At 74.1% G+C, this 55568-nt stretch carries 50 protein-coding genes (2 of these 50 running past the window's edge); 22 read left to right on the forward strand and 28 right to left on the reverse strand.

The genetic code is table 11. The features are described 5' to 3' along the window. The 5 genes from ACFVU3_RS20635 to ACFVU3_RS20655 all read right to left on the reverse strand — a co-directional run. A protein-coding gene (locus ACFVU3_RS20635; RefSeq protein WP_390068044.1) for a FadD3 family acyl-CoA ligase crosses the window boundary here: on the reverse strand, positions 1–227 show its beginning. Its footprint begins 1336 nt before the window's first position; only the first 227 of its 1563 coding nucleotides appear in the window; its start codon is at positions 225–227; its stop codon lies off the left edge, out of view. Between the two features lie 197 nt (positions 228–424). Next, entirely contained in the window at positions 425–1873 is a 1449-nt protein-coding gene (gene argG / locus ACFVU3_RS20640) for an argininosuccinate synthase (protein ID WP_390068046.1), read from the reverse strand. Positions 1874–1983: 110 nt separating this feature from the next. Beyond that, positions 1984–5088: a glycoside hydrolase family 3 N-terminal domain-containing protein gene (locus ACFVU3_RS20645; RefSeq protein WP_390068048.1), complete on the reverse strand. Its 3105-nt coding sequence runs from the start codon at positions 5086–5088 to the stop codon at positions 1984–1986. 32 nt (positions 5089–5120) lie between these two features. Then, entirely contained in the window at positions 5121–7037 is a 1917-nt protein-coding gene (locus ACFVU3_RS20650) for a ricin-type beta-trefoil lectin domain protein (protein ID WP_390068050.1), read from the reverse strand. Between the two features lie 332 nt (positions 7038–7369). Beyond that, a complete protein-coding gene (locus ACFVU3_RS20655; RefSeq protein WP_390068051.1) occupies positions 7370–8398 on the reverse strand; it encodes an endonuclease/exonuclease/phosphatase family protein in 1029 nt (342 codons plus the stop codon). A 190-nt stretch (positions 8399–8588) separates the two neighbouring features. On the opposite strand from ACFVU3_RS20655, the gene ACFVU3_RS20660 reads away from it, so the two are divergent. After that, entirely contained in the window at positions 8589–9356 is a 768-nt protein-coding gene (locus ACFVU3_RS20660; RefSeq protein ID WP_390068053.1) for an NPP1 family protein, read from the forward strand. Between the two features lie 50 nt (positions 9357–9406). Here the strand turns inward: ACFVU3_RS20660 and ACFVU3_RS20665 are convergent, their stop codons facing one another. Continuing rightward, positions 9407–10792: an ROK family protein gene (locus ACFVU3_RS20665; RefSeq protein WP_390068055.1), complete on the reverse strand. Its 1386-nt coding sequence runs from the start codon at positions 10790–10792 to the stop codon at positions 9407–9409. Positions 10793–10963: 171 nt separating this feature from the next. On the opposite strand from ACFVU3_RS20665, the gene ACFVU3_RS20670 reads away from it, so the two are divergent. The 5 genes from ACFVU3_RS20670 to ACFVU3_RS20690 all read left to right on the forward strand — a co-directional run bounded on the left by ACFVU3_RS20670 (position 10964) and on the right by ACFVU3_RS20690 (position 16742). Beyond that, complete coding sequence (locus ACFVU3_RS20670; protein ID WP_390068057.1) at positions 10964–12274, forward strand: ABC transporter substrate-binding protein; 1311 nt, start codon at positions 10964–10966, stop codon at positions 12272–12274. 10 nt (positions 12275–12284) lie between these two features. Continuing rightward, on the forward strand, positions 12285–13277 hold the full coding sequence (locus tag ACFVU3_RS20675) for a carbohydrate ABC transporter permease (protein WP_390068059.1): 993 nt from the start codon (positions 12285–12287) through the stop codon (positions 13275–13277). Beyond that, positions 13270–14154: a carbohydrate ABC transporter permease gene (locus ACFVU3_RS20680; RefSeq protein ID WP_390068061.1), complete on the forward strand. Its 885-nt coding sequence runs from the start codon at positions 13270–13272 to the stop codon at positions 14152–14154. Before ACFVU3_RS20675 ends, ACFVU3_RS20680 begins: the two co-directional genes overlap by 8 nt. Positions 14155–14189: 35 nt before the next feature. After that, on the forward strand, positions 14190–15584 hold the full coding sequence (locus tag ACFVU3_RS20685; protein WP_390068062.1) for a GH1 family beta-glucosidase: 1395 nt from the start codon (positions 14190–14192) through the stop codon (positions 15582–15584). A gap of 123 nt (positions 15585–15707) precedes the next feature. Continuing rightward, positions 15708–16742 (forward strand): phosphotransferase family protein, encoded by a 1035-nt coding sequence (locus ACFVU3_RS20690; protein ID WP_390068064.1) that lies wholly within the window; start codon positions 15708–15710, stop codon positions 16740–16742. 69 nt (positions 16743–16811) lie between these two features. Here the strand turns inward: ACFVU3_RS20690 and ACFVU3_RS20695 are convergent, their stop codons facing one another. After that, the gene (locus ACFVU3_RS20695; protein WP_390068066.1) at positions 16812–17840 is read right to left on the reverse strand and encodes a LacI family DNA-binding transcriptional regulator; all 1029 of its coding nucleotides are present in this window, start codon (positions 17838–17840) and stop codon (positions 16812–16814) included. Positions 17841–18031: 191 nt separating this feature from the next. Between ACFVU3_RS20695 and ACFVU3_RS20700 the strand changes: the two genes are divergently transcribed. The 5 genes from ACFVU3_RS20700 (at position 18032) to ACFVU3_RS20720 (ending at position 25464) form a co-directional block, all read left to right on the forward strand. After that, positions 18032–20224 carry a discoidin domain-containing protein gene (locus tag ACFVU3_RS20700; RefSeq protein ID WP_390068068.1) on the forward strand — a complete coding sequence of 731 codons (2193 nt, stop codon included), beginning with the start codon at positions 18032–18034 and terminating at the stop codon, positions 20222–20224. Between the two features lie 119 nt (positions 20225–20343). Further along, positions 20344–22524, forward strand: coding sequence for a discoidin domain-containing protein (locus ACFVU3_RS20705; RefSeq protein ID WP_390068070.1), 2181 nt, complete (start codon positions 20344–20346; stop codon positions 22522–22524). Positions 22525–22565: 41 nt separating this feature from the next. Next, positions 22566–23657: a DUF1996 domain-containing protein gene (locus ACFVU3_RS20710; protein WP_390068072.1), complete on the forward strand. Its 1092-nt coding sequence runs from the start codon at positions 22566–22568 to the stop codon at positions 23655–23657. An 88-nt stretch (positions 23658–23745) separates the two neighbouring features. Further along, on the forward strand, positions 23746–25152 hold the full coding sequence (locus ACFVU3_RS20715) for a GH1 family beta-glucosidase (protein WP_390068073.1): 1407 nt from the start codon (positions 23746–23748) through the stop codon (positions 25150–25152). A gap of 141 nt (positions 25153–25293) precedes the next feature. Continuing rightward, positions 25294–25464 carry a hypothetical protein gene (locus ACFVU3_RS20720; protein ID WP_390068075.1) on the forward strand — a complete coding sequence of 57 codons (171 nt, stop codon included), beginning with the start codon at positions 25294–25296 and terminating at the stop codon, positions 25462–25464. Positions 25465–25527: 63 nt separating this feature from the next. Here the strand turns inward: ACFVU3_RS20720 and ACFVU3_RS20725 are convergent, their stop codons facing one another. After that, on the reverse strand, positions 25528–26115 hold the full coding sequence (locus ACFVU3_RS20725; RefSeq protein ID WP_390068077.1) for an HAAS signaling domain-containing protein: 588 nt from the start codon (positions 26113–26115) through the stop codon (positions 25528–25530). Then, entirely contained in the window at positions 26112–26483 is a 372-nt protein-coding gene (locus tag ACFVU3_RS20730) for a PadR family transcriptional regulator (protein ID WP_390068079.1), read from the reverse strand. The genes ACFVU3_RS20725 and ACFVU3_RS20730 overlap by 4 nt, the downstream gene beginning before the upstream one ends. Before the next feature lie 114 nt (positions 26484–26597). On the opposite strand from ACFVU3_RS20730, the gene ACFVU3_RS20735 reads away from it, so the two are divergent. Both ACFVU3_RS20735 and thpR read left to right on the forward strand, forming a co-directional pair. Then, positions 26598–27713, forward strand: coding sequence for a hypothetical protein (locus ACFVU3_RS20735; protein ID WP_390068080.1), 1116 nt, complete (start codon positions 26598–26600; stop codon positions 27711–27713). 82 nt (positions 27714–27795) lie between these two features. Next, positions 27796–28377, forward strand: coding sequence for an RNA 2',3'-cyclic phosphodiesterase (gene thpR, locus ACFVU3_RS20740; protein WP_390068082.1), 582 nt, complete (start codon positions 27796–27798; stop codon positions 28375–28377). A 75-nt stretch (positions 28378–28452) separates the two neighbouring features. Here the strand turns inward: thpR and ACFVU3_RS20745 are convergent, their stop codons facing one another. Beyond that, positions 28453–29331 (reverse strand): maleylpyruvate isomerase N-terminal domain-containing protein, encoded by an 879-nt coding sequence (locus tag ACFVU3_RS20745; protein ID WP_390068084.1) that lies wholly within the window; start codon positions 29329–29331, stop codon positions 28453–28455. A 155-nt stretch (positions 29332–29486) separates the two neighbouring features. After that, positions 29487–30581 carry an Lrp/AsnC family transcriptional regulator gene (locus ACFVU3_RS20750; RefSeq protein ID WP_390068190.1) on the reverse strand — a complete coding sequence of 365 codons (1095 nt, stop codon included), beginning with the start codon at positions 30579–30581 and terminating at the stop codon, positions 29487–29489. A gap of 109 nt (positions 30582–30690) precedes the next feature. On the opposite strand from ACFVU3_RS20750, the gene ACFVU3_RS20755 reads away from it, so the two are divergent. Together ACFVU3_RS20755 and ACFVU3_RS20760 are read left to right on the forward strand one after the other, a co-directional pair. Beyond that, on the forward strand, positions 30691–31899 hold the full coding sequence (locus ACFVU3_RS20755) for a M20 family metallopeptidase (RefSeq protein ID WP_390068086.1): 1209 nt from the start codon (positions 30691–30693) through the stop codon (positions 31897–31899). Beyond that, positions 31896–33380, forward strand: coding sequence for an MFS transporter (locus ACFVU3_RS20760; RefSeq protein WP_390068088.1), 1485 nt, complete (start codon positions 31896–31898; stop codon positions 33378–33380). The genes ACFVU3_RS20755 and ACFVU3_RS20760 overlap by 4 nt, the downstream gene beginning before the upstream one ends. A gap of 22 nt (positions 33381–33402) precedes the next feature. Here ACFVU3_RS20760 and ACFVU3_RS20765 read toward each other — a convergent pair whose 3' ends face one another. From ACFVU3_RS20765 to ACFVU3_RS20775, 3 genes are read right to left on the reverse strand one after another with little or no spacing between them, the layout of a single operon-like run. Further along, on the reverse strand, positions 33403–34767 hold the full coding sequence (locus tag ACFVU3_RS20765; protein WP_390068090.1) for an MFS transporter: 1365 nt from the start codon (positions 34765–34767) through the stop codon (positions 33403–33405). Then, on the reverse strand, positions 34764–35609 hold the full coding sequence (locus ACFVU3_RS20770; RefSeq protein ID WP_390068092.1) for an SDR family NAD(P)-dependent oxidoreductase: 846 nt from the start codon (positions 35607–35609) through the stop codon (positions 34764–34766). Before ACFVU3_RS20770 ends, ACFVU3_RS20765 begins: the two co-directional genes overlap by 4 nt. After that, positions 35606–36961: a flavin-containing monooxygenase gene (locus ACFVU3_RS20775; RefSeq protein WP_390068093.1), complete on the reverse strand. Its 1356-nt coding sequence runs from the start codon at positions 36959–36961 to the stop codon at positions 35606–35608. Before ACFVU3_RS20775 ends, ACFVU3_RS20770 begins: the two co-directional genes overlap by 4 nt. A gap of 132 nt (positions 36962–37093) precedes the next feature. Here ACFVU3_RS20775 and ACFVU3_RS20780 point away from each other — a divergent pair, with 132 nt between their 5' ends. Further along, complete coding sequence (locus ACFVU3_RS20780; RefSeq protein WP_390068094.1) at positions 37094–37735, forward strand: TetR/AcrR family transcriptional regulator; 642 nt, start codon at positions 37094–37096, stop codon at positions 37733–37735. 22 nt (positions 37736–37757) lie between these two features. Here the strand turns inward: ACFVU3_RS20780 and ACFVU3_RS20785 are convergent, their stop codons facing one another. Then, on the reverse strand, positions 37758–38387 hold the full coding sequence (locus ACFVU3_RS20785; protein WP_390068096.1) for an ankyrin repeat domain-containing protein: 630 nt from the start codon (positions 38385–38387) through the stop codon (positions 37758–37760). 351 nt (positions 38388–38738) lie between these two features. Here ACFVU3_RS20785 and ACFVU3_RS20790 point away from each other — a divergent pair, with 351 nt between their 5' ends. The 4 genes from ACFVU3_RS20790 to ACFVU3_RS20805 all read left to right on the forward strand — a co-directional run bounded on the left by ACFVU3_RS20790 (position 38739) and on the right by ACFVU3_RS20805 (position 42188). Further along, complete coding sequence (locus ACFVU3_RS20790; protein WP_390068098.1) at positions 38739–39407, forward strand: aspartate/glutamate racemase family protein; 669 nt, start codon at positions 38739–38741, stop codon at positions 39405–39407. 132 nt (positions 39408–39539) lie between these two features. Continuing rightward, positions 39540–41006 carry a chlorohydrolase family protein gene (locus ACFVU3_RS20795; RefSeq protein WP_390068100.1) on the forward strand — a complete coding sequence of 489 codons (1467 nt, stop codon included), beginning with the start codon at positions 39540–39542 and terminating at the stop codon, positions 41004–41006. Positions 41007–41009: 3 nt separating this feature from the next. Beyond that, positions 41010–41813, forward strand: a complete 804-nt coding sequence (locus ACFVU3_RS20800) for a hypothetical protein (protein ID WP_390068102.1) — start codon at positions 41010–41012, stop codon at positions 41811–41813. A 57-nt stretch (positions 41814–41870) separates the two neighbouring features. Beyond that, on the forward strand, positions 41871–42188 hold the full coding sequence (locus tag ACFVU3_RS20805) for an SH3 domain-containing protein (protein WP_390068103.1): 318 nt from the start codon (positions 41871–41873) through the stop codon (positions 42186–42188). 55 nt (positions 42189–42243) lie between these two features. Here the strand turns inward: ACFVU3_RS20805 and ACFVU3_RS20810 are convergent, their stop codons facing one another. Beyond that, positions 42244–42642 carry a VOC family protein gene (locus tag ACFVU3_RS20810; RefSeq protein WP_390068105.1) on the reverse strand — a complete coding sequence of 133 codons (399 nt, stop codon included), beginning with the start codon at positions 42640–42642 and terminating at the stop codon, positions 42244–42246. A gap of 115 nt (positions 42643–42757) precedes the next feature. On the opposite strand from ACFVU3_RS20810, the gene ACFVU3_RS20815 reads away from it, so the two are divergent. Further along, on the forward strand, positions 42758–43243 hold the full coding sequence (locus ACFVU3_RS20815) for a hypothetical protein (protein ID WP_390068106.1): 486 nt from the start codon (positions 42758–42760) through the stop codon (positions 43241–43243). 54 nt (positions 43244–43297) lie between these two features. Here ACFVU3_RS20815 and ACFVU3_RS20820 read toward each other — a convergent pair whose 3' ends face one another. The 8 genes from ACFVU3_RS20820 to ACFVU3_RS20855 all read right to left on the reverse strand — a co-directional run bounded on the left by ACFVU3_RS20820 (position 43298) and on the right by ACFVU3_RS20855 (position 51236). Continuing rightward, positions 43298–43954 carry a hypothetical protein gene (locus ACFVU3_RS20820; RefSeq protein ID WP_390068108.1) on the reverse strand — a complete coding sequence of 219 codons (657 nt, stop codon included), beginning with the start codon at positions 43952–43954 and terminating at the stop codon, positions 43298–43300. A 188-nt stretch (positions 43955–44142) separates the two neighbouring features. After that, positions 44143–45117 (reverse strand): Gfo/Idh/MocA family oxidoreductase, encoded by a 975-nt coding sequence (locus ACFVU3_RS20825; protein ID WP_390068110.1) that lies wholly within the window; start codon positions 45115–45117, stop codon positions 44143–44145. Between the two features lies 1 nt (position 45118). Continuing rightward, entirely contained in the window at positions 45119–46429 is a 1311-nt protein-coding gene (ligA, locus tag ACFVU3_RS20830; RefSeq protein ID WP_390068112.1) for a protocatechuate 4,5-dioxygenase subunit alpha, read from the reverse strand. Positions 46430–46453: 24 nt separating this feature from the next. Next, on the reverse strand, positions 46454–47374 hold the full coding sequence (locus ACFVU3_RS20835) for an amidohydrolase family protein (RefSeq protein ID WP_390068114.1): 921 nt from the start codon (positions 47372–47374) through the stop codon (positions 46454–46456). Positions 47375–47376: 2 nt separating this feature from the next. After that, positions 47377–48066: a 4-carboxy-4-hydroxy-2-oxoadipate aldolase/oxaloacetate decarboxylase gene (gene ligK, locus ACFVU3_RS20840; RefSeq protein WP_390068116.1), complete on the reverse strand. Its 690-nt coding sequence runs from the start codon at positions 48064–48066 to the stop codon at positions 47377–47379. Positions 48067–48089: 23 nt separating this feature from the next. Beyond that, positions 48090–49115, reverse strand: a complete 1026-nt coding sequence (locus tag ACFVU3_RS20845; protein ID WP_390068118.1) for an amidohydrolase family protein — start codon at positions 49113–49115, stop codon at positions 48090–48092. 31 nt (positions 49116–49146) lie between these two features. Then, positions 49147–50355, reverse strand: a complete 1209-nt coding sequence (locus ACFVU3_RS20850) for a 4-hydroxybenzoate 3-monooxygenase (RefSeq protein ID WP_390068120.1) — start codon at positions 50353–50355, stop codon at positions 49147–49149. 113 nt (positions 50356–50468) lie between these two features. Then, positions 50469–51236, reverse strand: coding sequence for an IclR family transcriptional regulator (locus ACFVU3_RS20855; RefSeq protein ID WP_390068122.1), 768 nt, complete (start codon positions 51234–51236; stop codon positions 50469–50471). 118 nt (positions 51237–51354) lie between these two features. On the opposite strand from ACFVU3_RS20855, the gene ACFVU3_RS20860 reads away from it, so the two are divergent. Beyond that, positions 51355–52062 carry a substrate-binding domain-containing protein gene (locus tag ACFVU3_RS20860; protein ID WP_390068124.1) on the forward strand — a complete coding sequence of 236 codons (708 nt, stop codon included), beginning with the start codon at positions 51355–51357 and terminating at the stop codon, positions 52060–52062. Positions 52063–52072: 10 nt separating this feature from the next. On the opposite strand, the gene ACFVU3_RS20865 is transcribed toward ACFVU3_RS20860, so the two are convergent. The 4 genes from ACFVU3_RS20865 to ACFVU3_RS20880 all read right to left on the reverse strand — a co-directional run. Next, positions 52073–52558 (reverse strand): adenylyl-sulfate kinase, encoded by a 486-nt coding sequence (locus tag ACFVU3_RS20865; RefSeq protein ID WP_390068126.1) that lies wholly within the window; start codon positions 52556–52558, stop codon positions 52073–52075. 45 nt (positions 52559–52603) lie between these two features. Continuing rightward, a complete protein-coding gene (locus ACFVU3_RS20870) occupies positions 52604–53371 on the reverse strand; it encodes a 3'(2'),5'-bisphosphate nucleotidase CysQ (RefSeq protein ID WP_390068128.1) in 768 nt (255 codons plus the stop codon). Positions 53372–53466: 95 nt separating this feature from the next. Then, positions 53467–54750 (reverse strand): diaminobutyrate--2-oxoglutarate transaminase, encoded by a 1284-nt coding sequence (ectB, locus tag ACFVU3_RS20875; protein WP_390068192.1) that lies wholly within the window; start codon positions 54748–54750, stop codon positions 53467–53469. 134 nt (positions 54751–54884) lie between these two features. Next, positions 54885–55568, reverse strand: partial view of an MFS transporter gene (locus tag ACFVU3_RS20880; RefSeq protein WP_390068129.1) — the 3' portion only. 489 nt of this gene lie beyond the right edge of the window; 684 of the gene's 1173 nt are visible here — the last part of the coding sequence; its start codon lies off the right edge, out of view — the gene reads right to left on this strand; its stop codon occupies positions 54885–54887.

Genomic DNA, 55568 nt, shown 5'->3' on the forward strand with positions numbered 1-55568 from the left:
ACCGCGCCGAGCGCGGCCACCACCCACCGGGCGCTGTTCGGCGCCCAGACGGCGACCGCGTCGCCGGGCCGCACCCCCTGGGCGATCAGCGCGCGCGCCGTCGCGTCGACGCGGTCGCGCAGCTCCCGGAAGGTCCAGCGGTCCCCGCCGAAGACGAGGGCCTCCTCGTCGCCGTACGTCTCGGCGGCCCAGTCCGCGAGCCGGGCCAGTGTCTCAGCGCCCCTCATGATCCGTCACGACCTCCTTGCGGGCCCGTCCCGTGCGGGGCGCGGGCGTGGATCCACGACGGAGGGAGCCTCGCAGGGAGGGGCGGCCGGGCGCAGGAGCGGTTTCCCGCTCACCGGGAAGGCGCCGTGAGAAGCGCGGGAACGACGGAGGAGGGGCGGCTTCCGCCGCCCCTCCTCGGATCGTCCGGTGCGTCCGGCTAGTCGGTGCCGGTCTCCATGGCGGCGCGGTCCAGCGCCGTTTCCTCGGTGTCGGGGGTCTCGCCGCGGGAGGCGATGGCCTCGGCGCCGCCCTCGGGCATCGAGCCGATGAGACCGGTGGCGGCGGCCTGCGCGGCACCGATGGCGGGGCTGCCGGAGCCGATGAGGCCGATGCCGGCGTACTGCTCCAGCTTGGCGCGGGAGTCGGCGATGTCGAGGTTCCGCATGGTCAGCTGGCCGATCCGGTCCAGCGGGCCGAAGGCGGAGTCCTCGGTGCGCTCCATGGACAGCTTGTCCGGGTGGTAGCTGAAGGCCGGGCCGGTGGTGTCGAGGAGCGAGTAGTCCTCGCCGCGCCGCAGCCGCAGGGTGACCTCGCCGGTGACGGCGGCGCCGACCCAGCGCTGGAGCGACTCGCGGATCATCAGCGCCTGCGGGTCCAACCAGCGGCCCTCGTACATGAGGCGGCCGAGCCGGCGGCCCTCGTTGTGGTACTGGGCGAGCGTGTCCTCGTTGTGGATCGCGTTGACGAGGCGCTCGTAGGCGGCGTGCAGCAGCGCCATGCCAGGGGCCTCGTAGATGCCGCGGCTCTTGGCCTCGATGATCCGGTTCTCGATCTGGTCGGACATGCCCAGGCCGTGGCGGCCGCCGATGGCGTTGGCCTCCATGACCAGGTCGACGGCGGAGGCGAACTCCTTGCCGTTGATGGTGACGGGGCGGCCCTGCTCGAAGCCGATCGTCACGTCCTCGGGGGCGATCTCGACCGACGGGTCCCAGAACCGCACGCCCATGATCGGGTCGACGGTCTCGATGCCGGTGTCCAGGTGCTCCAGGGTCTTCGCCTCGTGGGTGGCGCCCCAGATGTTGGCGTCGGTGGAGTACGCCTTCTCGGTGGAGTCCCGGTAGGGGAGGTCGTGGGCGACGAGCCACTCCGACATCTCCTTGCGGCCGCCGAGCTCGGTGACGAAGTCGGCGTCGAGCCACGGCTTGTAGATCCGCAGGTGCGGGTTGGCCAGCAGGCCGTAGCGGTAGAACCGCTCGATGTCGTTGCCCTTGAAGGTCGAGCCGTCGCCCCAGATCTGGACGTCGTCCTCCAGCATCGCCCGCACCAGGAGGGTGCCGGTGACGGCGCGGCCCAGCGGGGTGGTGTTGAAGTAGGCCCGGCCGCCCGAGCGGATGTGGAAGGCGCCGCAGGTGAGCGCGGCCAGCCCCTCCTCGACCAGCGCGGCGCGGCAGTCGACCAGACGGGCCACCTCGGCGCCGTAGGTCTGGGCGCGCCCGGGCACCGAGGCGATGTCGGGCTCGTCGTACTGGCCGATGTCGGCGGTGTACGTGCAGGGGACCGCGCCCTTGTCACGCATCCACGCGACCGCGACGGAGGTGTCGAGACCACCGGAGAAGGCGATGCCGACGCGCTCGCCGACGGGAAGGGAGGTGAGAACCTTGGACATGGCAATAGTATGCATCAATCTGCATGGCTATGCAACGCCATGCTTCGGTGCGACCGGACGGGCCCGGTGGACCGGCCTCCCGCGAGGCGCCGGTCCACCGGGCCCCGCACTCAGCCGGCCGCGCGGTAGGCCGCGGTCAGCCTCGCCACCGCGCCCGCCGGATCACCGGAGAGCAGCCGGTGGTCGGCCTCGGCGAAGGGCTTCGCCACCGCCTCCGTGACCCGCTGCCCGATGCGATCCTGCACCAGCAGCCGGGCCCGGGCCACCAGACGCCGCGCCTCGGGTGAATCGCCCCGGCCGGCCGCCTGGAGCACCCGGGCCGTGAGCCCGAGCGCCTTCAGCGTCGTCTCCCCGCCCTTCGGCGCGGCCGTCAGGGTGGTGAGCCCCCAGCCGTACGGGTACTGCGGGTCGTACGAGGAGTCGCCCACGTTCACCGGCAGCTGCGCCTCCGACCGGGGCCAGGTCACCGGCAGCTGCCCGGTGAACGGCACCCGCCCGTAGAGCACGTCGGCGATGCCGTCGCCCTCCGTGCCCGGCAGCCAGGACGCCACCAGGGCGTCGATCCCCTGCAGCCGGTCGCCGATCAGCTGGGGCCGGCCGGAGACCACGAGGACCGCGCACGGCATCGCCGCGCACACCCGGTCCACCGCCGCCCGGTCGGCGGCGCTCAGCTCCAGGTCGTGCCCGTTGCCGACGTCCCCGACGCCCTCCGCGTACGGGGTCTCGCCGACCACCACGACCCCGGCGTCGTACCCCTCCACCGGAGCGGAGGCGTCCTTGGACCAGGTCAGCCCGGGAGTGACCTTCCGCATCCCGTCGAGGATCGTGGTGCCGGTGGTCCGCTTCCCGGAGGAGCCCTGCCAGCTGATGGTCCAGCCGCCGGTCTGGTTGCCCAGGTCGTCGGCGTTGGACCCGGCGACGTAGACCTTCTGCGACGCCTTCAGCGGCAGCACCCCGCCGTCGTTCTTCAGCAGCACCTGGGAGGCGGCGGCGGCCTCGCGGGCCACCGCCCGGTGCTCGGCCGAGCCGACCGACGGCAGGTGGGTGGTGTCCGCGTACGGCTTCTCGAAGAGGCCGAGCCGGAACTTCTGGGTGAGGATCCGCGCCACGGCGTCGTCGATCCGGGCGGCCGGGATCCGGCCGGCCGCCGCCTCGGCCACCAGGGTCCGGGTGAACTCCTGGTAGTTCGTCGGCACCATGATCATGTCGAGACCCGCGTTGACCGAGGTCCGCACGTCGCTCGCGTAGTCGCCGGGGATCTGGTCGATGGCCTGCCAGTCGCTGACGACGAAGCCCTCGAAGCCCATCCGGTCCTTCAGCACGCCGTTGATCATCTCGGCGTTGGCGTGCATCTTCACCGGCCCCCGGTCGTCGCCGATGACGTCGAGCGAGGAGTACGAGGGCATGACCGTGCCGGCGCCGCGCTCCACCGCCTCCGCGAACGGCGCCAGGTGCACCGCCTCCAGCTCCTCGCGGGTGACCTCGGTGACGCCCTGGTCGATCGTGTACGAGCCGGTCGTGGACGAGCCGAACGTCGTGCCGCCGTCGCCCACGAAGTGCTTGGCGCTGGTCAGCACCTTGTCGTTGCGGTCCAGATCGCGCCCGTCGGCCGCGCCCTGCATCCCGTTGATGACGGTCTCCATCGCGGTCACCAGCGCCGGGTCCTCGCCGAACGCCTCGTACGACCGGCCCCACCGCTCGTCCCGCGTCACGCACAGGCACGGGGCGAAGTCCCAGGGGACGCCGGTCGCCCGCACCTCCTTGGCGGTGACCGCGCCGGTCCGCGCGGCGAGCGCCGGGTCGCGGGAGGCGCCGATGCCGATGTTGTGCGGCATGATCGTGGCCCCGGCGACGTTGTTGTGCCCGTGCACCGCGTCCACGCCGTAGACCAGCGGGACCTGGAGGCGGGTCGCCCGGGTGCGCAGCTGGTAGCCGTCGATCATCCGGGCCCACGCCTCCGGCGTGTTGGGCGTCGGGACCGAGCCGCCGCCGGAGAGCAGCGAGCCCAGCGCGTACCCGGCGATGTCCCCGGGCGCGCGCAGCGCGTTCCGCTCGGCCTGGGTCATCTGCCCGGCCTTCTCCTCCGGGGTCATCCGCGCCAGCAGGTCGGCGACCCGCCGCTTCACCGGAAGGCGCGCGTCGAGATACGGCAGCCCGTGCGCGTCCACCACGACGACCGGCTGTTCGGCGGGTGCCTTCGCGCCCTCGACGGTCAGCTCGACCGGGATCGTCTCGGCCACCTCGCCGGAACGGTCCTTCAGCGTCTCGACGGTGATCGAGCGGGTGGTACCGGAGGGCGTCCCGGCCGGGAAGACGAGGCTGCCGGCCACCGGCCGGTAGTCCTGCCCGGCCCGGGCGGGGCCGTCGTCCTTCGTCGCGTAGGCGACGGTGACGGGCTGGTCCGTCGGCACCGCGCCCGTGGTGTTCACCGTGACGTCGATCCGGGCGGCGGCGCCCTCCGCCACCGGATGCACGGCGGCCCCCGTGACGACCTGCGTGGTCAGCGCCGGGTCGGCCCTGCCGTACAGCTCGACCCCGTCGAGCGCGAAGGAGCCCGGCGCGCCCGTGGGCAGCGTCAGCGCGTACCCCCACATCCGGTCGAGGCCGAGGATCTGGTCGATGCCGCCCACCGGCTGGTAGTCGGGGCGGTACTGGAAGGAGGAGAAGGGGAGTTCGACGAGGTGCCAGCCCTCCCAGTCGTCGGTGAAGGACGTCGTCCACAGCTCGGACGCCTCGCCGTTCGCGCCGCCGTCCTTCAGCTCGAAGTTGATCCGCCTGCCCGAACCGGGTGGCAGCGGCGCGGTGTTCTGTCCGTACCACCAGAACCGGACGCCCTGGTGGGCGGTCCAGTCCTGCGCGGGCCGGTCGAAGGCGAAGTCGTGGGTGAATCCGCCCCAGCCGCCGATGTCGTAGCGGCCTTCGAGGACCTTGGCCCCCTCGGGGGCGTCGGCCCGCTCGGCCAGCGCGAGCGTGGGGTGGTCGTCGGCGTCGCTGCCCCAGGTGAAGATCCCCTCGGCGGGCGGGTTCGCGAAGGGCACCTCCCCCTCGAAGCGGTCGACGGCCCGGGGTGCCGGGTCGTCGTCGGCGCCGGGCGCGGCGGCGCTCGGCGCGGCTCCGGCGAGCAGGGTGGCGAGGACCGCCGAGACGGCGGTGGCGGCGGTGGCGGCGAGGGCGCGACTGCGCCCTCCGCGCCGGTGGTGCGGGTGGTGCGGCATGCGGTCTCCTGAGGACGGGGGTGGGGCGGCGGTCAGGACGGCTGGTGGGTCCACTTCTGGTTGGCCGCGCCGGTGCAGGTCCAGATCTGTGCCCGGGTGCCGTCGGCCGGGGAGTTGCCCGTCACGTCCAGGCACTTGTCGGCGGCCACGTTGACCACGTCATGGGTGGCGGCGTCGTACGTCCACCGCTGGGCGCCGGTTCCGTTGCAGGTGTACAGCTGCGCCTTGGTGCCGTCGGCGACCGCGCCGCCCGTGGCGTCGAGGCACTTGCCGAGGGCGCGGACGCTGCCGTCGGCGGCGAGCGTCCACCGCTGGGCGGCCGTGCCGTTGCAGGTGTGGAGCTGGACGGCGGTGCCGTCGGCGCTCGACGCCCCGGCCACGTCGAGGCACTTGCCGGCGAGCCCCGTCAGCGCGCCGCCGGGTGCCCCGCCGCCGGGCGTCCCGGCCCAGGTGAAGGTGGCGGTGGTGCGGGCGGGCAGGCTGTACGTGAAGGACTGGCCGCCCCAGTCGACGCGGACCGACTGCGCGGAGCCGCCCCGGTTGTGCGCGATGAGCGCCTTGGTGCCGTCGGGGTTGCGCCAGGCCACGTTCTGCACGGTCGCGTTGTCGGTGGAGGCGATCCGGTACGCGCCCGGCTTCACGAACTTGGTGAGGTGACCGGTCGTGTAGTACTCGACGGTGTAGTCGACCTGTCCCGCCCGGGGGCCGCCCTCCTGCACGGTGATCAGACCGGTGCAGGTGCCGCAGCCGCCGTTGTGCGGCCCCATCGACTGGTTGAGCGCGAGGCTCCACTTCACCAGGCTGCCGCTCCAGTTGCGGGCGTAGGACACGATGTCCTTCAGGTCCTCGTCGTGCTGGTTCCCGATCCAGGTGCCGCCGGAGTGCTCGGTGCTGAACTGCCGAACCGACGGGTACTGGTCGTGGACCTGGCTGCCGACGGCGGGGTCGCCGAAGTAGCCGTGCCAGGCGATGCCGCCGAAGAGCGGGTCGTTGCGGACGCCCGCGTCGCCGAGGACGCCGGCGCCGAAGTTCGCGTAGTCGCCGTAGTTCCAGTCGTGGACCAGGACCTTGGTGGTGATGCCGGCGGCGCGGAAGGCGGGGTAGAGGTGGTTCTTGGTGAACTCGGCCAGGCCGGACGGGTTCCAGCTCATGCCGGGGTAGTTCATCGCCGTGGGGTTGCCGGCCTGGCAGCAGTTCGGCTCGTTCTGCACCGAGAGGTAGTCGACCTTGATCCCCGCCGCCTGGTAGCTCTGGACGTACTTGACCAGATACTGGGCGTAGGTGGGGTAGTGCTCCCACTTCAGCCAGCCCATCTGGTCCATCCGGCCGTTGTCCTTCATCCAGCCGGGTGCGCTCCACGGCACGCCCTTGACCCGCAGGGCCGGGTTGAGCTGCTTCGCCTGCCCGGTCAGCAGCCGCACGTTCGTGTCGTAGCCGTTGGCGCCGAAGTCGCCGAGGTCGCAGCAGGTGTCGTCGAGGGAGACGTTCCCCGGGCGGGAGAGGTCCGAGGCGCCGATGGGGTTGCGGACGAAGGAGAGTCCGATGCCCTCGGTCGGGGAGAAGAGCCTGCGCATCACCTCGTCGCGGGTGGCGGCGCTGATCGCCCCGCCGCGCAGGAGGTGGGCGGTGGTGTCGGTGATGCTGGCGCCGCCGCCCTCGAACTGCTGGTAGGTGGTGGACTCGTCGACGGTGATGGTGTGGCTCGCGGTGCCGCCGGCGGGGCCGAAGGCGAGCGGGGCCTGCGGGGCGAGTCCCCGGGTGACGGTTCGGCCTCCGGCGTCGGAGGTGGTGGTGAGCCAGACGTCCACCCGCTCGCCGGCGGCCTGCGCGGTGGTGGGCGCGGTGAGGACCAGGCCGGTCGCCACGAGGGCTCCGGTGAGGAGCGCGGCGAGGGAGCGGGGGCGTGAGCGCGTCCCGTGCCGCGCACCCCGCAGAAGATTGAGCTGCACCTGACAACCCTTTCGTCGAGGGCGTACCGCAGTGCCGTACGAACCCGGCCCGCCCGGGCCCGTACGCGTCCCGCAAGACGGCAAGCCTTTTATCAAGCTGTGAACTTATGGAGGCGCCGAGCCCCCGTCAACCCCTCCCGCCTCCAACTCCCGAAGCTGCCGCCCCCCGGTGCGGCGCTCTCGACGGGCCACGGCCCGCGGTGTGTTCGGGAGGTGACGGTGGCCGATCCGCGGCGCCCGTCCGCGCCCGCCCGCGCGGAACCGGGGGCGGCGGCCCCTCGCCGTCGGCGGGGCCCGGATCCCCGGAGGCGCGCGGGTCTGCGGCCGAGGGTCTACGGGGCGGCGTCGAGCGCGACCCGGGCCAGCACCGGGAGGTGGTCGCTCCCCGTGGGCGGCAGGGTGCGGAGGGCGGGCACGCGCGCGCCGCGCGCGAGCACCTGGTCGATGCGGGCGACGGGGAGGGCGGCCGGGTAGCTCAGGGCGAGGCCCCGGTCGGGGGCGGCGAGGCGCGAGGTCAGCGGGGCCAGGCCGCGGTCGTCGACGGTGCCGTTGAGGTCGCCGGCCAGGATCACCCGGCCGGACGGCTCCTCCGCCAGGATCCGGCCGAGGCGGGCGGCGCTCTCGTCGCGCCGGGCGGAGGCCAGCCCGCCGGGCCCGAGCCGGACGGACGGCAGGTGGACGACGTACGCCGTCACCTCCCCGTACGGTGTGCGCACATCGGCCCGCAGCGCCCGCTGCCACGGCTCCGTGACGTCCCGCGGCTTGATGTCGAGGGCGCGGGCGGCGCCGAGCGGGTGGCGGGACCAGAGGCCGACCGTGCCCCGCACGACGTGGTGCGGATAGCGGGGCGCCAGCTCCCGGCGGTAGGCGGCCGACGCCGGATCGACCAGCTCCTGGAGGGCGATCAGGTCGGCGCCGGCGGCGGCCAGCGCGCGGGCCGTCCCGGCCGGATCGGCGTTGTCGTCGGCGACGTTGTGCTGCACCACCGTGAGCTCGCGGGCCCCGGGCGCCGTCGCGGGCAGCAGCAGCGGGCCGAAGCCGACGGCCCAGACCAGGGCCGGGAGGAGCAGGGCGGCGAGGGCGACGGGCGCGCGCCGCACCGCCGCGCAGAGGAGCAGCAGCACGGTGAGGGGACCGAGCCAGAACAGGAGGCTCTCCAGCAGACTGCCCAGCCGCCCCGGGGTGTTCGGGACGAACCGGTGCAGCGCGAGCAGCGCCGCCACCGCCACGCCGAGGCCGGCGAGCAGCCGTCCGCGCCGGCTCCCGCCGTCGGGCGTGCGCCGGTTCCCGCCGTCCGGCGTGCGCCGGATCCGGAGCGGCCGGCGCGCGCCCGGTCTCCCTTCCCGTCCTTGCACGGTCATCCGTCCTTCCCTCCGCCTTCTCCCGGTCTTCCCCCGTCCTCCCTGATCAGGACGGTACCCGCCGGCCGGTGGTTGCCGGCCGTTTGCGGCCTGCTTGGAATGGGCATGTCAGCGCGCGGTCGTCCGTGCCGTCCGACCCTCGGCACGACCCCCGTACCCCCACCCCCTCGACCCCCTCAGGGAGCCGGAGTTGAAGACCACGCGCCGCGTCACGAAGGGAGCCGCCGTCCTCGGCAGCGCCCTCGCGCTCCTCCTCGCCTTCCCGACCGCGGCACTCGCCGCCCCGCCCGCCGCGCTCCCGGCGAACGCGGACGCCCTGGAGCAGACCTACCAGCCCGCCTACGACTACGACACCGACGGCTGCTACCCGACCCCCGCGATCGGCCCGGACGGCACCCTCAACGGAGGGCTCAAGCCGGGCGGCACGGTCAGCGGCGAATGCCGGGACTCCTGGGACCTCGCCAACACCAACGGCTACGCCCGCGCGCTGTGCAACAACGGCTGGTGCGCGGTCCTCTACGGCCTGTACTTCGAGAAGGACCAGGCCGTCTGGGGCAGCGGGCTGGGCGGCCACCGGCACGACTGGGAGCACGTCGTCGTCTGGATCCAGAACGGGCAGGCGCAGTACGTCTCCACCTCGAACCACGGCTCCTTCACCGTCCACGCCCGGGACCGGATCCGCTGGGACGGCACCCACCCGAAGGTCGTCTACCACAAGGACGGCATCGGGACCCACTGCTTCCGCGCCGCCAACGCCAACGACGAGCCGCCGGAGAACCACCGGGGCACCTGGCAGTACCCCGCCCTCGTCGGCTGGAACGGCTACCCGGCCGGTCTCCGCGAGAAGCTCGCTCAGGCCGACTTCGGCAGCGCCCACTTCGGGCTGAAGGACGGCAGCTTCGCCGGCCACCTGGCCGAGGCGAAGCCGGCCGGGATCCCCTTCGACCCGTACGCGTAGCCCGCGCGGGCCCCTTCGGCCCGCACGCGGGCCCGGCGCGGGGCCGGGGCTCAGGTGGAGACCCGGTCCCGCAGCGCCGTCTGCCAGGCGGGCGCCGGGATGCTCGGCGCCCGCTCGGGGCGGCGCCCGCCCTGGGCGAAGAAGTCGACCAGCGGAAGGAGCCCGGCCCCGACCGTGACCGCCTCGGGCCCGAGCGTGCCGAGGGCGATCTCCGTACGGCCGCCGGGGTGGCGGAGCGCGTACGCCCGGGCGTACGCCGCCACGGAGGCGAGGAAGCGGCTCCCGAGCTGGAGCCCGGCCCAGCCGCCGACGAGGATCCGCTCCGGCTGGAAGAGGTTGATCAGGTCGGCGAGCCCGGCGCCGAGGTACTCGGCGGTCTCGTCGAGGACGGCGACCGCCGCCGCGTCCGGCGCCGGTCCGGCAGGACCGCCGCCGTGGGACGGCGCGACCGCCGCGCCGCCGGCCACCGTCCCGGCCGGCGCGGTCCCGGGAGGCCCCGCGGCCGCCGGGTACGCCGCGGTGAGCATCGCCGTCAGCGCCGTCTCCTCGTCGGCCCCGGCCGGCGGCTCGCCGCCCGCCTCCCGCCACCGTTCGAGCAGCGCCTCGGCGCCCGCGTACGCCTCCAGGCAGCCCTGGGCGCCGCAGCGGCAGCGGCGGCCCCGCACCCGCACCGTCAGATGGCCCCACTCCAGCGCCCGGCCGGGCCCCAGGGGGTCCGTCACCACGCACGCGCCGACGCCGGAGCCGAAGAGCACCACCACGGCGCTGCGGGCGCCGCGTCCCGCGCCGAACCACATCTCGGCCTGGCCGAGGGTCTTGGCGCCGTTCTCGATCCGGTAGGGGACCTCCGGCGGCAGCTCGACCGTCTCGCGGAGCAGCCGCTCCAGCGGCACCGCGTCCCAGCCGATCGTCTGGCCGTGCACCACCGCCCCGTCCTCCGGGGTCCGCTCGACGATGCCGGGGACGCCGATCCCGACGCCGAGCAGCCGCTCCGCGGACACCCTGGCCGTGCTCAGCACCTCGGCGATGCCGTCCCGGAGGTGGTCCACGACCACCGCCACCTCGTACCGCGCGGTCCTCGGCCCCGACGGCGCCAGCGGGCGCTCGGTGCGGGCCAGCTCGGTGAGCGCGAGGTCGAACAGCTCGATCCGGACCCGGGTCTCGCCGATGTCCACGCCGATCATGCAGCCGCTGCCCGGCGCGATCCGCAGCAGGGTGCGCGGCCGGCCGCCCGCGGAGTCGACGCTGCCGGCCTCCTCGACGAGCCCCTCGGTGACCAGTTCCGCGACCACGTTGCTGATCGATCCCGAGGAGAGCCCGGTCGCGGGGCCCAGCATGAGCCGGCTCATCGGGCCGTCGAAATAGAGCCTCCGCAGAACCGCCGTCCGGTTCTCGCGCCGCAGGTCGCGCACCGTGCGGCCACTCTTCGCGTGCACTCTCGTCCCCGTCCGTCGTAGTCGTCGGCTGCAACATACCCGCACGACAAGCCTTGACGCGACCTTCTCATGGGGTTTAACTCACATCCTAAATTAAGCCGATGCGGCGGTGGGCGGTCCGGGCGCTCCCCCTGTCGGTCCTCCCGCCTTCCCTGAAAGGGACCAGGAGCCATGCGCAGAATCAGAGCCGCCGTCACGGGTGCCGTCACCCTCTCCCTCGTCCTCACCGCGACCGCCTGTGGCGGCGGCGGAGAGGACGGCGGCGGCCAGGCGAAGAAGACCCTCACCTACTGGGCGACCAACCAGGGCTCCAGCCTGGAGGTCGACAAGAAGGTCCTCCAGCCCGAACTGGACGAGTTCGAGCGCCGCACCGGCATCAAGGTCCAGCTGGAGGTGATCCCGTGGTCCGACCTGCTCAACCGGATCCTCACCGCCACCACCTCCGGCCAGGGCCCGGACGTCCTCAACATCGGCAACACCTGGAGCGCCTCCCTCCAGGCCACCGGCGCCCTGCTGCCCTGGGACGCGAAGAACTTCGAGGCCATCGGCGGCAAGGACCGCTTCGTCGACTCGGCCCTCGGCTCCACCGGCGCCCCCGGCCAGGACCCGGCCGCCGTCCCGCTCTACTCGATGGCCTACGCCCTCTACTACAACAAGCAGATGTTCAAGGACGCCGGCATAGCCAAGCCGCCGACGACCTGGGACGAGGTCGCCGCCGCCGGCAAGAAGCTCAGCAAGGACGGCAAGTGGGGCATCGGGGTCGAGGGCTCCAACCTGTCCAACAACATCCACCAGGTCTTCGTCCTCGGCAAGCAGCACGGCGCCGACTTCTTCACCGCCGACGGCAAGCCCGACTTCACCTCCGACGGCGCCGTGGCCGCCGTCAAGCAGTACGTCGACCTCATGGCCGCCGAGAAGATCGTCGCCCCCGGCAACGCCGAGTACGCCCAGAACCAGTCCCTGAGCGACTTCGCCAAGGACAAGACCGGCATGGTCCTCTGGCAGACGCCGTCCCAGACCTTCGCCTCCCAGGGCATGTCCGAGGACGAGTGGGGCGTCGTCCCCGCCCCCGTGCCCTCCGGCAAGCCGGGCCCCGGCACCGCCACCAACTCGATGGTCGCCGGCATCAACATGGCCGTCTTCAAGAACACCAAGAACCTCGACGGCGCCCTGAAGTTCGTGAAGTACATGACCAGCGACGAGGAGCAGATCGCCCTCAACAAGACCTACGGTTCCGTGCCGCCGGTCAAGAACGCCCAGAAGGACGCCGCCTTCTCCGGCCCGTCCCTCGCCGTCATCCGCGACACCCTCGCCTCCAGCGCCGCCGCCCTCCCGCAGGTCCCGGAGGAGTCCCAGTTCGAGACCGTCGTCGGCACCGCCGTCAAGGAGCTGTTCGCCGACGCCGCCGCCGGCCGGCCCGTCACCACCGAGTCCGTCAAGGCCAAGCTCGACAAGGCCCAGCAGCAGATGCCGAAGAAGTAGGCACCGCCCCATGACCCAGACCGCCGTCACCCCCGCACGGGAGCCGGCGGTGCGCAAGGCCACACCCGGAGGGGCGCGCACCGCACGCCGCTCCGGGCGTCGCCGTCTCGCACTGCCCTACATGCTGCTCCTGCCCGCCCTGCTCCTCGAACTCCTCGTCCACCTCGTGCCGATGCTCATGGGCATCGCCATGAGCTTCAAGGAGCTCACCCAGTTCTACATCCGCGACTGGGCGGCCGCCCCCTGGTCGGGACTCGACAACTTCTCGGTCTCGCTCGACTTCGACGCGGCCGTCGGACAGTCGCTCCTGAAGTCCTTCCTGACCACCTGTCAGTTCACTCTGCTCTCCGTCGGGCTGTGCTGGCTCCTCGGCACGGCCGCCGCGGTCCTCCTCCAGGAGAACTTCCGCGGCCGGGGGATCCTGCGGACCCTCTTCCTGGTCCCGTACGCCCTGCCCGTCTACGCGGCCGTCATCACCTGGGCGTTCATGTTCCAGCGCGACAACGGCGTCATCAACCACGTCCTCCACGACCAGCTCGGCATCGGCGACAGCCCCGCCTTCTGGCTCATCGGGGACAACAGCTTCTGGGCCTTGCTCGCCGTCTCCGTCTGGAAGGGCTGGCCCTTCGCCTTCCTCACCGTGATGGCCGGCCTCCAGAACATCCCCCGGGAGATGTACGAGGCCGCGTCCCTCGACGGCGCCGGCGTCTGGAAGCAGATCCGGCACATCACCCTGCCGTCCCTGCGCTCCGTCAACCAGGTCCTCGTCCTCGTCCTCTTCCTGTGGACCTTCAACGACTTCAACACGCCGTTCGTCCTCTTCGGAGAGGCGGCACCGGAAGCCGCGGACCTCATCTCGCTCCACATCTACCAGTCGTCCTTCCAGACGTGGAACTTCGGCACCGGCTCGGCCATGTCCGTGCTCCTGCTGCTCTTCCTGCTCCTCGTCACGGGCGTCTACCTCCTGCTCACCACCCGCGGAAGGAAGACCTCCGATGTCTGACGCCGCCCACGCGCGCGCGGCCCGGCCGCGCTCCCCGATGGCCCCGCCGCGCTCCTTCCTCTGGACCCGGCGGATCGTCCTCACCCTCCTCACCGGCTTCGTCCTGCTGCCGGTGTACGTGATGATCTCCAGCTCCCTGAAGCCGCTGGAGGACGTGTCGGGCACGTTCGAGTGGATCCCGTCCGCGCTCACCGTGGCTCCCTACTTCGACATCTGGGAGACGGTCCCGCTCGCCGACTACTTCGTGAACTCGATCGTCGTCGCGGGCGGAGCCACGGTCCTGTCGGTGATCGTCGCGATCTTCGCCGCCTACGCGGTCAGCCGCTACACCTTCCGCGGCAAGCGGGTCTTCACCGTCACCGTCCTGTCGACGCAGATGTTCCCCGGCATCCTCTTCCTGCTGCCGCTCTTCCTCATCTACGTCAACCTCGGCAACGCCACCGGCATCGCCCTGTTCGGCTCCCGCGAGGGCCTGATCCTCACCTATCTGACCTTCTCGCTGCCGTTCTCCATCTGGATGCTCACCGGCTACTTCGACTCGATCCCGCGCGAGCTGGACGAGGCGGCCAAGGTCGACGGCTGCGGACCGATCAAGGCGCTGTTCCGGGTGATCGTGCCCGCCGCCCGGCCCGGCATCGTCGCCGTCGCGATCTACGCCTTCATGACGGCCTGGGGCGAGGTCCTCTTCGCCTCCGTCATGACCAACGACACCACCCGCACGCTCGCCGTCGGCCTCCAGGGCTACGCCACCCTGAACGACGTCTACTGGAACCAGGTGATGGCCGCCTCCCTCGTGGTGAGCGTCCCCGTCGTCGTCGGGTTCCTCCTCCTCCAGCGCTATCTCGTCGCCGGCCTCACCGCGGGTGCGGTCAAGTGACGCCCTACTCTCCACCGAATCCGAAGAGGTACCCCGTGTCCGTCCCCGTCTCCGCCCCCGCCCCCGAGAGCGCCGCCGCCCCGCAGCCCGACCTGGCGGCCTTCCCGCCCTCCTTCGCCTGGGGCACGGCGACCTCCGCGTACCAGATCGAGGGCGCCGTCGCCGAGGACGGCCGCGCCCCTTCCATCTGGGACACCTTCTCCCGCGTCCCCGGCGCGATCGACAACGGCGACCACGGCGACACGGCCTGCGACCACTACCACCGCTGGCCCGAGGACATCGCCCTGATGAAGGAGCTCGGCACCGACGCCTACCGGATGTCGATCGCCTGGCCCCGGATCGTCCCCGGCGGCGACGGACCCGTCAACGCCGCCGGACTCGACTTCTACGACCGGCTCGTCGACGGCCTCCTCGACGCCGGCATCACCCCGTCCGTCACCCTCTACCACTGGGACCTGCCGCAGGCCCTCCAGGACCGGGGCGGCTGGACCTCCCGCGAGACCGCCGAGCACCTCGCCGCCTACGCCTCCGTCGTCGCCGAGCGCCTCGGCGACCGCGTCACCCGCTGGGCCACCCTCAACGAACCCCTCTGCTCCGCCTGGATCGGCCACCTGGAGGGCCGGATGGCCCCGGGCCTCACCGACCTGACGGCCGCCGTCCGCGCCTCGTACCACCTGCTCCTCGGGCACGGCCTCTCCACCGCGGCGATCCGCGCGGCCGTCCCCGGCGCCCGCGTCGGCCTCGTCACCAACCACTCCACCGTGGAGGCGGCCTCCAGCCGCCCCGAGGACGTCGCCGCCGCCCGCCGCATGGACGGCCACAGCAACCGCTGGTGGCTCGACCCGGTGTACGGCCGCGGCTTCCCCGCCGACATGCGCGAGCTGTACGGGGTCGAACTCCCCGAGAAGCCGGGCGACCTGGAGACGATCGCCGCCCCGCTCGACTGGCACGGCCTCAACTACTACTTCCCGGTCACCGTCGCCGACGACCCCGAGGGCCCCGTCCCGTACGCCCGCGAGGTCCGCCTCCCCGACGTGCCCCGCACCGGCATGGACTGGCAGATCGAGGCCGCCGGCCTGGAGAGCCTGCTGCTGCGGCTCACCGAGGAGTACGGCGTCCGCGAGCTCTACGTCACCGAGAACGGCTCCGCCTTCCCCGACGCCGTCGGCCCCGACGGCGCCGTCCACGACCCCGACCGCACCCGCTACCTGGAGCAGCACCTCGCCGCCTGCGCGAGCGCCGTCCGCAAGGGCGCCCCGCTCGCCGGCTACTACGCCTGGTCGCTCCTGGACAACTTCGAGTGGGCGTACGGCTACGACAAGCGCTTCGGCCTCGTCCACGTCGACTACGCCACCCAGCGGCGGACCGTGAAGACCAGCGGCCGGCGGTACGCGGAGCTGATCCGCGCCCACCGGGAGCTGCGCGGCTGACGGACCGACGCCCTCGACCGCGCGGGAGGCCGCCCCTACCGTCAGGGGGGCGGCCCTCCGCGCCCCGGCGGGAGGAGGGGGCCGCCCGCCTCCTCCCCCCGCCGTCCACGGACCAGGAGACCCATGTCCGGCCCCGCCCCCACCCCGCCCGCGGTCCCTCGTCCGGGGCACGACCCCGGCGACGTCGCCGCACGCCTGCGCCGCGTCCTCGGACCGGTGGGCCTCGTCCGGAGCACCCCGCTCGGCGGGGGCCTCTCCAACGCGGCCGTCCTGGCCGAACTCGACGACGGCAGGCGCCTGGTCCTCAAGACCGCCCCGCGGGCGACCGCGCCCGCCCTCACCCACGAGCGGGACCTCCTGGGCACCGAGGCGCTCTTCCACCGCCTCGCCGCCCCGGCCGGGGTCCGCGTCCCCACCGTGCTGCACCACGAGCCGCCCGGTGCCGGCACCCCCGCCGAGTGGCTGCTCCTCACCCACCTCGACGGCATCACCTGGGACGCCGCCCGCGCCGGACTCACCCCGGGCGACAGCGCGGCGCTCCGCCGCGAGCTGGGCGCGAGCCTGGCCCGGGTCGCGTCCGTGACCGGCCCCGCGTACGGCTATCCGCGCCCCGCCCCGCGGCTCACCGCGCCCGACTGGCCCGGCGCGTTCACGGCCATGCTCCGCGCCGTCCTCGCCGACGCGGACCGGTTCGGGGTCGCCCTGCCCGTTCCCGCCGCGCGGCTCGCGGCCCTGCCGGACCGGTTCCGGCACCGGCTCGCCGAGGTCGCCCGTCCCGCCCTCGTCCACTTCGACGCCTGGGCGGGCAACATCGTCCTGGACCGGACCGGCACCGGAGCGTGGCGCCTGGGCGGCCTCATCGACGGGGAACGCGCCTTCTTCGGCGACCCCCTGGCGGAGTTCGTCGGGCTCGACCCGCTGGGCGAGGCCGAGGAGGACGCCGACCTGACAGCCGGCTACCGCTCCGTCGCGCCCTCCCTGACCGTGGACGCCGGCGCCCGCGCGAGGCTCGCCCTCTACCGGATCTACCTCGCGCTCGTGATGCGGGTGGAGTCCGTCCCGCGCGGCTACGAGGGGGAGTTCGCCTCCTGGCTCGACAGTTGGTCCGCCGAGCGGATCGCGGCCCAGGCCGCCGTGCTGGACGCCCTGGAGGGGTGAGGCGGCCCCAGGGCCGGCTCCGGAGCCCGGCTCCGGAGGGATGGGACGACGGCTCCGGAGCGCCCGGGGTCAGGCGGACGCGCGGACGACCAGGACCGGTTCGAAGAGCTTCGAACCGGTCTCCGGCGCGTCCGCGTCCCGGGCGTCCAGCCGGTCCAGGAGCAGGCCGGCCGCGGCCGCCGCCATGGCCTCGACCGGCTGCCGCACGGTCGTGAGCGCGGGCTCGACCTCCCGGGCGGTGGCCGCGTCGTCGAAACCGATCACCGCCACCCGTCCGGGCACGTCGAGGCCCCGCTCCGCGAGGTGGCGGACGGCGCCCCGGGCCATCAGGTCGTTGGCGGCGAACACCGCGTCGACGTCCGGGTGCCGTGCCAGCAGCCGGGCCATCGCGTCCCGGCCGCTCTCCTCGGTGAACCGGCCGCGCTCGACCGGCACGTCGGCGACCCCGCGCGCGGCGAGGGCCGCCGTGAAGCCGTCGAGCCGCTCGCGCGCGGTCGGCGCCGACGCCGGCGCGGCGATGGTCGCGGGGCGCCGCCGCCCGGTCGCCCACAGGTGTTCGGCCGCGAGCCGGGCGCCCGCGGTGTTGTCCAGGTCGACCCAGTCGCAGCGGACCCCGTCCCGGGGGCGCCCGAAGAGCGCCGTCGGCAGTCCGGCCGCGCGGAGCATGCCCGGCAGCGGGTCGTCCTCGTCGAGCGGCACCACGACGGCCCCGTCGCCGCCGCCGCGCCGCAGGTACTCGACGAGCTGGAGGCGGGCCGGCTCGGACTCGGCGACCAGCAGCACCGGCTGCACCGCGCGCTCGCGCAGTACCGGCAGGACGCCGTCGAGCACCCGCCCGAAGAAGGGGTCGGAGAAGAGCCGGGCGGTGAAGGAGCCGCCGGTGGCGGAGAGGACGAGGGCGACCGCGCCGGTGCGCCGGGTGACCAGCGAGCGGGCCGCCTGGTTGGGCGCGTAGCCGGTCCGGGCGACGGCGGCGCGGACGGCCTCCTGGATCTCCGGAGCCACGTTCCGCACGCCGTTGACCACGCGGGACACCGTCGCGCGTGACACCCCCGCCTCGCGTGCGACGTCCTCCAGGGTCGGACCTCGATTCCCCATCCACGCACTTTATCGGTGCGCCGTGTCCGGTGGGTGGGGTCGCCGGCCGAGTCCGCCCCGGGAGGTCGATCGATGCTTAATGCAAGTCAAAAGAAAAGTCGTGTCACATGGCTTGACCGTCCACTCCGCCCGCGTGCAAGGTTTCGGAGAGCGCTCTCCCATGTGTCCGTCACGTATCACCGAGGAGACCCATGTCCTCCGTAGGGTCCCCGCCGGCTCGCCGGCGCCCCGCCTCCCCACTCCGCCGCTCCATGGTCGGCGCCCTCGTCGCCTCCCTGGCCGGCACCCTGCTCGCGGTGGTCCCCACCACCACGGCCCAGGCCGCCGAAACCCTGCTCTCCCAGGGAAAGACGGCCACCGCCTCCACCCTCGAAGGGGCCGTCTTCCCGGCCTCCGCCGCCGTCGACGGCGACCTCGGCACCCGCTGGGCCAGCCAGTGGCAGGACCCCCAGTGGCTCCAGGTCGACCTCGGCGCCAGCCGGCAGCTCAGCAGGGCCGTCCTCACCTGGGAGGCGGCCTACGGCAAGAGCTACGAGATCCAGGCGTCCGACAACGGCACCGACTGGCGCACCGTCACCGCCGTCTCCGCCGGCGACGGCGGCACCGACGAGGTCACCCTCTCCGGCTCCGGCCGCTACGTCCGCATGAACGGCCTCACCCGGGCCACCGGATACGGCTACTCCCTCTGGGAGTTCCAGGTGTACGGCACCACCGACACCACCGGCCCGACGCTGCCCGGCGGCGGCGACCTCGGCCCCAACGTGCACGTCTTCGACCCGTCCACGCCCGGCATCCAGGCCAAGCTGGACCAGGTCTTCCAGGAGCAGGAGTCGGCCCAGTTCGGCAGCGGCCGGCACGCCTTCCTCTTCAAGCCCGGCACGTACAACGGCCTCAACGCCCAGATCGGCTTCTACACCCAGATCGCCGGCCTCGGCCTGCGCCCCGGCGACACCACCATCAACGGTGACGTGACCGTCGACGCCGGCTGGTTCAACGGCAACGCCACCCAGAACTTCTGGCGCGGCGCCGAGGGCCTCACCCTCAACCCGGTCAACGGCACCAACCGCTGGGCCGTCTCGCAGGCGTCCTCCTTCCGCCGCATGCACGTCAAGGGCGGCCTCAACCTCGCGCCGAACGGCTACGGCTGGGCCAGCGGCGGCTACATCGCCGACTCCAAGATCGACGGCCAGGTCGGGAACTACTCCCAGCAGCAGTGGTACACCCGGGAGAGCTCCATCGGCGGCTGGTCCAACAGCGTCTGGAACCAGACCTTCTCCGGCGTCGAGGGCGCTCCGGCCACCTCCTTCCCCGAGCCCCGCTACACCACGCTCGACACCACGCCGATCTCCCGTGAGAAGCCCTACCTGTACCTCGACGGCAACGAGTACAAGGTGTTCGCCCCCGCCAAGCGCGTCAACGCCCGCGGCACCAGCTGGGCCAACGGCACGCCGCAGGGCGAGTCGATCCCGCTGAACCAGTTCTACGTGGTCAAGCCGGGCGCGACCGCCGCCACGATCAACGCGGCACTCGCCCAGGGCCTGCACCTGCTGTTCACGCCGGGCGTCTACCACGTCGACCGGACCATCGACGTGAACCGCGCCAACACCATCGTGCTCGGCCTCGGCCTCGCCACGATCATCCCGGACAACGGCGTCACCGCGATGAAGGTCGCCGACGTCGACGGCGTCCGCCTCGCCGGCTTCCTGATCGACGCCGGCCCGGTCAACTCCGCGACCCTCCTGGAGCTCGGCCCGCAGAACTCCTCCGCGGACCACGCCGCCAACCCCACCACCGTGCAGGACGTCTACATCCGCATAGGCGGCGCCGGCGCCGGCAAGGCCACCACCAGCATGGTCGTGAACAGCGACGACACCATCATCGACCACACCTGGGTCTGGCGCGCCGACCACGGCGAGGGCTGGGGCTGGGAGACCAACCGGGCCGACTACGGCGTCCGCGTCAACGGCGACGACGTGCTCGCCACCGGTCTGTTCGTCGAGCACTTCAACAAGTACGACGTCGAGTGGTACGGCGAGCGCGGACGCACGATCTTCTACCAGAACGAGAAGGCGTACGACGCTCCCAACCAGGCCGCCATCCAGAACGGCGCGACGAAGGGGTACGCCGCCTACCGGGTCGACGACTCCGTGAACACCCACGAGGCATGGGGCCTCGGCAGCTACTGCAACTACAACGTGGATCCGACGATCGTCCAGGACCACGGCTTCAAGGCACCCGTCAAGCCGGGCGTGAAGTTCCACAGCCTCCTGGTGGTCTCCCTCGGCGGCATGGGCCACTACAACCACGTCATCAACGACACCGGGGCGTCCACCATCCCCGCCGGCACCTCCACCGTGCCGTCCACCGTCGTCAGCTTCCCGTGACGACGCGCCGGGGCGCCCCGCGCCCCGGCCACCGACTCCTTCCGGGCGGCAACCCGTCCCGCTGTGCCGCCCGGAAGGGCACCACCCTCCCCTTCCCCCGCGTCCGTCCTGGAGCCGCCATGACCGCGCACCACCTCCCCACGACCAGCCGCGTCCGCGAGCGCACCCGCACCACCGCCTCGCTCGTCTCCCTCGGCGCCCTGCTCGCCACCTCCCTGACGGCCCTCGCCGCCGCCCCCGCCTCCGCCGCCGAGACCCTGCTCTCCCAGGGCAGGACGGCCACCGCCTCCTCCGCCGAGGGCGCCGGCTTCCCCGCCTCCGCCGCCGTCGACGGCGACCCCGGCACCCGCTGGGCGAGCCAGTGGAGCGACGGCCAGTGGATCCAGGTCGACCTCGGCCGCACCGCCTCCGTCAGCCGGATCGTGCTGAACTGGGAGGCCGCCCACGCCACCGCGTACGACATCCAGCTCTCCGACAACGGCACGGACTGGCGGACCGTGAAGTCCGTGACCGGCTCCGACGGCGGCACCGACGAGATCGCCGTCTCCGGCACCGGCCGCCACGTCCGCCTCCAGGGGGTCACGCGCTCCGGCGGATACGGCCTCTCCCTCTGGGAGTTCAAGGTGTACGGCGAGGAGGGCGGCACCCCGCCCCAGACCGGCGGCGCCGTCCGCGTCACCGGCACCCAGGGGAACTGGCAGCTGACCGTCGGCGGACAGCCCTACACCGTGAAGGGCGTCACCTGGGGCCCGGCCGTCGCCGACGCCGGCCGCCACATGCCCGACGTGAAGTCCCTGGGCGTCAACACCATCCGTACCTGGGGCACCGACGGTTCCACCAAGCCGCTCCTCGACGCGGCCGCCGCCCAGGGCATCCGCGTCATGAACGGCTTCTGGCTCCAGCCCGGCGGCGGCCCCGGCTCCGGCGGCTGCGCGAACTACGTCACCGACACGACGTACAAGACGAACATGCTGAACGAGTTCGCCAAGTGGGTCGAGGAGTACAAGTCCCACCCCGCCACCCTGATGTGGAACGTCGGCAACGAGTCGGTCCTCGGCCTCCAGAACTGCTACTCGGGCACCGAACTCGAAGCCCAGCGCAACGCCTACACGACCTTCGTCAACGACGTCGCCAAGAAGATCCACACCATCGACCCGGACCACCCGGTCACCTCCACCGACGCCTGGACCGGCGCCTGGCCCTACTACAAGCGCAACGCCCCCGACCTCGACCTGTACTCGATGAACGCCTACGGCGACATGTGCGGCGTCCGCGAGGACTGGGAGCAGGGCGGCTACAGCAAGCCGTACCTCATCACCGAGACCGGTCCGGCGGGGGAGTGGGAGACACCGAAGGACGCCAACGGCGTCGCCGAGGAACCCACGGACGTGCAGAAGGCCGAGGGCTACACCCGCGCCTGGAACTGCGTCACCGGCCACCAGGGCGTCGCCCTCGGCGCCACCGTCTTCCACTACGGCACCGAGCACGACTTCGGCGGCGTCTGGTTCAACCTCCTGCCCGACGGCCTCAAGCGGCTCTCGTACTACGCCCTGAAGAAGGCGTACACGGGCAGCACCGCCGGCGACAACACCCCGCCCGTCATCACGAACATGACCGTCACCCCGTCCGGATCCGCCCCGGCCGGCGGTGAGTTCACCGTCCGCGCCGACGTCCGCGACCCCGACGGAGACCCCGTCACCACCAAGGTCTTCCTCAGCGGCAACTACGCCAACGGCGACAAGCGCCTCCTGGAGACCCCGTACCGGCGCAACGCCGACGGCTCCCTGACCGTCACCGCCCCCGAGAAGCTCGGTGTGTGGAAGGTGTACGTGCAGGCCGAGGACGGCCGCGGCAACGCCGGCATCGAGACCAGGTCCGTCAAGGTCGTCGCCCCGCCGGTCAGTGGCACCAACCTCGCCCAGGGCCGCCCCACCACCGCCTCCTCCTTCCAGGCGTCCTACGGCGACTGCCCCTGCCCGGCCGGCAACGCCACCGACGGCAACCCGAACACCCGCTGGGCCAGCGACTGGGCCGACCCCCAGTGGATCCAGGTCGACCTCGGCGCGGTCCGCTCCTTCTCCCGCCTCCAGCTCGTCTGGGACCCGGCCTTCGCCCGCGCCTACGAGGTCCAGGTCTCCGACGACGGCCAGAACTGGCGCACGATCCACACCCAGACCGCCGGCAACGGCGACATCGACACCATCGAGTCCGCGGCCACCGCCCGGCACGTGCGGCTGCACATGACCGCGCGCGGCACCGGCTGGGGCTACTCGCTCCACGAGTTCGGTGTCTTCGGCTGACCGGTCCGCACCACCCCTCCCACCCCACTGAGGAGATCCCCATGAGATCGAGCCCCAGGCGGCTCTCGGCACTTCTCGTCGGTACGGCCCTCATCGCCAGTGTCCTCGGCATCGGCACGATGGCCCAGGCCACGGACCCGGAGAACGGCGTCCCGCCCGCCGTCGCCGCGGCCGCGAACCATGTCGGGCACCAGATGGCGGCCTCCACCCAGGCGTCGGGCGACGACGCCGACGGGGACGGGTACATCCCCGCGGACCCGCCGGTCACCGGCGTCACCCCGTCCACGGACACCCCGCCCCCGGCCTACCACCACGAGTTCCAGGCCGGCTGTTCCGCCGGCCACACCGCGCCGGACGACCCGATCGTCTACCCGGGCCAGTTCGGCAAGTCCCACGACCACACCTTCATGGGCAACACCTCCACGAACGCCGCCAGCACCACCGGCTCGCTCTACGGCGGCAGCACCACCTGCAAGGCGCCCGCGGACGCCTCCGCGTACTGGATGCCCTCGCTGTTCAAGGGCGACCAGAAGATCCTGCCCGTGGGCCCGCAGGTCATCTACTACAAGGCGGGCGTCACCGACTACCGGAGCGTCCGGCCCTTCCCCAGGGGACTGCGGTTCGTCGTCGGCAACCCGATGCAGACCGAGCAGGAGTTCCGCGGCCACAAGGGCTTCGTCGAGGGCTGGGAGTGCGGTGACAGCTTCTTCAACACCGACATCCCCGCGCACTGTCCCGAGCGGCCCGACGTCCAGCTCAACCTGCGCATGCAGGCGCCCAGCTGCTGGAACGGACTGCACCTCGACACCCCCGACCACAAGAGCCACATGGCCTACCCGGTGGTCAAGCCCGGCACCAACGACAACATGTGCCCGGCCTCCCACCCGGTCGCCCTGCCGATGATCGAGTTCAAGATGGCCTGGCCGGTCAACGGCGACATGAGCCAGGTCCGCCTGGCCAGCGGCCGCGGCTACTCCTTCCACTACGACTTCTTCAACGCGTGGGAGGAGCGCACCCTCAAGGCCCTGGTCGACCACTGCATCAACGGCGGCCTCCAGTGCGACACGCGGGGCTTCGACCTCTACCGCCCCGAGCGCGGCACGGTGCTGAACGCCGACCACCGCCTGCCCTGATCCCCGTCCACCCCGTCACGGGGCGGCCCGGACGTCCGCCGCGGCGTCCGGGCCGCCCCCGCGCGGCTCTCCACCGGAGCTCCCACCCATGCCTGCCGCAGACCGCTTCCCCGACGACGACGCCCTGATCGCCCGTCTCCCGCCCGGCTTCCGCGTCGGCGCCGCCACCAGCGCCTACCAGATCGAGGGCGCCACGGCCGAGGACGGCCGCACCCCCTCCATCTGGGACACCTTCTGCCGCGTGCCCGGCGCCGTCGACGACGGCGACACCGGGGACACGGCCTGCGACCACTACCACCGCATGCCCGAGGACGTCGCCCTCATGGCGGACCTCGGCCTCGACACGTACCGCTTCTCCGTCGCCTGGCCGCGCGTCCAGCCCGGCGGCCGAGGACCCGCCAACCCCAAGGGGCTGGACTTCTACGACCGGCTGGCCGACACCCTCCTCGCCCGGGGCGTCACCCCCTGGCTCACCCTCTACCACTGGGACCTGCCGCAGGAGCTCCAGGACGCCGGCGGCTGGCCCGCCCGGGACACCGCCCACCGCTTCGCCGACTACGCGGCGCTCGTCCACGACCGGCTCGGCGACCGCGTCACCCACTGGACCACCCTCAACGAACCGTTCTGCTCGGCGGTCCTGGGCCATGTCGAAGGCGTGCACGCGCCCGGCGGACGGTCCCTCGCCGACGGCGTCGCCGCCGTCCACCACCTGCACCTCGCCCACGGTCTCGCCGCCCAGCGGCTCCGCGCCGCCGCCCGCCGCCCCCTCGACCTGGCCGTCACCCACCTCCTCGGCACCAGCGCCCCCGCCACCGACAGCCCCGCCGACCACGAGGCCGCCCGCCGGGCCGACGCCTTCGGGTTCCGCTTCTACCTCGACCCGATCCTGCGCGGCGCCTATCCCGAGGACCTGATCCGCGACCTCGCCGCGCACGGCGTCGAGATCCCGGTCCACGACGGCGACCTCGCCGCCATCGCCACCCCGATCGACACCCTCGGCGTCAACTACTACCGTTCGATGCGGAGTTCGGGCACGGACGAGAACGGAGCCGTCGTCGACGCCCGGGGCCTGCCCGTCACCCGGGGCCTCCCGCACGGCGGACTGCCCGTCACCGGGCTCGGCTGGGAGGTCATGCCCCACGACCTCACCGCCCTGCTCCTCCGCATCGCCCGCGACTACCCCGGCACGCCCATGGTGATCACCGAGAGCGGCGCCGCCTACGACGACGTCCCGGACGCCGACGGGTACGTCGACGACCGGGACCGCACCGCCTACCTCTCCGCCCACCTCGCCGCCGTCGCCCGCGCCCGCGAGGCCGGCGCCGACGTCCGCGGCTACCTCGCCTGGTCGCTCCTCGACAACTTCGAGTGGGCATACGGCTACGCCCAGCGCTTCGGCCTCGTCCGCGTCGACTACGCCACCCAGGCGCGCACCCCCAAGCGCAGCGCCCTGTGGCTCCGCGACACGGCCCTGCGGGTGCGCGGCGGGGCCTGAGCCCGGCGATTGCGGGCGCTCCCGGCGCGGCGGACGATGGAAGGAGGGCGGTCCCGGCCGCCACGGCGGCACCGGCCCGCCCTCCTTCCACCGGGCCCCGATCGGCGAAGGACCGGAGGCCCGTAGACCGGAGGAGACGTCATGGCCGAATCGCAGAGCGACCCGCTGGCCGCCTGGACCGGACGACTGCTCACCCTCGGTGCCGGGATCTCCCCGGAGGACGCCAGGGCGTTCGTCCAGGACCTCTACGCCCACGCGCAGTCCGAACTCGACGAGAAGCGCGCCGAGGCAGACTTCGCCCGCGAGGAGTAGAGGGGGTCCCTTCCGGATCGTCCCGGCGGGCTCCGGAAGGGAGGGCCCGGCCCCTCGGGGCCGTCAGTCGCGGAGCGCCTTCAGCAGGATCATGGCGCCCGCGGCCGGCACACCGAGTGCGAACACGCCGATCAGGAGCACCTCCACGGGGCCGAGCCGGCCGGCCGCGAGGAGCAGTCCGCCGAGGAACAGCAGGGCCGGTACGGCCACGGCCGTGGCCGTACCGATGCGCTTGTGCCGGGCGTCCCACAGCGGCGTCTTCCACAGCAGCGCGAGGCCGATCGCCAGGACCAGCGCGCCCGCGAACGGGGAGCCGACGACCAGCAGGCCGCCGAGCGCGGGCAGGGCGGCGATGAGCCGCGCGGCCTGGCGGCCGGAGAGCGGGCCCGTCGGCAGCGGGGCCGCCGGCAGGGAGGCCGTCGCGGTGGTGCGCGGTCCCTCCTCGGCGAGCGCGGAGGCGGCCACCGTGCGGGGGTCGCCCAGTTCGGCGAGGACCGCGCGGATCCCGGCGTCGTCGCCGGCCTCGCTCACCTCGATGTGCTCGCGGAGGTCGGCGAGGAGTTCGGACCGGCGCTCGGCCGGGAGTTCCGCGGTCTCGCGGGCCACGGAGTCGAGGTAGGCCGCGACGAGCGGGTGGTCGATGGCGTTCATGCGGTGTCCCCCTGCGGGTCGTTGAGGAAGTGGTCGACGGCGTTCCGGAAGTGCGGCCACGCCCCGGCGAACTCGGCGAGCGCCGTCCGGCCGAGGGCCGTCAGCGCGTAGTAGCGGCGCGGCGGCCCGCTGGGGGACTCGCGCAGCTCGGTGTCGACGAACCCCTCCCGCCGCAGCCGCGACAGCAGGGGGTAGATCGTGCCCTGACTGGTGGTCATCACGCTGACCGCGGAGAGCTCGGCGAGGAGTTCGACACCGTACTTCGGCTCGTCCCTGAGCAGCGCGAGGACGCAGTACTCCAGCACTCCCTTGCGGAGCTGGCTGGGAACCCTGCCCCCCGCCTCGTTCTTTGCGTTACCAGGAACCATGCAATGCAAGATACTGCCGACGGTGGCCTTCGACAAGCCGCGCCATGCGGCGGCCCGCCACGCCGGCCCGACGGGAACCGGCCGCTCCGGCCGATCGTGTTACGGGGGACGGACATGGACGGGAAGAAGGGAGACGTGGTGGTCGCCAACGAGGCGAGGATCGAGGGGGACACCCTGCTGCTGGGGGACGGGGTGCGGGTGCGCTTCGTGCGCACGCTCCGGCTGCCGGAGACCGGCACCCACCGGCTGCCCCCGGGGCTCGGCACCTTCCCGCTCCGCCGGGTCGAGGACTACCCCGACACCGTGCCCGAGCAGTGGCGCGCCAAGGGCGGCGTGATGATGCCGGTCTACCTCCGCGAGGCCATGTGGCTCAGCTTCGCGGGCAGCCCGGAGCCGACCGCGCTCCAGGTCGGCGTCGGCAAGGTCTGCGCGATCTCCGGCGAGAAGTGGACCGGGCGGCTCTCCCGCCGCCCGCAGAACTACGTGGTGCTGCCCCGCCAGCCGTGGCTGGACGGCATCAACTCGGGCAGGGGCACGGTGCGCCAGTTCGTCGCCGTCCCGCTCGGCATGGGCGCCACCGTCGAGGGCCAGGTCACCGGCGAGGAGACCGTCGGCGGCCTCCAGCTCCAGGCGTTCCCGCTCGCCCCGAAGCTCCGGGCCGCCTGGCGCGCGGAGCAGCGCCGGCTCGCGGAGGAGCGGCGGCGCCAGGCGGAGGAGCGGGCCCGGATCCTCGCCGCGGGCCCGCCGCCCCGCTCGCCGCGCCCGGCGTTCGGCGGCTACGGCGGCCCGCCCGCGATGCCGATGGCCGCCCCCGCGGGACCCCCGCCGCAGGCCGCGGCGGCGATGGGCATCGGCGCCGGCGGCTCCATGCGCCAGGAGGTGTACGAGGACGACCGGCCGGCCCGCGACTGGTCCGGCACCGCCGACGCCCGCGTCTTCGTCCACCTGGTGACCCCGCCCGAGTGGCGCCGCATCACCGGTGAGGAGCCGCCGCCCTCGCCCGCCGACCGCGCCGCCTACACCCGCGCGGGGCTGCCCTGGTACGACTACTTCGACGCCGACGGCACCGACCTCGCCCCCAGCGGCACCCTGGCCGACGTGAAGCCCGTCGGGGAGTGGCTCGGCGACGACCTCGACCCGTGGACGCCGCCGGCGCCGCACCAGGTCAAGCCGCTCGGCCCGCCCCCGCCCCCGCCGGGCGGAGCCCCGATCGCCGACGGCGACTGGTGAACCACCGGTACGGGGGCCGCGCCGGCCCCCGTACCGGGACCCGGCCGCACGGCCCCGGCACCGGCACGGTACGAATCGACCTGTGAACGACTCGACCCAGCCCGCCACCATCCGCGTCTTCATCGCCCTCGCGCCGCCCGACGACGCCAAGGACGAACTCGCCCGGGCCCTGGCACCCGCCTACGCGGCCCACCCCGGCATGCGCTGGAACCGCATCGAGGACTGGCACATCACCCTCGCCTTCCTCGGCGAGCTGCCCGTCGCCACCGTCCCGCTCCTCCACGGCCCCCTCGCGGAGCTCGCCGCCGCCCGCCCTCCCCTCGGGCTCTCCCTCCAGGGCGGCGGCCACTTCGACTCCCGGGTCCTCTGGAGCGGCGTCGCGGGAGACGTCCCCGGCCTCCACCGCCTCGCCGACGAGGTCCGCACCCTGGTGAAGGAGACCGGCATCCCGTACGAGGGCCGTCCGCTGCGCCCGCACCTGACCCTGGCCCGCGCCCGGCGCGGGGACCTCGCCGCCGTCCCGGCCGCGGCCCGCGTCCTCGACGGCTTCGACGGCCGCCCGTGGCCGGCCGCCCGGCTCCACCTCGTCGGCAGCGACGACGCCCGGGGCCCCGCCCCGGTCCGCTACCAGGACATCGACTCCTGGCCGTTCATCGGGATCTGACCGGCCCGGCGCGCCCGGCAAGGTCCGGAAGAGACAGCAAGGTCCGAAGTGCACGGCAAGGTCCGAGGGGACGGCCTAGGGTGCCGTGATCAGCTCGCTCAGCCGCGGGGCGAGCCAGGGCCTGCGGCCGCCGGCCCGCATCCGGCCCCGCGCGATCGCCTTCCAGAGCGGCATCCGGCCGAAGGAGACGAGCAGGAAGGCCGTCGGGGCCGCCGTGATCCGGCAGTCGTACGGGCGCGGCGCCGGGTCCCGGGTCACGGTGGCGGCGCCGTCCTCCACCACGACGGCGAGCCGCGGACCGCCCTTCAGGGCCAGGTCGAAGGCGATGCGCACGCCCTGCGCCTTCTCGGCGTCGAGGGCGAGCGGCATCATCGTCACCATCGCCTGCCCGATCACCAGGGACGCCTCCTCGGCGGCGAGCGGCCACGGGCGGCGCGCCCCGCGCGCCATGTCGAGCCCATGCACCAGGGTCTCGCTGAGCATCAGGCCGGTCGCCGCCGCCAGCGGTACGGTGCGCCCCGGCCCGTACCAGGGCGCGGGGACGGGCGTGTCGGGCGCGAGCCCCGCCGAGTCCCGCAGGAAGGCGGCGCCCCGCTCGGCCAGGATCGGGCCGAGCCGCTTCCGCTCCGGACCGGCGACCAGACCGATCGACAGCGCGTTCACGGCGGCGATCCGCTCGCCGAACGTCCCCTCCGGCCCGGCCAGGACGGCGTCCCAGTCGATGCCCTCGGCGCCCGCGCCGCTCCGCTCGCCGGGGATCGCGGACCCGTAGGCGAGGTACACGGCGGCGAGATGCGCCCCCACGTCCCCGACGGACCACACGGGCACCCCCGACGGGACCTCCAGGTCGCCGATCGCGCCCACCAGCTCCACCAGCCGCCCGATGGCGGCCTCCAGCGCGACCCGCGTCCGCTCGTGCTCGGCCACCGGATCGAATGCCGTGACTGCACCCATGCGATTTCCCCCAAGGCTGTGGACGGGCCCGCACATTACCGCCCAGTAGCATGCGGGCGACAGGGGTCGCGCGTCACGAACGGGGCACTCCCCGAACCCGTTCCCTTCACGCATGATCATCCGCATGGGCGAACACGACGGCCGCGCGCCCGGCCTCAGCCGCCGCCCGCTGACCCCGGGGCCGCCGGGCGGGGGGTGCGGAGCCGGTCGAGGAGGGCCGCCTCGGCGGCCTCCGACCGTGCGTCGCTCCACTGCCCGAGCGGCACCGCGCGCAGGTGCCGCCCCCGGGGATCGAGGAGGTGCCCGCCCAGTTTCATCGGCCAGAGCGTCAGCGCCCGGTCGGTGACCACGAGTTCGGGAAACCGCTCGGCCAGCCGCGTCTCGAACGGCGCGATGTCGTCCACCGACCGCAGCCAGGCCGCGAGCAGCAGGTTGTACGGCCCCGACAGCGAGGCGCACATCCGGATCTCCCGCAGCGCGCTGATCCGCTCCGCCAGCCGCGGCGCCCGGCTCTGCGGGACCGCCGCCCACAGCGACACCGACACCGGCCACCCCGACAGCGCCCGCGCCACCTCGCAGCGGTACACCAGCGCGTGCTCGGCCTCCAGCCGGTCCAGCCGCCGCCGGACCGTCGTCGGACTGAGCCCGGTCCGCTCCGCGAGGCGCGCCGCGGACTGCCGGGGATCCTCGCTCAGCACCCGTACGAGCTCCAGGTCGCGCCCCTCCAGGAGCCGTCCGCCCGCGGGCCGGGCCGGCGCCGGCCGGCCGGCGCCCGCCAGCGTCCGCCGCTGCTCCTCGGTCAGCCGGTCCAGCCGCCACCGGCTCCCCTCGGTGTGCAGGGTCGTCGCCACCTGGGTCCGCGACGCGGCCACCCCGTCCAGCGCGCCCAGGCGGAAGCCCACGTACCGGGCGAGTTCGGCCTGGTCGGCGAAGACGGCGGTCACCAGGAGGTCCCGGCCGCCGCTGACGTGCTCCAGGTTGAACACGTGCGGATCCTCGGCGATCTCCGCCGCGACCTCGTGCAGCCGTCCGGCCGCGCAGTCCACCTCGATGAAGGCCACCACCGCCGGTGCCTGCGCCCGGACGGCGGGATGGACGCTGATCCACGCGTTCCCGTCCCGGGTCAGCCGCGCCCAGCGGCGCGCCACGGTCGACGCGTCGAGCCCCAGGGCCTCGCCGACGGTCTGCCAGTCGGCCCGTGGAGCCACCTGGAGGGCGGTCACCAGCAGGTAGTCCAGCTCGTCCAGCACACCCACCACCCCGTTCCCGAAACGGCTCATTCGCGCAAACGATCACCCGGGAGCGGTGGATCCGCGCAAGCGAACGCCGTTCATCCGGCGGATCGGCACTATACCCGGCATGTTCACGCACAGCGACGCCCTGGCGCACGCCGACACCCTCATCGCCCTGCGGCACGACCTCCACCGCCGGCCCGAACTCGGCCTCGACCTGCCGCACACCCGGCGCAAGGTCCTCGACGCCCTCGCCGGACTGCCCCTGGAGATCACCCTCGGACAGCGGCTCACCTCCGTCACCGCCGTCCTGCGCGGCGGCCGCCCCGGCCCCGCCGTCCTGCTCCGCGGCGACATGGACGCCCTCCCCGTCCAGGAGGACACCGGCGTCCCGTACGCCTCCGAGGTGCCCGGCCGGATGCACGCCTGCGGCCACGACCTCCACACCGCAGGACTCGTCGGCGCGGCCCGGCTCCTCGCCGCCCGCCGCGACGAACTCCCCGGCGACGTCGTGTTCATGTTCCAGCCCGGGGAGGAGGGCATGGGCGGCGCCGGCCTGATGATCGACGAGGGCGTCCTCGACGCCGCCGGCGCCCGGGTCGTCGCCGCCTACGCCCTCCACGTCACCTCGACCCTGCTGCCCACCGGATACGCGGCCGTCCGCCCCGGCCCCATGCTCGCCGCCTCCGACTCCGTCACCGTCACCGTCCGGGGCTCCGGCGGCCACGGCTCCTCGCCGCACTCCGCCAAGGACCCGGTCCCCGCCCTCTGCGAGATCGTCACCGCCCTCCAGACGATGGTCACCCGCACCGTCGACGTCTTCGACCCGGCCGTCGTCACCGTCGGCTCCCTGCACGCCGGCTCCGCCGGCAACGTCATCCCGGAGCGGGCCGTCCTGGAGGCGACCGTCCGGTCCTTCTCCACCGCCACCCAGGCCGCCGTCCGCGCCGGCTGCGAGCGCGTCGTCCACGGCGTCGCCGCCGCCCACGGCGTCGAGGCCCACCTCGACTACCGGGAGAACTACCCCGTCACCGAGAACGACCCGGCCGAGGCCGCCTTCGCGCTCCGCACCGCGCGGGGACTCCTCGGCGCCGACCACGCCTTCGAGGCACCGCGCCCGCTCACCGGCTCCGAGGACTTCTCCCTCGTCCTGCGCGAGGTCCCCGGCGCGTACCTCGGCATCGGCGCCTGCCCGCCCGACCGCGACCCCGCCACCGCCCCCATGAACCACGCGCCGCAGGCCGTCTTCGACGACCGCGCCGTCCTCGACGCCGCCGTCCTGCTCGCCGAACTCGCCGCCCGCCGCCTCCAGGAAGCCGCCGAGGAGCCCGCGTGACCACCACCGACCACCCCACCTCCGGCCGGCCGGACACCACCGCCCCCGGAACCGGATCCGGCTCCGTCCGGGCCGTCGTCGGACTCCTCGTCCTCTTCGAGCTGACCAGCGGCTTCCTCCAGGGCGGCATCGCCCCCCTGCTGCCCGAGATCGGCCGCGAGCTCGGCATCCCCGACGCCGACCTCACCTGGGTGATCTCCGCCCAGCTCCTCGCCGCCGCCGTCAGCGTCCCCGTCCTCGGCCGCCTCGGTGACCTCCACGGACACCGCAGGGTCCTGCGCTGGGCCCTCGCCTGCGTCGCCGCCGGCACCCTGCTCGTCGCCCTCGCCCCGAACCTGCCGGTGCTGCTCGCCGGCCGCGTCCTCACCGGCCCGCTGGCCGCCCTCCTGCCGCTGGAGATCGCCCTCGTCCGCGACCGGCTGCCGCTCGGCCCGGCCCGCTCCGCCATCGCCCGCCTCGTCGGCGCCCTCGCCCTCGGGACCCTCCTCGGCGGCGTCCTCACCGGCGCCGTCCACGAACTCACCGACGACGTCCGCCTCACCCTCCTCGTCCCGGCCGCACTCGCCGCCGCGTGCGTCCCCGTCTCCTTCCTCGCCATCCCCGAGTCCCGCCGCCTCGCACGAGGCCGCCTCGACCTTCCCGGCGCCGCCCTGCTCAGCGCCACGATGCTGCTGCTCCTCTCCGGCGTCGCGGCGGCCGAGGACGACGGACCCGGCCCCACCGCCCTGGTCCGGCTCGGCCTCGCCGCGCTCCTCGGCGCCGTCTGGATCCGCGTCGAACTCCGCACCGCCGAACCCCTGGTGGACGTCCGGGCGCTCGCCGACCGCCGGGTCGCCCCGTTCTTCCTCTGCGCCTTCGCCTTCGGCGTCGTCTACTTCGGCGGCCAGGCACCCGACGCCACCTTCCTCGCCGCCGACCCGGTCACCACCGGCTACGGCTTCGGGCTCTCCGCCCTCCAGATCTCCCTGGTGGCGCTCCCGGCGGCGGCGACCGCCGTCGTCACCTCCTCGCTCACCGCCCGCATCGCCGGCCGGACCGGCTACGTCCCCGCGCTCGCCGCGTCCTTCGCCCTCATCACGGTGAGCTTCCTGACGACCGCCGCCTTCCACACCGCCCTCTGGCAGCTCGTCGCCGCGAAGATCCTCGCCGGACTCGGCCTGGGCGTCGCCCTCGGAGCCATGCCCACCGTCATCGCCGAAGCCGGCGAACCCTCCCGGACGGGCGTCACCACCGCCCTCTACAACAACGTCAAGACGCTCGGCGGCGCGGTGGCCGGCGGTGTGACGGCCGCCGTCCTCACCGCCTCCGCCGCGCCCGCTTCCGACACCCCGGACGCATCGGCGTACGTCACCGTCTGGCTCCTCTGCGCCGCCCTCGCCGCCGCGGCCGCCGCCCTCACCCTCGTCGCCCGCGGAGCCGCGCCCCCGCCCGGGACCGGCGCCGCCGCGGAAGCGGGACCCCCCGCCTCCGGGAACGCCTGAGGTCCGGCCGGCCCGGTCCCGCTCAGACCGCGGGATCCAGGGCGTACCGCCGCTGGAACCACAGGGCCACCGCCATCAGCGCGGCCGGTACGACGGTGAAGCCGACGAGCAGCGCGCCCAGCGCCGTACCGGACTGCGCGGCGGGAGCGCCCGCGGTGCTCGCCACGAAGCCGCCCAGCGCCAGGACCGCCGAGTACAGATAGGGCCCGATCGCCGTGCCGGTCGCCTCGGTGGCCGTCCACACCCCCGTGTACGCGCCCGCCTTCGACGAACCCGCCGCCTCCGCCGCCGCCACCGCGTCCGGCACCATCGAGAACGCGAACAGCTGCAGCCCGGCGAAGGCCACGCCCATCACCATCACCACGGCGGCGGTCACGGCGACGCCGGGCGTCCCGCCGAGCGTGGCCCCCGGCAGCAGTGCCAGCGACCCCGCCGCGAACACGCCCTGCGACAGCAGCAGTCCGCGCTGCTTCCCGAACCGCCGCGACCACGCCGTCCACAGCGGGCTCGCGAACAGCGCCGGCGCGAGGAACAGCCCCATGAAGAGCGCGGTCAGCCGGGTGTCGTCGAAGACGTACGCGGTGACGTACGGCAGCGCCGCCAGGAACAGGTGCGTCGTCGTCCCCGTGAACAGGTACGACAGGACCAGCGCCCGGTAGTCGCGGTCCCGCCACGCCACCCGCAGATCGGCCAGGGCCGCGTGCCCCGCCCGCTCGTCGGGCACCCGGAACCCGCACGTGCCGGTCAGCCGCCGCACCCCCACCAGCGCGACCAGCGCCGAGACGCCCATCGCCGACGCGAGCAGCAGCGCCATCAGCGCGTAGTCGCCCCGTCCGCCGGCCGCCACCAGGGCCGGCGCGGCGACACCGGCGCCCAGCAGCCCGAGCGTCAGCAGCACCATGCGGAACATGAACACCCGGGTCCGTTCGTGGTAGCCGACCCGCAGATCCGAAGGGGTCGTCAGATACGGCACCTGGAAGCCCGCGAAGAGCAGATTGCCCACCGTGAACCAGCACCCGACCCAGAGCGCCGCCGGCGCGCCGGCCAGGGCCGGCGGCACGCTGAACAGGGCCACCATCGCCACCCCGAGCAGCACCCCGGCGCGCATCATCCGGCGGCGGTGGCCGAAGCGGCGCGCCTCCCGGTCGGACCGCGAGCCCAGCAGCGGATGGACGACGATGTCGGCCACCTTGGGCAGCAGCAGCGTCAGGCCGGCCAGGAAGGCGGGCACCCCGAGGACGTCGGTGAGGAAATAGAGGAGCAGCAGGCCCGGCACGGTCACCCACACACCCATGCCGATCGATCCGGAGGCGTACAGCGCGAGCGTCCCCCGGCCCGCCCGCGCCGGCGTCCCGGTGGCCTCGGCGGCCGGGACCGGGGCGCTCATGGCCGGCCCCCGTGACGCTCCACGACACCCGCCGCCAGGGAGGCCCCCTCGAAGGCGCCGGCCGCCGCCCGCGCGGACAGCGTCCGGGCCACGATCCGGTCGGTGAGCGCGGGCAGATGGCGGGCCAGGAAGAACTCCACCGCGCCCTTGCGGGTCGTCGTCACGTCCCGCCGGGGCCGGACCGCCAGCGCGGTCCCGGCGAGCGCGTCCACGACGCCGTCCAGCGGCTCGTACACGCTCATCCCCTCCAGCGAGAGTCCCGCGGCCCTCGTCGCGTCGTGGATCGGGCTCCGCACGGCGGAGGGGTACACGCAGCTGACGGCGACGTGGGTGCCGAGCTCCAGGCGCAGCGCGTCGGCGTAGGCGACCATGGCGCGCTTGGACGCGCCGTACGCGGCGGCGAGCGGGAGCTGCATCACCGCCATCCGGGACGCCACCATGACCACCCGCCCCCGTGCGGCGACCAGCGCGCCGACGCACGCGGCCGTCACCCGCCAGGTGCCGAGCAGGTTGATCTCCAGCTGGCGGCGGACCTCCTCGCCGGGGGCGTACTCGGCGGGCGCGGGTCCGCCGGTCCCGGCGTTGTTCACCAGGACGTCGAGCCCGCCGAGGACCGTGAGCGCCTCGGCGACGGCGGAGGCCACCGACGCGTCGTCGGTGACGTCGCAGGCGATCACGGGGAACGGCTCGTCGCCGGCCGGACGCAGGTCGAGTCCGACCACGTGGGCGCCGGCCCGGGCCAGCCGCTCGCCCAGGGCGCGGCCGATGGTGCCGGAGGCGCCGGTGACGAGGACGCGCCGGCCGCGCGGGTCGTGGTGCCGGCGGGGGAGTCGGAACGTCATGCGGATGCCTGCGCCTTCGGGGTGGGGGCGGGGACGCCGGCGCCGCGGGCGGCCCGGCGGACTCCCGCGCGGATCTCGCGGGGAAGCTCGGCGACGTACCGGTCGAAGTCGACCCGCATCATCGGCCGCCGGTCGCCCCAGCGGCGTACCGCGGCGGCGTGGGCGCGGGCGACGGAGGCCCGCTGCGCGTCCGGGGACGGCAGGGCGTAACGGCCGGAGAGGTAGGCGGCGGCCAGTTCGGCCTGCGCCTCGACCACGGGGAGCGCGGCGCCGGTGGACTGCATGAGGCCGACGAAGGCGAGCGTCGGGTCGTCGAGGTGGAAGACCCGGCGGTAGAGCGGGAGCGCCTCGGGGTCGTCACCCCGCCACTCGGGGCCGAGGAACGGCAGGGTGACCCGGTAGCCGGTGGCCCACACGATCACGTCGACGTCCTCGGAGGTGCCGTCGGTGAAGACCACCCGGCCGCCGTCGAGGCGGGCCACGCCGGGGCGGGCGACGACCTCGCCGTGGGTGAGCCGGTGCAGGATCGTGTCGCTGATCGTCGGATGGTCCTGGAAGAGCCCTCCGGCCGGACGCGGCAGTCCGTACCGCTCGGGGGTGCCCACGGCCAGCCGGAGCACGGCCTGCGCGACCGTCTGCCGGATCCGCCAGGGGAGCACGGCGAGGGCGCCGCCGGTCGCGTCGGCGGGGCGGCCGAAGAGGTACTTGGGGACGATGTGGGTGCCGCGCCGGGCCGACAGGAGCACCGGCCCGTCGGAGACGTACGAGGCGTCGACGGCGAGGTCCATGGCCGAGTTGCCCATCCCGACGACGAGCACCCGGCGCCCCGCGAAGACGTCGGGGGTGCGGTAGTCGTGGGCGTGCAGCTGCGTGCCGTGGAAGGTGCCGGGGTAGGCGGGGGCGGGCCACTTGGGGTCCCTGTTGTGCCCGTTGGCGACGACGACGGCGTCGTACGGTTCCGGGTCGCCGCCGGCCGTGACCTCCCAGCCGGCGTCGGCGCGGCGGACGGAGGTGACGTGGGCGCCGAAGCGGATGCGCGCGGTGACCCCGAAGACGTCGGCGTACTCCGCGAGATAGCCGGCGACCAGGGCCGCGGACGGGTAGTCGGGCCACTCCTCCGGCATGGGGAAGCGGGCGAACCCGGTGCGTCCCTTGCTGGTGTTGAGGTGCAGGCTGTCGTAGGCCGGCGATCCGCCGCCCGCGTCCGCCCCCGTGCCGTCCCCCGCCCAGAGGCCGCCGGGGCGGGAGCCCCGTTCCAGGACGGTGACGTCGAGTCCCTCGTCGAGCAGTGCCTTGGCCGCGGCGAGCCCCGCCGCCCCGGCACCGATCACCGCCACCCTCGTCGAGCCCATGCCCGGCCCTCCCTTCGTCGAGGGCGCTCATTCAATCGAATGATGGAGAGCAGCGCAATCGTCTCTGACCTGCGCAAACGCTCTCCGGCAGCTGATTGAACCGGCTCGGTCACGTCCGGTAGCCTCGGGCGCATGAGCAGTCAGCCCGACGACGGCCACAGCCGCGAACGCATCCTGGCCGCCGCCACCCGGCTGTTCGCCGAACGCGGCTACGACGCCACCAGCACCCGCGCCATCGGCGAGGCCGTCGGGCTCAACATCGCCACGGTCGCCTACCACGTCGGCGCCAAACCCGAGCTCTACCGCACCGTGATGCGCCGCGCCCACCTGGCGCAGCGGGAGGCCGTCACCGCCGCCCTCCACCGGCTGGACGCCTGCGGCCCGACGCCGGAGGGGACCCGCGCCGGGCTGCTCGACTTCGTCGACTCCTATCTCGCGTTCTGCCTCGACCACCCCGAGGTGCCGGCGCTCTGGATGCGCCGCTGGCTCGCGGAGGGCACCGAACTCGCCGAGATCGAGACCGAGTTCGCCGGACCGCTGGTCGCCGAGGTCGCGGCCGCCGTCCGCGTGGTCCTCGACCGCGCGGGGCTCGGCGCGGACGCCGACGTCGAGCCGCTCGTCTTCACCATCGTGTGGACCGCCCACTCCTTCGCCCAGGCCGGCGTCATCGACTCCTCCGGCCGCCGGCTCGGCCCCCGCGACCTCCCCACCCTCGACCGCTTCCGCCGCCACCTGCACGCCGTGGTCACCGGGGTCCTCGACCGCCCGGTGTGACGGACGGGCCGGGCCGGCGGGCTCAGCGGACGGCCGCGAGCAGTCCCGCGATCTCGCGGAAGCCGCGCCGCTCGGCGTGCCGGAGCGGGGTGACCCCCTCGTGGTCCGGGAAGTGGGGAGCGGCGCCGGCGCTGATGAGCAGTTCCACGATCTCCTGGTACGCCGGTGTGCCGTCGCCGAGCACGACCACCTCCAGCAGCGCCGTCCAGCCCAGCCGGTTGACGTGGTTCACGTCGATGTCGGTGGCGCGCAGCACGGCCCGTACGTAGTCGACGTGGCCGCGTTCGGCGGCGGGGATGAGGCTGGTGCCGCCGAACCGGTTGGTCAGCGTCACGTCGGGCGCCGGGTCCGCGGCGAGGAGCACCCGCATCATCGGGACGCTGCCGGTCACGCCGGTGATCAGCCACGGCGTGTCCTCGCGGTCGTCCCGCGCGTTCGGGTCGGCGCCGGCCGCCACCAGGGCCCGGGCGGCGGCCACCCGGTCGCCCGCGGCGGCGAGCAGCAGCGGCGTCCGGTCGTGCTCGTCACGGCGCTCGACGACGGCTCCGGCGGCGAGCGCGGCGCGCACCGCGTCGGCGTCGTCGTTCCGTACGGCGGACCGAAGGGCCAGGTCGGCAGGGGACACGGTGCTCCTCGGAGGTGAAGGGTTCATCGGACGCGCGGCGGGCGGTGGTCCGGCCGGCGCGCTCTCGCCCGGCGCACTCCATCCTGGGCGCGGTGCCGGGCCTCTCCCGTCGTCCCGGCGGTTCCAGCATGCGGGCGGACGGCCGAGGCGGAGGTCATCCGATCGGTGGATACGCCCGCTCGCCCCGCGGTTTCGTATACCGGCATGCGGATGCCATCGCTCCGGTGGTCCCGTGCGCCGCTTCGGGCACCTGTCATGCCCGGATTACGGCTTCCCCGGTACGGAAAATGGTATCCAGTCCCCGGATGCAGAGGCTTCCGAGCCCTTGACGCGACCGCGACCGCGACCGCGAAACCGAACGACGAAGGACACCGGCGCATGACGCTCATCGGGCTCATCAACCCCAACACCGACGCGGACACCACGGCGATGATGGCCGCCATCGCCCGCCGCACCCTGCGCCCCGAGGACGGCTACGACGTCCAGGGGATCACCGTCGCCGCCGGCCCGCCCATGCTCGTCGACGAGGAGGTCCTGCGCGCGTCGGCGGACCACGTCCTCGACGCGGCGGACCGGCTCCTCGCCGGACCGGCCGGCGACCGCGTCGCCGCCCTCGTCGTCAGCGCCTTCGGCGACCCGGGCGTCGAGGAGCTCCGCGCCCGCACCTCCGTCCCCGTCGTCGGCATCGCCGAGGCGGCCCTGCGGGAGGCCGGCGCGGACGGCCGGCGCTTCGGCATCGCCACCACCACCCCCGGCCTCGTCGCCGCCATCGGCGCGCGCGTCACCCGCCTCGGCTGGTCGCGCCAGTACGCCGGCGTCCGCCTCACCCCCGGCGACCCCCGCCGGCTGGCCGCCACCCCCGCCGAGATGACGGAACGCCTCGCCGAGGCCGTCGACCTCTGTGTCCGGGAGGACGGCGCCGAAGCCGTCGTCATCGGCGGCGGCCCCCTCGGTGAGGCCGCGGAGGCCCTCCGCCACCGCTTCCCGGTCCCGGTCGTCGGCCCGATCCCCGCCGCGGCCCGGGAGGTCCTGCGCGTCCTGGCGTGAACCCCGCGCCCGGTGACGGGACACCGACCCCCCGCCCCGCCACCCGGCCCCCGAGCCTCACGCGCGATAATCCCGCAGGTCACCACCGATCGACCCGCTCACCCCGCACCCCCACGAAGACGGGAGCCCCGCATGCGCACCCTCGTCACCGCGAGCCACGTGGTCGGTTACGACCCCCGGGCCGACGACCACGTCCTGATCCGCGACGGCCAGGTGGTGTACGAGGGTTCCCGGATCGTGTTCGTGGGCCGGGGCTACGACCCGGCGCGGTGCGGCGAGGTCATCGACGCCGGACGGGCCCTGGTGGGCCCGGGCTTCGTGGACCTGGACGCGCTGGCCGACATCGACCACGCCCTCCTGGACACCTGGCACGCCGACGGGCGGGGCCTGCAGTGGTCGGAGGAGTACGCGCGGTCCGGTCCGGTGGCGGTGTTCGACGCCGAGGACAGGGCGTTCATCCGTGAGTACGCCCTCACGCAGTTGATCCGCAACGGCATCACGACGGCGATGCCGATCGCGGCGGAGACCCACTCCGACTGGGCGGAGACGTACGAGGACATGGCGCGGACGGCCGACAGCGCCGCCCGGTTCGGCCTGCGCATGTACCTGGGCCCGAGCTACCGGTCCGGTGTCCCGGTGGTCACCGCGGAGGGCGGCCGGGACATCTGGTGGCAGGAGGGCAGGGGCGAGCGGGGTCTGTCGGACGCGGTGCGCTTCGTGCGGGACTTCGACGGCGCGCACGACGGTCTGGTACGAGGCGCGCTGCTGCCCTGCCGGATCGAGACGCTGACGCCGGAGCTGATGCGGGCGACGGCGCGGGCCGCGGAGGAGCTGGACTGCCTGGTGCGGCTCCACTGTCTCCAGGGCACGGGAGAGCTGCGCGAGCTGGCGGACCGTCATGGCGCCACCCCGCTGGCCCTGCTGAAGGAGACGGGCCTGCTGGGACGGCGCCTGCTCATCCCGCACGCGATCTACATCGGCGGACACAGCGAGGTGGACTCCCCGTACGCCGGTGAGCTGGAGGAGCTCGCGTCGGTCGCGGGGATCGTCCACTGTCCGCACACGATGGTCCGCTACGGCGCGGCGCTGGAGGACTTCGACCGCTACCGCGCGGCGGGCGTGAACATCGCGATGGGGACGGACTCGTTCCCGCCGGACATGATCCGCACCATGGACTACGGCACGAACCTGTCCAAGCTGACCACCCGCCGCCTGGACGCGGGCAGCGCGGCCGACTACTACCGCGCGGCGACCCTGGGCGGCGCCAGGGCCCTGGACCGCGACGACCTGGGCAGGCTGGCGCCGGGGGCCCTGGCGGACCTGGTCGTGGTCCGCCTCGACGGGCCGCGGACGGGTCCGGTGGACGACCCCGTCCGCACGCTGCTGATGAACGCCTCGGGCGCCGACGTCGACACCGTCGTCATCAACGGCCGCACCGTCCTCGCGGGCGGTACCGTCCCCGGTGTCGACGAAGCCGCCTGGCGCACCCGGGCCCAGGACGTCTTCGACCGTATGAAGGCGGCGTACGCGACCCGTGACTACCGCCACCGCACCACCGCCGCGCTCTTCCCCGGCTCCTTCCCCACCCACGAAGGCTGAGCGATGACCACCCCACCGCACCCCGGCTTCGGCGCGACACTGACCCGGCTGCTCGACCACCGGGGAGCCGGCGCACGGGAGACGGCCGACCGCGCCGGGGCCACGGCGGACGAGGTCCGGGCGGTGCTCGCGGGGCGGAGCCCCGGCGACGACCTGCTCCGGCGGCTCGGACCCGCCCTCGGCCTCCACGCCGTCGACCTGTTCGTCCTCGCGGGGCGGACGGTCCCGGACGACCTGGCGCCGCTGGACGCCACGGCCGCGCAGTGGGCGTGGATCACGGTGGGGGATGCCGCGCGGCTCCCCGAGCCGGAGCGCCGCGCGCTGCTCCGGCTGGTCCGTTCCCTGCCGCAGGAGGAACGGCGCGCCCCCTTCGTCCCGCAGCCGCTGGCGCCCCTCGCCGACGGACCGGGCGGCTGGATCGTCCGCATGCTCCAGTACCGCAACCTCAGCCGGACGGGCATGGCGCACGCCCTCGCGTACGTGACGCCCACCTACCTGTCGGCCGCCACCTACGGCGTGATCGGCTCCGGGCGCATGGAGCTGACCCCGCGTCTGGTGACGGACTTCGCCGCCGTGCTGGGCATCGACGCCGGTGAACTGGCCGCCATGACGGGTGTTCCCCTGCCCGGGCCGCCGGACCCGCCGTTCCCGGAGGCCACGTACGCCGCGGAGCTGCTGTGGGCGGCGCGGCGGCTCTCGGCCGGCCAGGCGCAGCACGTCTCCGAGGTGGCCGGCGCGCTGCGCGAGGACCACCACGACCGTGAGCCGACGGAGGACCCGGACCTGGAGTGTCCCTCGAACGGGTGAGAGTTCGGCCGTGCCCGTGACACCCGTACAGGCACGGCCCGTTGCCGGGGCATGCGCATGACGTCGATGCTCGGGGTGGCCCTGACAGCCGTGTTCCTGGCGGCGGTCGCCCCCGCCCCCGCCGCCCCCGAGCGGTCCGATCCCTGCGGCCACGAGGCCGGCGGCACGGTCGCCCTCCGCACCGGTCCCCGTGACTCCCGTGACTCCCTGGGGGTGCTGCGCGCCGGGGACGACGTGGCCGTGCTCCGGGAGTCCGGCGACTGGTACCGGGTGCGCCTCGACGCGCGGTCGCGCGCGGGGCTCCGCGCCGGCACGGAGGGGTGGGCCCCGAAGCGGTCCTTCAGGGCGCACGACTGCGGCCGGCCGAACGGCTAGGCCGTCTCTTGCGGATCCTGCCGGGGCGAGCCCGGCAGGGTCCGGAGGAGACGGCCTAGGGAACGTCCGTGCCGGCGGTCGTCGCGGCGCGGTCGGAGTCGCTGCGCAGGACGCAGAACTCGTTGCCCTCGGGATCCGCGAGGACGGCCCAGCCCGCGCCGCCGGGCTCCCGCAGGTCGTGCACCAGGGTGGCGCCGAGCGCCGTCAGCCGCTCGACCTCCTCCTCGCGCGTGGTCGTCGGGCGCAGGCACAGGTGGATCCGGTTCTTGGCCGTCTTCGGCTCCGGCACCTGGTTGAAGTAGAGGACCGGGCCCTCGGGCAGCAGCACCTGCGTCTCAGGGGCACCAGGCGCGTCGTCCGGGTGCAGCGGCGCACCGGTCACCTCGCTCCAGAACCGCGCCAGCCGGTACGCGTCCGAACAGTCGATCGCCACGTTCTGCACTACGGACATCATGCGGATGATCTTGCCGGAGAGCCGCCCGTTCCGCCAGCGGCGTGACCGTGGCCGCCGGTGAGCGCTGCGTGGGCCGGGTCTAGGATGCGCGCCAGGGACGAGGGGGGCGGCGGACGTGACAGGACCGGGGTGGGGCGTCGACCGGACGGCAGCGGAGGAGGAGCCCGCCGCGGGCGCTCTCCGGCGCGGGCGGCGGATCGCCGTCGCCGTCGGGGTGCTGCTCGCCGCCGGGGCGGCGGGCGCCGCCGTCCTGGGGTGGGGACCGTTCGAGGCGGGCACCATCACCGCGGACCGGCTCGCCGGCGGGTGGGAGGGGCCGGAGGGCGAGCGCCTGGAGTTCCGCGCCGACGGGACCTTCTGCGCGCGGGCGTTCCCGATCGACCAGGCCCCGGCCCAGCCGGTCGACTCCTGCGGGCGCTGGTCCTTCAGCGAGGACGGGGAGACCGACCAGGGCATCGACCTGGACTTCGACCGGCCCTCGTACGCCCTGATCGGCATGGTGCGCGTGTCCGGCGAGGACGGCGCAGGAGGGCTGTACGTCCGCTGGGACATCGACGACGCGTCCGGCCGGCTGGAGCTGCGGAGGGTTCCGGCGGGCTGAGGAGAGCCCGGGGCGTGGGCGCCCCGGCGGTCGTGCCGGGGCGCCTCCGGTCGGTCAGCCCTTGGCGGCCGGGGCGTCGGGCCCGCAGGACAGGAGGGCCGCTTCCAGGGCCGGCTCGCTGTCCTTGAGCGCGGCCCGCGGCTGGTCGCATTCGAGGACCCCCGTGCCGTCGCCGACCCAGCTCGTGGCGCGGCCCGTGCTGGGCTCGCCGCCGGGGCAGGCGCGGCTGAACTCGCCCGTGACGACCCGTACATAGGTGTACGCGACGAGGGTGCCCGGGCCCGAGGTGCTGTGGATTTCCTCGTCGAGCTCCGGTGCGGGGCGGCCCGCCTCGGAGAAGACCGAGTCCTCGCCGCCGCCGCCGATGTGGGCGCCCAGCGAGCGCAGTACGGCCCCCGCGTCGATCTTCGGCCCCTTCACCGTCGTCGCCTCGGTGCGCGGCGTGTGGAGCCGCTTCAGCGGCTGGGTGAGCTTCCCGCCGTTCTCCTCGAACGTCTGCTTCTCCGCGACGCCCGTCAGGACCTCCCGCTGCCCGACGCCGGACCACGTGTAGGTGCCGGCCGTCGCGCAGGCGTCCGTCGTCGCGGCCGGGCGCGCGGTGGCCGAGGTGCGTGTCCCGCCGTCGGACGTGCAGGCGGTCGCCGCGCCCGCGAGCAGCGCGGTGACCGCGCACGCCGTCAGCCGGTTCCGCATCGTGTTCATGGTCTTCATGTGATCGTTCCCCCTGTGATGCCATGGGTCGATGGCGATTCCGACCATGACGCCCACAAGACGCCCCTGACAAGCGACTTGAGCTGCATTTGAGCGGATCGGCCGGGGAACCGGGCGTTCCTCCCCGACCGGTCCGTTCCGTCGGCCCGTCCGTCCGCACCTCTCCGCGCCGGTGCGGGACGGCGCGATCAGGGGGCCGCGTCCGCCTCCAGCTGCTCCTCCAGGGCGGCCAGCGTGCGGTAGCAGGACAGCACCTGGGCGAGGGAGGAGTTCGGCTCGCGGCCCTCGCGGATGGCGGCGACGAACTCGCGGTCCTGGAGCTCGATGCCGTCCATGGAGACGTCCACCCCGCTCACGTCGATCGGTTCGTCCTTGCCGGTGAACAGGTCGTCGTAGCGGGCGATGTAGGTGCCGGTGTCGCCGATGTAGCGGAAGAACGTGCCCAGCGGACCGTCGTTGTTGAACGACAGCGACAGGGTGCAGAGGGCTCCGTTCGCCGCCCGCAGCTGGATCGACAGGTCCATCGCGATGCCCAGTTCGGGGTGGATCGGCCCCTGCAGCGCGTTGGCCCGCACGATCGGCGAGCCGGTCTGGTACGCGAACAGGTCGACGGTGTGCGCGGCGTGGTGCCACAGCAGGTGGTCGGTCCAGGAGCGCGGCTCCCCGAGCGCGTTGAGGTTCTTCCGGCGGAAGAAGTACGTCTGCACGTCCATCTGCTGGATGCCGAACGCACCGGCCTCGACCCGCCGGCGGACCCACTGGTGGCTGGGGTTGAAGCGGCGGGTGTGGCCCGCCATCGCGACGAGCCCGGTGCGCTGCTGCGCCGCCACGCACGCCTCGGCGTCGCCGAGGGAGTCGGCGAGCGGGATCTCGACCTGCACGTGCTTGCCCGCGTCGAGACAGGCCAGGGTCTGCTCGGCGTGCAGCTGGGTGGGGGTCGCGAGGACGACGGCGTCGATGTCGTCCCGCGCGAGGACCTCGTCCAGGGAGCCGGCGGCGTGCGCCACGCCCTGCTCGGCGGCGAACTTCTGGGCCCGTTCGAGGCTGCTGCTCACGACGGCGGCCACCTCGACGCCCTCGATGCGGCGGAGCGCGGCGGCGTGCTTGGCGCCGAAGGCGCCGCCGCCGGCCAGGGCGATCCGCAGGGTCCGGTCGTCAGTCATGTCACTCCTTCTCGGCGGGCTCTTCGGCCCGGGGGCGGTTCTCCAGGATCAGGTGGCCGACGGCCGTGTTGGACGCCGGCACATGGTAGAAGCGGTGCTTGACCTCGACCTCGCGGGAACCGTCGGCGTCGGTGTCGCCCAACGCGCCGCGGGCGATCAGCCACATGACGAGCTCGATGCCCTCGGAGCCGGCCTCCTCGACGTACTCCAGGTGCGGTACCCCGGCCAGGCCGGCCGGGTCCTCGACGAGCCGGTCCAGGAAGGCGTTGTCCCACTCCCGGTTGATCAGGCCGGCGCGCGGGCCCTGGAGCTGGTGGCTCATGCCGCCGGTGCCCCAGACCTGCACCTTGAGCGGCCGGTCGTACGACTCGATCGCCTTGCGCAGGGCTCGGCCCAGCCCGAAGCAGCGGGCACCGGAGGGGACCGGGTACTGGACCACGTTGACGTGGAACGGGATGACCTTGCAGGGCCACTTCTCGACGTCGCCGAACATCAGCGACAGCGGGACGGTGAGTCCGTGGTCGACGGCCATCTCGTTGACGAGGGTGAGGTCGAAGTCGTCCCGGATGAGGGAGTGCGCGATGTGCGCGGCCAGGTCGGGGTCGCCCTCGATGCCGGGCACGGGGCGCGGCCCGTACCCCTCGTCGGCGACCGGGTAGGAGGCGCCGGTGCCGAGCACGAAGGTCGGGATCATCGACTGGTCGAAGGCGCTGGCGTGGTCGTTGTAGACGAGGACCACGACGTCGGGGAGGTTCTCCCGCTCCCACGCCCTGGCGTACTCGTAGCCCTCGAACACCGGCTTCCAGTACGGCTCTTCGGTCTTGCCGTGGTCCATCGCCGCGCCGATCGCGGGGACGTGCGAGGTGAAGACGGCGCCGGTGACGGTGGCGTGACGGGCCGGTGCCGCCGGCACGTGGGCGGCTTCGAGGACGGCGTGGTCGATGCGGTTGCCCTCGACCGGCCGGCCGCCGCCGGCCATCATGGCGCGGTACTCCTCCTCGGTCATGCCCGTCATCGAGCCGGCCATCTGCTGGAACGAGAGGCCCAGCGTGGCGCCCCACTTGGCGAGGAAGTAGATGTTGCCGCCCTCGCGCATCGCCGCGTTGAGGTCGCGGTCGAGCAGCGCCCGCCTCTGCTCCTCCCGCAGCGGCCACGCGTCCAGGTAGGCGCGCTCGTCGGCGAGGTACGCGGCACGGTTCTCCGCCGTCATCAGGGACATGCAGAACTGGTTGAGGTGGTACCCCTTGGCCGACTGCTCGGCGTCGAAGACGGTCGTGCCCGGAACGAGTCGGTAGGTCTTGTCCAGCGCCATGCCGGAGCTCCAATCGGGGGAGGGTCAGTCGGCCTCGGGCCAGTACAGGCGCATCGGGTTGTCGACGAGGAGCCGGTGCCGGAGCTCCGGTGACGGGGCGATGTGCGGGAGGAAGTCGACGAGGAGGCCGTCGTCGGGCATGTGGTCGGTGAGATTGGGGTGCGGCCAGTCGGTTCCCCAGAGCACCCGGTCGGGGAACTCCTCGACCACCCGGCGGGCGAAGGGGACGACGTCGCGGTACGCCGCCCGCTCCCCGTCGACGGCCGGCGGACCGCTCACCGTCAGCCGCTCCGGGCAGGTGACCTTGCACCAGATGTCGGTCCGGGCCCGCAGGAAGTCCAGGAACGCCTCGAAGTCGGGCCCTTCCGGATCCTTCGCGGTGTCCGGGCGGCCCATGTGGTCGACGACCAGCGGCACCGGCAGGGAGAGGAAGAACTCCCGGAGGCCGGGGAGGTCGGCGGCCTCGAAGTAGAGGACGACGTGCCAGCCGTAGGGCGCGATCTTCTCGGCGACGGCCCGCAGGTCCCGCTCCGGCGCCGCGTCCGCGAGCCGCCGGACGAAGGTGAACCGGACCCCGCGCACCCCGGCCTCGTGCAGTTCCCGCACCTCGGCGTCGGTGACGTCGGGCCGGAGCGTCGCCACGCCCCGGGCCGCTCCGCCGGAGGCCCGCAGGGCATCGACCATCGCGCGGTTGTCGGCGCCGTGACAGGTCGCCTGGACCACGACGTTGCGGCGGAAGCCGAGGTGGTCGCGGAGCGCGAACAGCTGCTCCTTGGAGGCGTCGCACGGCGTGTACGCGCGCTCGGGGGCGTACGGGAACTCCGCGCCCGGGCCGAAGACGTGGCAGTGCGCGTCGACGGCCCCCTCGGGGAGCCGGAAGGCGGGCCGGCTCGGACCGGCGTACCAGTCCAGCCAGCCGGGGGTCTTCTCGAAACGGGTGCTCATCGTCAGTCCTCGTAGCGCAGTCCGAGCTCGGCCAGCGGGCCGCGCATGCCGTACATGTCCAGGCCGAGCCGGCCCGCGCGGAACTGCGCGCGCTTGCCCTCCTCGTTCGCCTCGCGGGCGGCCGACGCGGCGGCCACCTCGGCGGCCCGCTCGCGGGGTACCACGACGACGCCGTCGGCGTCCGCGACGATCGCGTCACCGGGGCGGACCAGGGCGTTGCCGCAGACCACGGGCACGTTGACCGAGCCGAGGGTGGCCTTCACGGTGCCCTTGGCGTTGACCGCGCGGGCGAAGACGGGGAAGTCCATGCCCTCCAGGTCGGCGATGTCACGGACCCCGCCGTCGATGACCAGGCCCCGGCAGCCCCGGGCCCGGAAGGAGGTGGCGAGCAGTTCGCCGAAGAAGCCGTCCTCGCTCTCGGTCGTGCAGGCGGCGACGACGACGTCCCCGTCCCGGATCTGCTCGGCGGCGACGTGCAGCATCCAGTTGTCGCCGGGCTGGAGCAGCACGGTCACGGCCGTGCCGCACATCCGGGCCGTGGGGTAGACCGGGCGCAGGTAGGGGCGCATCAGCCCGACCCGGCCCATCGCCTCGTGGACCGTGGCGACGCCGAACGCCGACAGCGCGGCGACGGTCTCCGGGTCGGCCCGGTCGACCTTCGTGCGGACGACGCCGATCTCGGTGTGTTCCATGGGGTTCTCCTGGAGAGCGGGGATCAGCGGCCGGCCGCGGCGAGGCGGGCGGCGAGGCGGGGATAGACGCGCAGGGCGTTGCCGGAGTACACGGCGGCGCGCTCCTCGTCCGACAGGTGCGGGGTGGCGTCGACGTACCGCTTCGTGTCGTCGAAGTGGTGGCCGGTGCGCGGGTCGACGTCGCGGACCGCGCCGATCATCTCGCTGGCGAAGAGGAGCGACCGGCTGGGCACCACCCGGGTCAGCAGGTCGATGCCGGGCTGGTGGTAGACGCAGGTGTCGAAGAAGACGTTGTCGAGGAGCGTCTCCGGGTCCGGCCTGCCGAGCGCCATCGCCAGGCCCCGGAACCGGCCCCAGTGGTACGGCACCGCGCCGCCGCCGTGCGGGATCACGAACCGCAGCGTCGGGAAGTCGGCGAAGAGGTCGCCCTGCACGAGCTGCATGAACGCCGTGGTGTCGGCGTTCAGATAGTGCGCGCCGGTGGTGTGGAAGGCCGGGTTGCAGGAGGTGCTGACGTGGATCATCGCCGGGATGTCGTACGCGACCAGCGCCTCGTACAGGGGGTACCAGCTCCGGTCGGTCAGCGGCGGCGCCGTCCACCGGCCGCCCGACGGGTCGGGGTTGAGGTTGACCGTGACCGCGCCCAGCTCCTCGACGGCCCGGGTCAGTTCGGGCAGACACGTGGCGGGGCCGGCGCCCGGCGACTGCGGCAGCATCGCGCCCGCCGCGAACCGGTCGGGGTACAGGCCGGCGACCCGGTGGACCAGGTCGTTGCAGATCCGCGCCCATACGGAGGAGACGGCGAGGTCGCCGATGTGGTGGGCCATGAAGCTGGCCCGCGGAGAGAAGATCGTGAGGTCGCTGCCGCGCTCGTCCATCAGCCGCAGCTGGTTGCCCTCGATCGCGGCGCGCAGGTCGTCGTCGGTGAGGACGAGCTCGCCGGGGTCCGGGGCGGGGCCGCGGCCCTCGGCCGCGGCGATCTGCCGGTCGCGCCACTCCGCCAGCCGCGGCGGTGCGGTGGTGAAGTGACCGTGACAATCGATGATCATGGGAAAGCCTCGTGGTCGTCAGGGTCGGGGGTCAGTGCGCGCGGGTGGGCCAGCCCGTGTACTGCTCGGCCAGGTAGGCGCGTCCGGCACGGGTGCCGACCACGTTGTCGAGCTCGCCGAGCTGACGCCGCAGGTCGAACGCGGAGGCGCCGGGCGCGGTGTGCAGCAGCCGGGTCATCCAGGACGAGAAGTTCTGCGCCCGCCAGACCCGCTGGAGGGCCCGCGGCTCGTATGCGTCGAGCGCGTTCGCGCCCGCGCCGCCGAGCGCCCGGGTCAGCACGCCGGCGAGCACCTTCACGTCGTGCAGCGCCAGGTTGAGACCGCGGGCCCCGGTCGGCGGGACCGTGTGCGCGGCGTCTCCGGCGAGCAGCAGCGAGCCCCACCGCATCGGCTCCTGCACGAAGGAGCGGAACCGCAGCACCGTCTTCTCGGTGATCGGCCCCTCCTTCAGCCGGAAGCCGTCCTCGCCGGCCACCCGCGCCTGGAGGGTCTCCCAGATCCGGTCGTCGGACCAGTCGTCGGCGGACGCGTCGGGGGAGCACTGGAAGTACATGCGCTGCACGGCGTCGGTCCGGCGGCTGATCAGGGCGAAGCCGTGTGCGGAGCGGGCGTAGACCAGCTCGGGGGCGCTCGGCGGCGCCTCGGCGAGGATCCCGAACCACGCGAAGGGGTACTCCTTGCCGTACCGCACCCGCCGGTCCTCCGGCACCAGGTCGCGGCACATGCTCCGCGATCCGTCCGCGCCGACGACGTACCGGGCCCGGATCTCGTGCCGGGTCCCGTCGGGCGCCGTGTAGCGCACCCGCGGCGCGTCGGTCGTGATGCCGAGGACCTCGGTGTCCCGGATCCCGAAGTGGACGGTGCCGCCGTCGCGTTCGCGCGCGTCGGCGAGGTCGACGAAGACGTCGGTCTGGGGATAGAGCCAGGTGGAGGCGGAGACGAGCTCCTTGAAGTCGATGCGGTACGGGCGTCCCGCCGACCGCACCTCGATGCCCTCGTGCTCGTGCCCGTCGCGCAGGACCCGGTCCGAGACACCGGTCTCCACGAGGTCCCGGGCGACGCCGGCCTCCAGGATGCCGGCCCGCTGGGTCGTCTCGATCTCGTGGCGGGTACGGGTGTCGACGGCGACCGTCGCGACTCCGGCGCGGCCGAGCAGGTGCGCCAGCATGAGGCCCGCCGGGCCCGCGCCGACGATCGCGACCGGGACCGTGACGACGGAGTCGACGGGGACGTCGGCCATGGCATCTCCCAAGCAGCTGTGTACGTTTCGGACGGTGAGAACGGTCCGAACGCTGTCAGCCTGCCCAGCCCCTGGTCTGCGGAGTTTCCGTCAGGCGGAAGCCGGTCCCGAACTCAGCCCGTCGTCCGCGTCCGCCTGCCGAGCTCGTCGGAGATCCCGTACGCGGCCCGCAGCAGCGGTTCGCGCAGCCCGCGCGCCCGGCTCGCGCCCCGCGCCGTGATCACGATGCCCAGCGCGGCGCTCACCGGGCCCGTCCGCCCGATCCGCACCGGCGCCGCCACCGCAACCGTGCTCTCCGACAGCTGCCGGTCGCTGACGAAGACCTGCTCGCGCCGGATCCGGTCCAGCTGCGTCCGCAGCGTCCTCGGATCGGTCACCGTGTGCGGGGTCCACGCCCGCTGCGGCGAACCGAGGACCTCCTCCTGGATGTCCGGCGGCGCGTGCGCCAGGAGCACCCGCCCCATCCCCGTGGACCCGACCGGGAACCGGGTCCCGACCCCCGTCAGCAGCTCCACCGACCGGTGCCCCGCGATCCGCTCCACGAAGACGAGCTCGGTGCCCTCCCGCACCGCCAGCTGGACGTTCTCGTGGGTCGCCTCGTACAGGTCCTGCATGAACGGCAGCGCCACGTCCCGCAGGATCTGCGTCCGGGGACAGCCCGCGGCGATCTCCCACAGCCGCAGCCCCACGTGCCACGACCCGTCCTCGCCCCGCTCCAGCGCCCCCCAGGCCGCCAGTTCGCCCACCACCCGGTGCGTGGTGCTCAGGGCCATGCCGGTGCGCTGGGCGATCTCGGATAGTGTCTGGGCGGGGTGCTCGCGGTCGAAGGCCGCGAGGACCTCCAGTACTTTCCCTGCCGCCGTGCTCCGGGTCGTGCTCACGCCGTCAGTCTCGCAGACGGGCGTCGGGCCACCGGGCCGCGCGTGCCGCGCCCCCTTCCCCGCGACGTCCCGGATCCCGCGCGGACGCCGCCACACCGCTGACGACCGAGGAGTCGACGTGCACCGTGAACTCGTGGGACTGTCCTCGATGGCGACCCGCCCGATCCTCGCCGAGCTGAGCGAGCACCTGCGGACCGCCCACGGGACGCCCGTGCGCTTCGACGCGGCCGGCGGTGTGGAGATCGCCCGCCGTGTCCGCGAGGGCGCCGAGGCGGACCTCCTCGTCCTCGCCGCCGGAGCCCTGACCGCCCTCGAACAGGAGGGCCACCTGCTTCCCGGTACGGTCCGCCCGCTGTGGATCTCCCAGGTCGTCGCCGCGGTGCCGGACGGCACACCGCCGCCCGCCCTCGACTCCGTCGAGGACCTCCGCGCCGCGCTGACGGCCGCGCGGAGCATCGCCTTCTCCACCGGGCCGAGCGGGACGGCCCTCGTCGACCTGCTCCGCCGCCTCGGCCTCGCCGGCACCCTGGCCGGCCGGCTCGTCCAGACCCCGCCCGGCGTCCCCGCCGGCGGCCTGCTGTCCTCCGGCCGCGCCGACCTGGCCTTCCAGCAGCACAGCGAACTGATGGACCTTCCGGGCGTCACCGTGCTCGGGCCCCTGCCCGGCGACACCGCCCTCACCTCGGTCTTCGGCGCCGGAGTCCTCGCCACCACGACCGCACCGGAGCGCGCCCTCGCCGCCCTCGGCCTCCTCGCCTCCGACGAGGCGTCGCGGCTCGCGGCCGCCCGCGGGATGACCCCGGCGGACCCGGGACGGCGCGGCTGAGCCGTCTCCCTCAGGCGAGACCGCGCTCGGCGAGGAGCGTGTGGAGCGCCGCCGCCGACTCCCGCGCCGTCAGGGCGGGGGAGTCGATCCGCAGATCGGGGTCCTTCGGCTCGTCGTCCGGGCGCTCCGCCACCGGGGCGGCCACGTGCACCTCGACGTAGGGGGTGCCGCTGGCCCGGTGGCGGGCGCGGACCGCCTCGCGGCCGGCGGCGCACGCGGCGGTCGCCGGAACCAGCGCGACGATCCCGTTGCGCGCCAGCACCTCGGCCAGGGTCCCGACGCGCCGCCCGCTCGCGCTGCGGTCCTCGGGGGAGGGGGCGGAGCCGGCGGAGAGGTGACCGCCGGCCGCGTCCGCGTCGAGGACCTCGACGCGCCGTCCCTCCTCGCGGAGCCGGCCGGCCAGCTCCCGGGCGATCGTGGTCGTGCCGGTGTCCGGCAGGCCGGTGAGCCACACGGTCGCGCCGGGCCAGCAGGTACAGACTTCTTCTCGGTTCATGTCCTCATCCGTGCGGAGTGGTCGGCCGGTGGGCGGGGGTCCGGGTCAGCTGTCCGTTGCGGCCGCCGCGGTCTCCGCGGTCTCCGCGATCTCCGCGAGGAGGCGTTCGGCCAGTTCGGGGCGGCACACCACGAGGTCGGGGAGCCGGGGGTCCGGCCTGTTGTAGACGAGCGGGGTGCCGTCGAGGCGGGAGGCGTGGGCGCCCGCGGCGAGGGCGGCCGCGACGGGCGCGGCCGAATCCCATTCGTACTGCCCGCCGGCGTGGACGTACGCGTCGGCCGTGCCCTGGAGCACCGCGGCGATCTTGACGCCGGCCGACCCCATCGGGACCGTCCGGGCCCCCATGCGGGCGGCCAGCCGCGCGACGAAGGCCGGCGGCCTGGTGCGGCTGACCGTGATGCGCGGAGCTCCGGACGCCGGGGCGGGCAGGGGAGCGGCGGCGCCGGTGCCCAGCACCTTGCCCTGCGCGGGGAGGGCGATCGCCCCGGCGGCGAGCCGACCCCGCTCCCAGAGCGCCACGTGCACCGCCCAGTCGTCCCGGCCCTCCTCGCTGAACTCCCTGGTGCCGTCCAGTGGATCGACGATCCAGACGCGCGAGGCGGTGAGCCGCCGGGGGTCGTCGGCCGCCTCCTCGGAGAGGACGGCGTCCTCGGGGCGGTGCGCCGCGAGCGCGTCCGCCAGGAACTCGTGGGAGGCGAGGTCGCCCGCGGCCTTGAGCGCGGCGGCGTCGGCGAAGCCGGTGTCCTCGCGGAGGGCGAGCAGCAGCGAGCCTGCCCGTTCGGCGAGGTCGGCGGCGAGTCGGTGGTCGTTCATGGCGGGTCTGTTTCTCCTGGGGTGGACGGAGGTGCCGGTCGGGTCGGGTGCCGGCGCGGGCAGGGGCCCGCGCCGGCGTGCCGGTCCGGGGGAGGTCAGGCGGTGCGGGCGTGGTCCCGGGACGCGAGGACCGCGTCGACGGACTCCTCCAGGAGCGCCAGGCCCTCGGACAGTTCGTCGTCGGAGACCGTCAGGGGCGGCAGGAGCTTGACGACCTCGTCGCGCGCGCCGGCGGTCTCCACGAGCAGCCCCCGGGTGAACGCCTCCCGGCCGACCCGGCCCGCGAGCGCGGGGTCGCGGAAGGACAGCCCGTGCACCAGGCCCCGGCCGCGCGACACGGCGCCCTCTCCGGCGTGGCGGGCCGCGATCTCCTCCAGCCGGAGCGCCACGGTCTCTCCCTTGCGCGCCGTCTCCTTCTCCAGCGTGGAGTCCGCCCAGAACGTGCGCAGGGCGGCCGCGGCGGTGACGAAGGCGAGGTTGTTGCCGCGGAAGGTGCCGTTGTGCTCGCCCGGGCTCCAGACGTCGAGTTCGGGGCGGAACAAGGTGAGGGCCATGGGCAGGCCGTAGCCGCTGATGGACTTCGAGAGGCACACGATGTCCGGGGTGATGCCGGCGGCCTCGAAGCTGAAGAAGGGGCCCGTGCGGCCGCACCCCATCTGGACGTCGTCGACGATGAGCAGGATCCCCCTGCGCCGGCAGAGGCCGGACAGTTCCGCCAGCCATTCCGCCCGGGCGACGTTGACGCCGCCCTCGCCCTGGACGGTCTCCACGATCACCGCGGCGGGCAGGTCGACGCCGCTGCTGCCGCTCTCGATCAGGGCGTCGAGGAGGGCGAGGCCCTGGACGCCGTCGCCGCCGAAGCCGTCGTAGGGGATCCGGTACGTGTGGCCGAGCGGTACGCCCGCCCCCGCGCGCTTCGCGGCGCTGCCGGTCACGGCGAGCGCGCCGAGCGTCATGCCGTGGAAGGCGTGCGTGAAGGCCACGACGCCCGTCCGGCCGGTGACCTTCCGCGCGAGCTTCAGCGCGGCCTCCACGCTGTTGGTGCCGGTCGGGCCGGGGAACTGGACGCGGTAGTCGAGGTGACGCGGCCTCAGGACGTGTCGGTCGAAGGCCGCGAGCAGGTCGGCCTTGGCCGCCGTCGCCATGTCCAGGCTGTGGACGACCCCGTCGGCGTCCAGGTACTCCCGGACGGCCGCCTTCAGGACGGGGTGGTTGTGCCCGTAGTTGAGGGCGCCGGCCCCGGCGAAGAAGTCCAGGTACGAGCGGGCGTCCTGGTCCTCCAGGCGGCTGCCGCGGGCCCGGACGAAGACGGTCGGCCACGCGCGGCAGTAGCTGCGGACCTCGGACTCCAGGGCCAGCGAGGCGAACTCGTCCGGCATCCCGGCCGCCGACGCGGGGCCGGGCGCGGCGGTGGGGTCGGGCTGCGCTGCTGCGGTGCGCACTGCGGGCGCGTTCATGTGGGTTTCTCTCCTTCACAGGGGCCGCGTCCGGGGAAGCGGCCCATGGAGCGGCATCAGGACGTCGTGGGACGGCGGAGGAGGTGCAGGACGGCCGTCGCGGCGGCCAGGAACCCGGCGGCCGCCACCGCGGAGTTGAGCCAGAACGACGGCGCCAGGCCGTAGAGGACGGCCGCGACCGCGGTGGCCGTGGCGGCCGCCAGCTGGTAGCCGGCGTTGAGGGACGCGTTGACGGTGCTGAGGTCGTCCTCGTCCGCCAGCTGGTTGATGCGGGCCCTGAGGACGGGCGAGGCCACGGACTGCAGGCCGACGAGAGCGGTGTAGAGCGCCACCTGGGCGCCGTAGTGCCCCGGCACGGCCGGCAGGGCGAGGGCGACCGCCGAGGGGAGCAGCAGCGACGCGACGAGGACGTGCCGCTGCCACCTGCGGGGGATCGCGCCGAGGGAGGAGGAGGCGGCGACGGCCGCCACCCCCGCGACGAGGAAGAGCACGCCGGCCGCTTCGCCGCCGTCGTCCCCGGTCGTGGCGAGGTTGGCCAGCAGCCAGGTGGGATAGAGGGCCGTCACGCTGAAGAGCCCCAGGACGAAGAGGTAGAAGGCGATGACGCTGAACCTGACCTCCCGCTCCTTGGGAGGCAGCAGCGACCGCAGGTGGTGCCGCACGGAGGCGGGCCGGGCGTCCCGCGGACGGTTCGGCATGCTGACGAGGGCGCCGGCCGCGGCGAGTCCGGCCACCGCGGC

It is taken from the genome of Streptomyces sp. NPDC058052 (genome assembly GCF_042885515.1).
Classification (GTDB): Bacteria; Actinomycetota; Actinomycetes; order Streptomycetales; family Streptomycetaceae; genus Streptomyces.

What these genes read in the sequence shown, in the direction of transcription:
- ACFVU3_RS20780 (WP_390068094.1), top strand. Translation starts at nt 37,094, where the DNA reads ATGAGCAGTCAGCCCGACGACGGCCACAGCCGCGAACGCATCCTGGCC.
- ACFVU3_RS20810 (WP_390068105.1), bottom strand. Translation starts at nt 42,642, where the DNA reads ATGATGTCCGTAGTGCAGAACGTGGCGATCGACTGTTCGGACGCGTAC.
- ACFVU3_RS20770 (WP_390068092.1), bottom strand. Translation starts at nt 35,609, where the DNA reads ATGACGTTCCGACTCCCCCGCCGGCACCACGACCCGCGCGGCCGGCGC.
- ACFVU3_RS20735 (WP_390068080.1), top strand. Translation starts at nt 26,598, where the DNA reads ATGGACGGGAAGAAGGGAGACGTGGTGGTCGCCAACGAGGCGAGGATC.
- ligK (WP_390068116.1), bottom strand. Translation starts at nt 48,066, where the DNA reads ATGGAACACACCGAGATCGGCGTCGTCCGCACGAAGGTCGACCGGGCC.
- ACFVU3_RS20785 (WP_390068096.1), bottom strand. Translation starts at nt 38,387, where the DNA reads ATGAACCCTTCACCTCCGAGGAGCACCGTGTCCCCTGCCGACCTGGCC.
- ACFVU3_RS20705 (WP_390068070.1), top strand. Translation starts at nt 20,344, where the DNA reads ATGACCGCGCACCACCTCCCCACGACCAGCCGCGTCCGCGAGCGCACC.
- ACFVU3_RS20800 (WP_390068102.1), top strand. Translation starts at nt 41,010, where the DNA reads ATGACCACCCCACCGCACCCCGGCTTCGGCGCGACACTGACCCGGCTG.
- ACFVU3_RS20795 (WP_390068100.1), top strand. Translation starts at nt 39,540, where the DNA reads ATGCGCACCCTCGTCACCGCGAGCCACGTGGTCGGTTACGACCCCCGG.
- ACFVU3_RS20775 (WP_390068093.1), bottom strand. Translation starts at nt 36,961, where the DNA reads ATGGGCTCGACGAGGGTGGCGGTGATCGGTGCCGGGGCGGCGGGGCTC.
- ACFVU3_RS20710 (WP_390068072.1), top strand. Translation starts at nt 22,566, where the DNA reads ATGAGATCGAGCCCCAGGCGGCTCTCGGCACTTCTCGTCGGTACGGCC.
- ACFVU3_RS20850 (WP_390068120.1), bottom strand. Translation starts at nt 50,355, where the DNA reads ATGGCCGACGTCCCCGTCGACTCCGTCGTCACGGTCCCGGTCGCGATC.
- ACFVU3_RS20820 (WP_390068108.1), bottom strand. Translation starts at nt 43,954, where the DNA reads ATGAAGACCATGAACACGATGCGGAACCGGCTGACGGCGTGCGCGGTC.
- ACFVU3_RS20720 (WP_390068075.1), top strand. Translation starts at nt 25,294, where the DNA reads ATGGCCGAATCGCAGAGCGACCCGCTGGCCGCCTGGACCGGACGACTG.
- ACFVU3_RS20675 (WP_390068059.1), top strand. Translation starts at nt 12,285, where the DNA reads ATGACCCAGACCGCCGTCACCCCCGCACGGGAGCCGGCGGTGCGCAAG.
- ACFVU3_RS20790 (WP_390068098.1), top strand. Translation starts at nt 38,739, where the DNA reads ATGACGCTCATCGGGCTCATCAACCCCAACACCGACGCGGACACCACG.
- ligA (WP_390068112.1), bottom strand. Translation starts at nt 46,429, where the DNA reads ATGGCGCTGGACAAGACCTACCGACTCGTTCCGGGCACGACCGTCTTC.
- ACFVU3_RS20825 (WP_390068110.1), bottom strand. Translation starts at nt 45,117, where the DNA reads ATGACTGACGACCGGACCCTGCGGATCGCCCTGGCCGGCGGCGGCGCC.
- ACFVU3_RS20730 (WP_390068079.1), bottom strand. Translation starts at nt 26,483, where the DNA reads ATGGTTCCTGGTAACGCAAAGAACGAGGCGGGGGGCAGGGTTCCCAGC.
- ACFVU3_RS20870 (WP_390068128.1), bottom strand. Translation starts at nt 53,371, where the DNA reads ATGAACGACCACCGACTCGCCGCCGACCTCGCCGAACGGGCAGGCTCG.
- ACFVU3_RS20700 (WP_390068068.1), top strand. Translation starts at nt 18,032, where the DNA reads ATGTCCTCCGTAGGGTCCCCGCCGGCTCGCCGGCGCCCCGCCTCCCCA.
- ACFVU3_RS20725 (WP_390068077.1), bottom strand. Translation starts at nt 26,115, where the DNA reads ATGAACGCCATCGACCACCCGCTCGTCGCGGCCTACCTCGACTCCGTG.
- ACFVU3_RS20755 (WP_390068086.1), top strand. Translation starts at nt 30,691, where the DNA reads ATGTTCACGCACAGCGACGCCCTGGCGCACGCCGACACCCTCATCGCC.
- ACFVU3_RS20865 (WP_390068126.1), bottom strand. Translation starts at nt 52,558, where the DNA reads ATGAACCGAGAAGAAGTCTGTACCTGCTGGCCCGGCGCGACCGTGTGG.
- ACFVU3_RS20680 (WP_390068061.1), top strand. Translation starts at nt 13,270, where the DNA reads ATGTCTGACGCCGCCCACGCGCGCGCGGCCCGGCCGCGCTCCCCGATG.
- ACFVU3_RS20655 (WP_390068051.1), bottom strand. Translation starts at nt 8,398, where the DNA reads ATGACCGTGCAAGGACGGGAAGGGAGACCGGGCGCGCGCCGGCCGCTC.
- ACFVU3_RS20670 (WP_390068057.1), top strand. Translation starts at nt 10,964, where the DNA reads ATGCGCAGAATCAGAGCCGCCGTCACGGGTGCCGTCACCCTCTCCCTC.
- ACFVU3_RS20715 (WP_390068073.1), top strand. Translation starts at nt 23,746, where the DNA reads ATGCCTGCCGCAGACCGCTTCCCCGACGACGACGCCCTGATCGCCCGT.
- ACFVU3_RS20645 (WP_390068048.1), bottom strand. Translation starts at nt 5,088, where the DNA reads ATGCCGCACCACCCGCACCACCGGCGCGGAGGGCGCAGTCGCGCCCTC.
- ACFVU3_RS20845 (WP_390068118.1), bottom strand. Translation starts at nt 49,115, where the DNA reads ATGATCATCGATTGTCACGGTCACTTCACCACCGCACCGCCGCGGCTG.
- ACFVU3_RS20690 (WP_390068064.1), top strand. Translation starts at nt 15,708, where the DNA reads ATGTCCGGCCCCGCCCCCACCCCGCCCGCGGTCCCTCGTCCGGGGCAC.
- ectB (WP_390068192.1), bottom strand. Translation starts at nt 54,750, where the DNA reads ATGCCGGACGAGTTCGCCTCGCTGGCCCTGGAGTCCGAGGTCCGCAGC.
- ACFVU3_RS20835 (WP_390068114.1), bottom strand. Translation starts at nt 47,374, where the DNA reads ATGAGCACCCGTTTCGAGAAGACCCCCGGCTGGCTGGACTGGTACGCC.
- ACFVU3_RS20805 (WP_390068103.1), top strand. Translation starts at nt 41,871, where the DNA reads ATGACGTCGATGCTCGGGGTGGCCCTGACAGCCGTGTTCCTGGCGGCG.
- argG (WP_390068046.1), bottom strand. Translation starts at nt 1,873, where the DNA reads ATGTCCAAGGTTCTCACCTCCCTTCCCGTCGGCGAGCGCGTCGGCATC.
- ACFVU3_RS20745 (WP_390068084.1), bottom strand. Translation starts at nt 29,331, where the DNA reads ATGGGTGCAGTCACGGCATTCGATCCGGTGGCCGAGCACGAGCGGACG.
- ACFVU3_RS20695 (WP_390068066.1), bottom strand. Translation starts at nt 17,840, where the DNA reads ATGGGGAATCGAGGTCCGACCCTGGAGGACGTCGCACGCGAGGCGGGG.
- ACFVU3_RS20765 (WP_390068090.1), bottom strand. Translation starts at nt 34,767, where the DNA reads ATGAGCGCCCCGGTCCCGGCCGCCGAGGCCACCGGGACGCCGGCGCGG.